This window comes from Thermotoga sp., from assembly GCF_021162145.1.
GTDB lineage: Bacteria > Thermotogota > Thermotogae > Thermotogales > Thermotogaceae > Thermotoga.
In genome coordinates, this window is record NZ_JAGGZH010000010.1 from 1 (window position 1) to 52,553 (window position 52,553).

The following is a 52,553-nucleotide window of genomic DNA, read 5'->3' on the forward strand; positions in this document are numbered from 1 at the left end:
CAACGACGATCACATCATCGCTACCATACTCGCGACTGCGTCTTCTGAAGATCTTCTGGTTGCTATCTCACACACTGGAGAAACAATATCGATGGTGAACTTCGCCAAGAAGGCCAGAGAAAAGAGAGTACCAGTTGTTACAATAACGGGAAACAGGAAATCCACTCTTGCGAAGTACTCGGACGTTGTTCTTGTAACGAATACGAAAGAAACAAAGATAAGGACAGACGCCATGACTTCGAGAATCGTACAACTCGTCATCCTCGATACGATCTACACGCTCCTTGCGGCAAGAGACCCAAGAGCCGTAGAAAACCTCAACAAAAGCAGGTTGGCTGTCTCAGAGCTTAAATACTGAACGTGGAGGGAGAATCATGTATAAAAGAGTGTTGATCGCCACGAGAACCTTCGGTAAGTATTCAGATGATCCGATAGAGTTTCTCAAAAAAGAAGGATTTGAAATTGTGAGAATCGATAGATTCAACCTTTCTGATCTTGAAGGAGTAGATGCACTGATCGTTGGAACACACCATGTGACCGCAGAGATGATCGAAAGGTCAAAACTCAAGATCATCGCAAAGCACGGGGTTGGAGTGGATAACATAGACCTAGAGGCTGCTACAAGAAAAGGAATACCTGTCACCATCACAGCTGGAGCAAATTCGCTTTCTGTCGCAGAACTCACCATCGCTTTCGTTTTCGCTCTGAGCAGGGGCTTGATATGGTCCCACAACAGGCTGTTTCATGAAAAGAGATGGGAAGGAACAGTGGGCCAGGAAGTTACTGGGAAGACGTTTGGTGTGATCGGATTTGGAGCTATAGGTAGGGAAGTTGTCAGAAGGTCCATCTGCCTTGGTATGAATGTTTTGGTTTATGATCCTTACGTGAGTAAAGACACTATAAGAGTGTTTGGGGCAACCCCTGTGGATGAGCTGGACGATCTTTTAAAAGAAAGCGACTTTGTCTCTTTGCACGTTCCGCTGAATGAGAGTACAAGAAACATAATAGGAGAAAGAGAGATTTCTCTCATGAAAAAAACAGCCTTTTTGATCAACACTTCTCGAGGTGGCTTAATAGATGAAGAAGCACTTATAAAGGCTTTGAGAGAAGGAATGATAGCCGGAGCTGCGCTCGACGTTTTCTCTGAAGAGCCCCCAAGTCCCGATTCGCCTTTGTTTGAGTGCCCAAATCTCATCACCACGGCACACATAGGAGCTCACACAAAGGAAGCTATTTACAGGATGAACATGATGGCCGCCCAGGCGGTGGTGGATTTCTTCAACGGGAAAATACCGAAATATGTGGTAAATGAGGAAGTGGTGAACCTTTTGAAACATAAAGGATACCAGGAAACATCTTGAATCACAAGCGACAATATGTTAAAATAACCCTAGCAACGAGCAGGCGTAGCTTCAAGCGGTGGAGCGCCGCCTTGGTAAGGCGGAGGGTGTGGGTTCGAGTCCCACCGCCTGCTCCATTTTTTGTTTTTAGTTTCCACCTTTCAGGAGATGGTAATGTGAACGAAAGGAAAGGGACGCGAACAAGTTCCTTCGGTGTGAAAGGAAGAGAGAGTCATGACTCTTCTCCTTTTTACAACAGGGCATTGTATTCCGAATTTTCCCCTCCAAAACCTTCCAAAGAAGATCTTGTTGAAAACCCTCTTTCTGAAGATTTTCTGGACAGAATAGTTGTTGGAGATGCAAGAGAAGTTTTGAAAAAAATACCTGACCGCTCCATCCACTTGATGATCACCTCGCCTCCTTATAACGTTGGAAAAGAATACGATGAAGATCTCACACTCAAAGAGTACCTCAATTTCATTGAAGATGTGATGAGAGAAGTCTATAGAGTTCTTGTATGGGGTGGAAGGGTTTGCTTTAACGTGGCAAACCTTGGAAGAAAGCCGTACATTCCGCTTCATGCGTACCTCATGGAACTGTTCGAACGAATAGGTTTTCTTATTCGCGGTGAGATCATCTGGGATAAAGGGGAAGCGGTGAGTGGTTCTTCGACTGCCTGGGGGAGCTGGATGTCTCCAGTAAACCCTGTTCTCAGAGATCAGCATGAGTACATCATCGTGCTTAGCAAGGGAAGTTTCAAAAGGGAAAAACCAAAAGAGCACGAGGCAGCTTCCACCATAACGAAGGAGGAATTTCTCGAATTCACAAGGAGCATATGGCGTTTTCCACCCGAATCAGCAAAAAAGGTGAGACACCCTGCTCCCTTTCCAGAAGAGCTCCCTTACAGGTGTATTCAACTCTACACCTTCAAAGGGGACGTTGTCCTCGATCCCTTTGCGGGTGTTGGGACAACGTGCGTGGCGGCTGCAAAAACAGGAAGACATTTCATCGGAGTAGAGATAAATCCAGAGTACGCGAAAAAGGGCGAAGAAAGGGTCAGGGAAGTGATCAACCGGCCGTCTCTTTTTACAATTGATCATCGGCGATAATGATATTTTTTAGCAATTGCTTTTATCAATTCATACCAGTTTTCAAAGTATTCTTTTTTTGCTCTAGCTTTTTCTTCTTCTGTGAACGGTTTGTAGTCAATCTCTAGATAATTTCCACTATTTTTAGATTCCTCAACAAGCTTTTTTACGGTTTTCTTTTTAAGACCGAATCCTCGAGGATTTGTGTTGGTTTTAGGTATCCACCAGTGCTCTTCTAATTTTGAAGGATACTTTTCTATTTCCTTTTGTATGGAACTAAGTGCTTTTGAATTAATAACGCATATTTTAACCTTGTGCTCATCTTTCACAATATAAAGGAGATCTGCTTTAAATTTAAACCTCTTCTTTTTCAGTACTGGGTGCCTGTTTAACCGATAGTATATTGTTCGGGAATTCCCTTTCAAGCATTTCAACAACGAAGTTTTCACGTCTTTTTCCAACATCTGGAGCATTTCCTTCAAAGTACAAAATATCCCAAACTTCTCCCAGAATTTTTGTTTTATCGATATTTCTTTTGAAAACTTTTATCAGAGGATCAGACATACACCTCCTCACCCTCCACGAACACAGCCACGGGATCGTCTTCGAAGAGAAGCGGATTTCTCTCGTACAGACAGAAGTCCGCCTTGAAACCCTTTTCTATCTTTCCTGCCTTTATTCCCACCTGCTTTGCCCCCGCCTCTGTCAGTAGGTAGAAAGTCTCTTCTCTGGAGAAGCCCATCTTCAGGGCGTGTTCGGCTATGTACTTTGGATCACACGGAGAGACGGGAGAGTCAGACGAAAAAGAAATAGAAATTCCCATTTCGAACATCTTCCTGAAGGGATACAAAAGTGCGTTCACTGTCACACTCTTCAGGAGGGGTTGATCCTCGAAGTAGAAATGGGGTTGAACAGAAAAGAATATGTTTCTGGCTCTTTTTAGGTCTTCTTCTTTCACAAATTGGGCGTGTACGATCCTGTGACCAGGATGTCTTTCCAGGACATCCAGAGCTAAGCTTACTGCTTCATCTCCTATTGCGTGGACGTTGAGAACAAGAGCATACCTGTCGCAGAATTCAGCAAGCTCTTCGAGTTTTTCTTGAGTGAGAAGAGAGATTCCCTGAGTTCCGTCGTCGTATTCTCCTGAGATGAGAGCAGTTCTGGCACCCAGAGAACCATCCATGAAGACTTTAACACCCTTTACATGAACCTTCGAATTGAGGTCTCCAAAGAATTCTGGTTTCAGATCTTTCGGTTTCAATTTTTCCAAAAGTCTTATTCTGGAACCTTTAAGCACTTCAAGAAGTTCCTCTACACCCACACCGTACAGATCGTCGCTTTGAACGAAAGTCACACCGTGTTTGAGAAACTCCTCCTCACCTGCTTTGTAAAACTTCGATATGTTCTTTTTGAACACGTACTTGTAGATCTTTTCCAGATTCTCCACAAGGTACCTTTCTTTCACGTTCAAAACCTCCATCGCTTTTTTGTTGATCAAGGCTTTGTGCCCACAGCGTCTGATGAGAAAAACTGGTTTTTCCATCTCATCCAGTCTTCTGAGAACACTCTCATCAGGTTCTTCAGACCAGCCTCTTCCAACAATCAGATCACCTTCCAGGTCTTTTTCGAGGAATTCGTCCCAGCTGCTAAAGAGAACGCTGAACCTGGAAAAGCCTGTTCCTACAACGTGGGTGTGTGAGTCGACGAATCCTGGAACGAGAAAGTATCCTCTTGCATCTAAGACAGAGCCTTCCGCTTTTTCGGAAAAAACACCGCCCTCTACGAAGATATCCTTATGGGAAAATTTCCTCCCGTTCCACACCAGGGCGTTTTTTACAATCATTTCAATCCCCTGCTCCCTGGTTTTTCAGCGGGTATTCCCCGTTTACAAAGAGGACACTCTTCGGGTTCGTAAACCGGAAGTTCTAATCTGAGAAGGCTCTCAAACGGTACACCGAAATCCACCTTACCACCGGAGCGATCGATTATCGATCCCACACACACCACGTCTGCTCCAGAGCTTTTCAGGAGTTCTATCACCTCTTTCACAGATCCACCTGTTGTTACCACATCCTCCACCACAGCCACTCTTTCTCCACTCCTCACGGAAAATCCTCTTCTGAGTTTCATCACGCCGTTTTCTCTTTCTGCGAATAACGATCTTGCTTTCAGGTACCTTGCAACAACGTAAGAGAGAATCACTCCGCCCATCGCAGGACCAGCCACCGTTTCCACGTCGTACTTTTTCAGGAGCTCCGCGAGTTTTTCCCCGACGATGTCCCCGTACTCCGGGAACTCGAAAAGACGGGCGCATTGAACATATCTGGAGGAGTGTTTTCCAGAAGAAAGGATGAAGTGCCCCTCGAGAAGAGCACCTGTTTTTTCCAGTATCTCCTCTATCACATTACCATCCCCTTTATCTTTTCGATCTTTTCTTTTGGATCTTTGCAGAGATAGATCTCTCTCCCGAGAACGGCAAAGTCGGCTATTCCTTTCATCTCCTCCAGACTCACCACGTCCTTTTGATCGTCCGCCTTCACTTCCATTCTGATTCCGGGAACGAGGATCTTACCTTTGATTTTCTCCCTCAAAACCTTCGCCCAGAGACCTGGCAGGACAAAATCACATCCCATTTCGTTCAGTCTTTCTATTTTGTCAAGATAATCTTCCAGAGCTCCTTCCATGGATGTTAGCTTCACCACAACGAACACATGTTTGCTCGTTGTTTCGAGGGCCCTTTTCACACTCTCGTATCCCGCGCAGGAGTGAACGGTGAAACCGATGATAGCGGGATGATCCCAGCTTTTTATGGAACGCTCCACCGTCGAGGGTATGTCGCAGAACTTCAGGTCGAGGATGACTTTCAAGTTTCTTTTTGCGAGCTCGTCGAAGATCCTCTTCCCATAGACGGCAAGGTTGTGTCCCACCTTCACCACATCGAAACTGCCGTTTTCTTCGATGAACCTGATGGGGTCCTCCATGTCGAGACTTAAAACGGGAATCATCCTTTCACCTCCATCAGATATTTCCCGATTTCTTCAACGATACCGGGATCTTTGAAGAGGGCGCTTCCCACCCCTATCACGTCCGCGCCCACGTTCAGAAACTCTTTCGCATCTTTCATAGAATACACACCACCACTTGCGATCACAAGAAGCTTCGGAAACCTTCTCTTCACCTCGTACACTGCCCTGAGGGCGATGGGTTTCAACAGAGGACCAGAGAGTCCCCCTAGTATCATGCTTCCTTTTTCAAAGTGCAGTCCCCTCACCGTGTTCACAAGCGTAATCCCGTTCCATCCTGTGTCTACCACTATCTCGGCAGCCTCTTCCACGAAGATTCCCTCTATTCCTATCTTTGCTATGAGAAAGCTGTCTGGCAGTATTTTTCTGATTTCCACAATAAGAGTCTTCCAGCGTTTCCTGTCCTTGATAATGGAGAGCCCTCCCTCTTTCACGTTCGGGCAGGAAAAGTTGAATTCCACCGCGCAGAATTTATCCGACACCTTTTTGAACGTACGGGCCACTTCCAGGTACTCTTCGAACGAGTCTCCCCCAAGGCTTGCTATCATGGGAACGGGAAGTTCGGGTACGTTCTCAACAAACTCGTGTATCCCTGGATTTTCCAGTCCGATCCTGTTTATCACGTAGAAATCTCCGTCTGCCATTCTGGGTGTCGAATTTCCTTCTTTGGGGTTGAGTGTGACCGTTTTCAGAATGATCCCTCCAACGTACCGATGATCTATGAGCTTCAAGTACTCACCAAAGCCAGCAGGACCAGAGAGAAGAACAAGGGGTGGTTTTAGCTCCAGCACAGTTCATCACCTCTGAATATGGGACCATCCGCGCAGACGTGTTTCACACCGTTTTTTGTGAAAACGGCACACGACTTGCACGCACCTATTCCGCATCCCATGTATTCCTCGAGTGAGAAATAGACTTCCTCTCCTTTCAGGTGTTCCCAGCACACCTCCTCCATTCCCCTGGATCCGGAGACGAGGTACCAGTCGTATTCGGGAAGATCAGAAAGCTTTTTCAGGAAGTTCTCGTCTCCAACGACCGTTTCATACCCGAGAGGGAAAAGAACAGGACTTTTACTTCCAACGAGAATGTCCACGTTCATTTTCTTTTCGAACGCCCTGGCCATCGTGAGACAGGTGGGAGAAATGATGAGAAGCCCCTTTCCATCTCTCCTAAAGCCATTTCCAAGAGGACCATGGCCTTTTATCTTTTTTGCTTCCTCTACGATCCACTTTGTTCCTTTTCCCTTTACCTGAATGGAAACGGCAAGATTCTCTTCCCAGTAACCAAGGACGAAAGGCTTTCTGACGAGTTTGGGAGTCTCCAGCATTATGAACTGCCCCGGTGAAAAATCGAGTTGTTCTTCAAAGAAAACGATCCAGGTGTTTTCATTCACTCTGATCGTTTTCTTCTTGGTCAGGCAAAACCTCTCCATTTATCATCACCCATCTTCCCTTGAGTTTCAACGCAACGACTTTTCCCCTCAATTTAACACCGTCGAACATCGTGTTCTTTCCCTTGCTTTTGAATTTCTTTGCAACCACCACAAACTGCACATTGGGATCTATGAAGACAAGGTCTTCTTTAGTGAGCTCTCCTTTCATTCCCAAAATTTCAAGGGGCCTTTTCGTCATCTTTTCTACCACCATCTCAAGGTCTTCAAGAACGGTGTAGTATACAGAAAAAGCGATCTCTATGGAAGTCGATCCGTAGGGTGCGGAGAGAAAGTCATCTGGTTTTTCAGGATGGGGGGCGTGGTCTGTTGCGAGCACATCGATCACACCCTCTCTCACCGCTTTGATGAGGGCTTTTCTGTCCTCGGGTGATCCAAGTGGTGGGTTGATCTTGAAGTTGGTATTTCTGATGTCTTCGTAGCAGAAAAACAGATGATGAGGTGTCACTTCGCAGCTGACCTTTGCAAGTTTCTTCAGGAAAGTAAGTGTTTCCACCGAATACCTGGTTGTCACATGTTGAATGTGAAACTTCTCAAAACCGTACTCGATACCTGTAAAGACCGTTCTTGCGATCGCCACCGCTTCGTTTGAACGAGGACGTTTTGGCAGATCGAAGCCCGCTCCTTCGTAGAAAATACCGCCTATCTCGTACATCTGGCTGTGGTCGAACCAGAGAGCCTTTTTCTTTTTCTTCATCGTCTCAACGAGCATGGGGTAGTCGTACTTTATTCCATCAGTTGAAAAACCAACAACCCTTTCACCGCATGCTTCGATCGAGCCGAAGGGAGACACAGTGAAGAGAAACTCTATCCTTCTGCTTCTGGAAAGATTCAGGTGTTCCTTTAAGATTTCTTCGCTGTCTATAGGTGGCCTGGTGTTGGGCTGTATAACCACTTTATAAAAGCCTCCCATAAGGGAGGCTTCTTCTAGAGAATTATAATCTTCTCCACCGTTGAGACGAATGTGGGTATGGAGATCAATGAAAGGCGATGTGGCTATCAGCCCTTTTGAAGGAAAAGGTGTTTTTATCTCCTCCTCCATCCATTTTCTCTCGAACGGGTCGTAGACCCTCACTTTATTCCCTCCGATTTCTTTTTCATCTCTTTTTCATCTATTTTACCATCCATTCGATGATCGCATCTATTACTCGTTTGTCAACGTGCCCTTTCTTCATGTATTCTACTGGTGTTGATCTTCCCTCTCCTACCATCATGAGGTGGTTGAGATCTTCGAAGACGAGGATCTTCACGTTTTCTTTGCCTGAAAGTTCTCTCGACCAGATTTTTTGATCTTTTTCGCTCACCTGATAATCTCTTCCACCGAAGATCAGTAGCATGGGAACAGTGAGTTTTTTTGCTGTCAAAACGGGTTGTCTTTCTTTCAGGTCGTAGAAGTATCGGGCGGATGTCCCAAGAACGATCTTATTCGGTGGGATTTCCTTTCTTTTGAGTTTTTCCAGAATCTTCAGAGTTTCTCCCACATTCTTGGCAAGCCCCAGAGACTGAAGGTATTTCAGCTGATCCTCCATGAGTTCTTCAAGTGGTCGAGCGGGGGGTGATATCATGATCACTCCATCTGCCTTTGATCTCTCTGCGATTTCTGGTGCAAGCATGGCACCGAGACTGTGGCCCAGAACATAGACTTCAGAAACGTCTTTCCTTTGTTTCAGTATATTCACCGCCTTTACAGCGTCTTTTATAACCTCTTCTTCGACGGTCAGGGAAGCAGGATTCATCTTCTCTACAAGCGTTCTTTTGTGGTATCTAAGGACGATGATGCCGTTTGAGGACAGTCCGTACGCGATGTCTTTGAAGATCTTGTTGGGACCTATTGTTTCATCCATGTCGTTGGGGCCAGATCCGTGAACGAGGGCAACGGCGGGGAAAGGCCCTTTGCTCTTCGGGATAGTGATCTTTCCAGGAAGACCGTTCACAGAGATGTCTTTTTCTTCAAAGCCCTCCAGGTCTACATAATCGGGAGGTTCGTACTTCGATCCTGTGGCCTGTGTGAAGAACAGGCCCGCAACTTTTCCTTCTCTGTTCATGGTAACCAGTGCTGAGATTTCTCCTCTTTCGAATCTCAAAGTGAAGTTGTAGATTTCGTATTCGCCATGAATGGCTTTTTCATAACCGGTGATCTCTTTAAAACTGCCAAACTGAGTTTTCAGAGAATTCCAGATGTTTGAAAGACTCTGGACGTTAAGCTGCGCCCTCACCTGGTCTGTACACATAGCCAGAGCGGTTCCAAAATCTTCGCTGATGAGTTTCTGAACGAAGAGAAACGCTTCCTGATCGAGTGCACCGAATATCATCACACCGGGAAGAATCAGAAAGAAAACGATGAGTCTCATTTTTCTTCCCTCCTTTTCTTGAATAAGACATTCTCCTTCATTTTGTTTCTCACTTTCAGGGATCTTTCAACGTATACCCTCTCACCCGTGAACGGATCTATTCCGGAGTAGTACATGGCGGTGCTCACCGTTCCAGGGGTGGGTGTGAAGATCTGAATTTGCTGTGGGAAGTATCCGAGGTGTTTCAGGATGAACTTCCTCAGGTAGTTGTTCTCTTTCCAGCCCTCACCGGGATGGCCCACTATGAAGTAGCCGATCACGTACTTTTTCTTTCCCATCTTCCTTGCGATCGATTCGAACCTTCTTTTGAACTCCAAAAACAACTCCACCGGGGGCTTTCTCATCAGTGAAAGTACTTTTGGATGGGCATGTTCCGGGGCAAGTTTCAGCTGGCCAGGGGTGTATTTCACAAGTTCTCTGATGAAGATATCCGGATCATTCTCGGCGAAAACGAAATCGTGCCTGATGCCAGAAGAGACGAAGACGTTCTTCACGCGGGGCAATTTCTTGATTGACTCGAGAAGGGAGATGAACTCGCTGTGGTTCGGCCGAACGACTTTGCAGACACTGGGATACAGGCAAAATTTCTGGCACTGTCCTCTGGTTTCTCTGACGGTGCATCTGGAACCGTAGAAGTTCGCTGTCGGCCCGCCGACATCTGTAATGGTACCTTTGAAGTCTTTTCTTCTGGTGAGAATTTTCACTTCTTCCAGTATAGACTCCTTGCTTCGATAGGAAACGTGTGTGGTCTGGTGTTGTGTGAGGGCACAGAAAGAACAACTTCCAAAACACCCCCTTACGGCTGTGATCGAGAACTTTACAGTCTCTATCGCCTTCACCTTTCCCATTTTCGCGTAAAACGGATGAATCTCTCTCTCAAAGGGAAGAAGGTAGATCTGGTCCAGCTCTTTTTGGGAAAGAGGTCGTTGGGGTGGGTTTTGACTAACGTACCTTGTGTCCTGCCTCTGATAAATCGAGACGTTTCTGTGAAAATCTGTGTACCAGGTCTGGAGTTTGACCGCTTCTGCGTACTTTTTCGGATCTTCGGTGATTTCGTCGAAGGAGGGAAGTTCTATCCCCGTAGAGGGCGGTTTTGACGACCACCAGACAGCACCGCGAATGTGCTTGCACCTTTCCAGATCCTCCGTTTCAGCAAGAGTCTTTGCAATTTCCAGGACGGCTTTTTCTCCCATTCCGTAAACAAGCAGATCTGCCTTTGAATCAACGAGAATGGACTTTCTCACCCTATCGCTCCACCAGTTGTAGTGTGCAAATCTTCTAAGACTCGCCTCTATTCCACCGAGAACAACAGGTACTCCCGGGAAAAACCTTTTTATCAGGTTGGTGTAGACTATTGTTGCCCTGTCTGGTCTTTTTCCGAAGATTCCACCCGGTGTGTACTCGTCTGTCTTTCTCTTTTTCTTGGAGGCTGTGTAATTCGCCACCATCGAATCGACATTCCCAGCGGTGACACCAAAAAAAAGGCGAGGTTTTCCAAGGCGCGTGATGTCCTTTCCCGATCTCCAGTCGGGCTGGGCGATTATTCCTACTCTGAAACCGTGGGAAACGAGGTAATGACCGATGAGGGAAACACCAAAAGAAGGGTGGTCCACGTAAGCATCGCCCGTGACAAGGATTATGTCGAGTTCCTTCCAGCCCAGTTTTTCTATCTCTTCGCGAGTTGTAGGAAGAAACATCATGATCACCCTATGTATTTTAAAACGAAAGGGTCTCCTGTTGGGACTTGATTAAAAAAACAGGGTGCATGGGAGCAACGCTTACTTCTTCTTTGTCTGCCCTATTTTTTCGTTGTGAATAGTTATCAGCACATCCACCAGTATCAACGTGATCATCTTCCTTACCTCTTTTTTGAGAATAATTCTCATCTCCCATGTATAAGTATACCACTGAGGGTTTAAGGATTTAATGAGGTAATACTAATTGTTTGTAAAAGGTCCTGGTTTGGCCGAAGAACAAAAGGATCGTGGCGTGAAAATATTTTTTTGGATGCTTGACAAAATATTTGGGTATATATTAAAATATTTTGCGGGAGGTGACAAAATATGCTACCTAAGTGTCCTGTGTGTGGAAGAGAGATGATGGTGACAGAACTACATTGTGATAGAGATAACGTCACGGTGAAAGGTCGCTTCAAAACGAGTCCATTTGACTTTCTCGATAGAGAAGAGCTCGAGTTCGTCATTTTGTTCTTCAGGGCTAGGGGAAATCTTAAGGAGATAGAGCGTTACACAGGGCAGGGTTACTTCGCTTTGAGAGGAAGACTGGAGAGAATTCTGGAAAAGATGAAGCTGCAACCACTTGGTGAGGTGAAAGAAGAGGTCTCGGAAGAAGATCTCTTCAAACAGGTGAAGGAGGGAAAGATCAGTGTTGAGGAAGCGCTGGAACTTCTTAGGAAGAAGAAAAAAGGAGGGGAAAACGATGTCTGAAGAAATCAGGAAAATCCTGGAGGCTGTGGCAAGAGGTGAGATCAGCCCGGAAGAAGGAGAGTTGCTGTTAAAGGCCTTGCAAGAGAAGGAAAAGGAAGGAAAAGAGTGGGAGAAGGACCTTTCGGAAAAGAATTTCGTCCTGGAGGAAGATGAAGCGGTGGAGGGGGACCTTGTTCTCTCCAAGAAGAAAGTGATCGTAAAGGGAAAAGTGAAGGGAGATCTTGTTCTCATCAACTGTGAGACGTTCTTTTCCGGGGAAGTGGAAGGAGATCTTGCTGTAATCAGTGGAAAGATCGAGTTCGACGGAGGAAAAGTGAAAGGAGATCTTGCACTCATCGGTGCAAAAGAGTCCGGTAGGAAACCCTCAGTGGGAGGAGATGTTGCTAGAATATCGAACTTCTTTGTCAGCGGTATGTTGAAAATGTTCTCTACTTTCATCAGCAACATCTCCGTTTCCTCCAAGAAGAAAAATAGCGAAAGAGAGGGGTGATCACTCCATGAAGGTATACCTGATGGTTTCAGCAATTCTGGTGGCAGGATTGTTTTCGCTGATATGGCTGTACGTGCTGCTTTTTTCCGCTACAGAAATAGTACCATCTACCCCTGTTGTACAGGAGCTAAGCATCACCGAGACATCCAGCGCAATGATACCCGAAAGCTTCCGGAGTCGATAAGGAGGGAACCTAATGAACGATCTTGCTTTCTGGAAGAGGAACTTCGTTCTTCTTGCCCTCGGGAGGTTTGTATCCATTCTTGGAAGTTCCATTCAGGCGGTTGCGATTCCCCTTTTTGTTCTGGATTTAACGCATTCCGGAACGGCGGTTGCCACCATGAGCATTGCTTACATGATTCCAAGGATATTCCTTATGCCCATCGCGGGAGTTATCGGTGATCGTGGAAACAGGAAGTTTCTCATGGTTTCGATGGATTTTCTGAGGGGATTTTTGATCTGTTTTCTCGCACTCCTTGCTGCTAGGGATTCCGTCACACTTTCCGTTCTCTACCTCTCTCAAGTTGCTATGGCGATCATGGACAATCTCTTTGAGATACCAACCGGTGCGATGTTTCCGGACATCGTCCCGGCTGATTTTTTGATGAAGGCGAACTCCATCATGGGTATGGTGAGGATCTTTCCACAAATTCTGGGCCCTGCTCTTGGAGGGGTGATCTACGGTTTCTATGGCATAGCAATTGTATTTCTGGTAAACGGAATCTCTTTTGTTCTTTCTGCCATCAGCGAGATCTTCATAGTTTACAAGCGAAGAGTTGAGAAGAAATCTGCCCATTTTTCACAGATATTCGAAGATCTGAAGGAAGGCTTCCTTTTCGTCTGGCAACACACCCTCATTCGAACCATTTTAATTTTTGCTCTGTTTTTGAACTTTCTCATCTCACCACTTTTCATGGTCGTCTACCCTTACACGATCAGAGAAGTAATGAAGTTCTCTGCTCAGGAGTTTGGCTTCCTCGAGACTTCTTTCACCACGGGAGCGCTCATCGGGAATTTTCTGATAGTGTCTTACCTTTCCAAGAGAAATATGTGGAAGGCTATGAAAATCTCCATTTTTCTCTTCGAGATCCCCATCGTGTTCCTGGGAATTCTGGTGATGCCAGGTGTTTCCTCAAACCTGGAAAGAAAGATCCTCTTTGCAGCGTTCTTTGTCACGTTCTTGATAATGGGGTTCTTGAATCCCTTGATCAATGTGCCACTGGACACAGCGTTTCAGAAAATGACTCCTTCACATGTGAGAGCGAGGGCCTTTTCGTTTTTGATCCTCGTCAGCAACGGCATGATACCACTTGGTTCTGTTTTATACGGTTATCTGGTAGACAAAACGCCTGTGCACTTTTTGTACTACGGGGTTGGAGTGCTTTCTCTTTTGATCGCTGTGTTGCTTCTGGTGGTCCTGGAAGGGAAAGAACTTCCCACTTGATTTTTTCAAGATACTTTGCTAGAATAGTAACCAAATAGAGGTGAAAAGTTATGCAAAGCAAGAGAATGATATGCATCGAATTTGTTGAGTGCGATTATTATTACTTTTGGTTTAACAGGGGCACCTGTCCGTGAGTGCAACCGCTCCGGGCAGGTGCCTTTTTCGGTATCTGCCCGGAGCGATAAAGAACACCAAAGGGCTCCGGGCAGCGGAGCCCTTTTTTTATTATTAAAACTTCGGGAGGTGATAGGTCTATGATAGTGGTTCTGAGACCCGGTTCTACGGAGGAAGACATAAAGAAGGTGGTGAAGTTGGCGGAGAGTTACAACTTGAGGTGTCACATTTCCAAAGGCCAGGAGCGTACGGTGATCGGCATCATCGGTGACGACAGGTATGTGGTGGCAGACAAGTTCGAATCTCTGGACTGTGTAGAAAGTGTTGTGAGGGTGCTCAAGCCCTACAAACTCGTCTCGCGTGAATTCCATCCAGAAGACACGGTGATAGACCTCGGGAACGTGAAGATAGGAAACGGATACTTCACCATCATAGCAGGACCCTGTGCGGTGGAAGACAGAGAGATGCTCATGGAAACCGCCCATTTTCTCAGCGGGTTTGGGGTGAAGGTTTTAAGAGGAGGAGCTTACAAACCGCGTACCTCACCTTACTCCTTCCAGGGACTGGGCGAGAAAGGGCTGGAATATTTGAGAGAGGCTGCAGACAGATACGGTATGTACGTTGTGACGGAAGCTCTTGGCGAAGAAGAACTTCCGAAAGTGGCGGAATACGCCGATATCATCCAGATCGGTGCAAGGAACGCTCAGAACTTCAGACTCCTGTCGAAGGCAGGAAGCTACGACAAACCAGTTCTTTTGAAAAGAGGTTTCATGAACACTATCGAAGAATTTTTGCTTTCTGCAGAGTACATCGCAAACTCCGGAAACACGAAGATCATACTGTGTGAGAGAGGAATCAGAACCTTTGAGAAGGCAACGAGGAATACGCTGGACATCTCCGCTGTTCCGATTATCAGGAAAGAATCACACCTTCCTGTTCTCGTTGATCCAAGTCACTCGGGTGGAAGAAGAGACCTCGTCATCCCGCTTTCCCGAGCGGCCATAGCCGTTGGAGCTCACGGAGTCATGGTGGAAGTTCATCCGGAACCTGAAAAAGCGCTTTCGGATGGAAAGCAAAGTCTTGATTTCAAGCTCTTTGAAGAACTTGTTCAAGAAATGAAAAAGCTCGCAGAAGCTCTGGGGGTGAAGGTAAATTGACTGTATCCATACTGGGTGCAGGATGTATAGGGGGATCCATGGCTTTGGCTTTGAAAGAAAAACATCACATCAAAACCTTCGATCACAACGAAGAGGTTTTGGCCTCTTTGAAAAAAGAAGGAATAGAAGTTGTCGACGATCGTGAGAATCTCTACGACGCGGATCTTCTGATTCTTGCTCTTCCTATGAATGTAGAGGAACGTTTTCTGAGGGAAACAAATTTCGAAGGAAAGATCTTGGACGTGGCGAGCGTAAAGACACCCTTTGTGGAGATAGCAAGAGAGAGAAAGTTGAACTTCATCGGTGGACATCCCATGGCAGGAAACGAAAGGAGGGGAAAAGCAGGTTGGGATCCTAGGATGTTCGAAAGAAGGATCTTCTTTCTCTGCTCTCTCGATGGAAAAAAAGACGATATCGTTGAAGACATTGTGAAGGATCTTGGGGCCAATCCCGTTTGGGTAGATTACAGAAGACACGACGAGATCGTCGCCGCTGTAAGCCACGTGCAATACCTGATCTCCCTGAGTGCTCGATTCGTGGGGAAACCCTTCGAAGGGTACGCAGGGCCCGGTTATCAGTCGAACACGAGGCTCTCAAAACAAAACATGGAAATGGCACTGGATATGATCAGATATAATAAAGAAAACATCCTCAGATACCTTGAGAACGCAAAAAGTTTCCTGAACACCCTCTATATCTTTATAGAGACGGAAGACTTTGAAGGCTTAGAGAAAGCCATAAGGGAAGTGATAGCGTGAAGATACTTCCTGCGAAGAAAGTCTCCGGAACACTGGATGTTCCTCCGGACAAGTCCATAACCCACAGGGCATTCATTCTTTCAGCTCTCGCGGAGACCGAAAGCACTCTCTACAACCTTCTAAGGTGCCTTGACACGGAGAGAACATACGATATTCTCAAAACTCTTGGTACGGTGTTCGAAGGAGATTGGGAAAAGATGAAAGTAGTTCCTCGGCCGTTTGTTGAGCCAATCGATCCCCTCTTCTGTGGAAACTCCGGAACTACCACAAGATTGATGAGTGGTGTGCTTGCCTCACATGAGATGTTCACGATTCTCTATGGAGATCCCTCTCTTTCCAGAAGACCGATGAGAAGGGTGATGGAACCTCTGGAGATGATGGGAGCGCGCTTCATGGCGAGGCAGAACAACTTCCTTCCTATGGCCATAAAAGGCAATCACCTTTCAGGTATCAGTTACAAAACCCCGGTGGCAAGCGCTCAGGTGAAGAGCGCCATTCTTTTGGCTGGACTCAGAGCGAGTGGAAGAACGATCGTCATCGAGCCGGCAAAAAGCAGGGATCACACAGAAAGAATGCTCAAGAACCTGGGAGTTCCTGTTGAAGAGGAAGGAACGCGAGTGGTTCTCGAGCCATCTTCCTTCAAGGGTTTCAAGATGAGAATACCAGGAGATATTTCTTCGGCAGCTTTTTTCATCGTTCTCGGTGCGATTCATCCCAACGCCCGTATAACAATAACGGAAGTGGGACTGAATCCCACTCGAACTGGTCTTCTCGAAGTCATGAAACTCATGGGTGCGAACGTGGAGTGGGAGATCACAGAAGAAAATCTCGAACCGATCGGAGTTGTGAGAGTGGAAACTTCTCCAAACATGAAAGGGATCATCGTACCGAAAGACATGATACCACTCATGATAGATGAACTTCCGCTTGTTGCACTTCTTGGTGTTTTTGCCAAAGGAGAAACTGTCGTCAGAGGTGCGGAAGAACTGAGGAAAAAGGAGTCGGACAGGATAAAGGTGCTGGTGGAGAACTTCAGAAGAATCGGTGTAGAGGTAGAGGAATTCAGAGATGGCTTCAAAGTCTCTGGAAAACAGAGAATAAAGGGTGGGGTAGTGGACCCGGAGGGTGACCACAGAATGGCGATGCTCTTTTCAATAGCGGGCCTTGTGAGTGAGGAAGGTATTGATGTGAAGAACCACGAGTGTGTGGCTGTTTCGCTTCCAAATTTCTATGAGCTTCTTGAAAGGGTGATGATGGTATGAGGTTTTGCATCATCGGATATCCGGTGAAACACAGCATATCCCCGCGGCTGTACAACGAGTACTTCAGGAGGGCAGGAATGAATCACCTGTACGTTATGGAGGAGATATTGCCAAGGGATTTCGATACCGAGATAAAAAGGGTGTTGAAGGAGTACGATGGTTTTAACGTCACCATTCCACACAAAGAGAGAGTTATGGATTATGTAGATCCCGACGAGAATGCAAGGAGAATAAAAGCAGTCAACTGTGTTTTCTGTGGGAAAGGATACAACACAGATTGGTTGGGAGTGGTGAAGTCTTTAGAAGGAACGGAGGTAAAGGAACCCGTCATCGTTGTGGGAGCGGGTGGAGCGGCACGGGCAGTAATCTACGCCCTCCTTCAGCTGGGGGTTGAGGACATCTGGGTGACAAACAGAACGCTCGAGAGGGCCGAAAATCTGGAGTTTCCTGTAAAAACTTTTTCACTTGATCGTCTCGATGAAATGGTGAGAAAAGCAAAGAGTTTCTTCAACTCCACTTCCGTTGGTATGAAGGGCGAGAGACTGCCTGTTTCCGACACTTCACTGAAAAACCTGTATCTCGTTTACGATGTGATCTATTTCGACACCCCGCTCGTTGTGAAAGCGAAGGAACTTGGTGTGAAACATGTCATAAAGGGAGATCTCATGTTCTACTATCAGGCGATGGAGAATCTGAAAGTATGGGGAATATACAACGAGAAGGTTTTCAAAGAAGTGTTCGAGGAGGTTCTGAGATGAAGATCACAATAGCAGGGGATTCCCACGGAAAGTGCATGGTTGCGATTCTGGAGGGTATCCCTGCTGGGGTAAGAATCGATGAAGATCTCATAAGGAACGATCTTTTCAGGAGAAGAAACTGTTACGGTAGAGGGGAGAGGATGAAAATAGAGGAAGATGCGTTCGAAATAGTTTCAGGATTGTGGAAAGGTGTCACAACGGGTGCTCCGGTGACGATCCTCGTTCCTAACAGGGCAGGGAACCCTGTGAAGGATGTTCGAAGTGTTCCAAGACCTGGGCATATCGATTACGCTGCATGGGTGAAATACAAACTTCCAGACCTGAACGTCTACGTGGAGCGATCCAGTGCGAGGTGGACGGTGGCACTCACAGCGGCGGGGGCTCTTTTGAAGAGTCTTCTCAGAGAGTTCGGTATCGAAGTACTCGGATTCGTCACTAGACTCGGAGGTGTGGAGGCAAAGGACATCCCGAACGATTTCGAGGAACTGAAGAGAAAGAGGAACGAGTCTGAGGTTTTCTGTCCAGATCCTGTGGCAACGAAGGAAATGATCGTCGAGATCGACAGGGCAAAAAGAGAGGGGAACACTCTCGGTGGCAAGGTGAGGGTCGTTGCAAAAGGGATTCCCGCAGGTATCGGGAGTTATTCGGACCTGTTCAAAAAACTCGATTCGAAGATAGGTTCACTCTTTTTCACCATTCCTGCTGTTAAGGGTGTAGTGGTGGGAAATGAAGAGATGTGGTATGGGTTTGACTACCTGGACGAGTTCGAGATCCTGGATGGGAAGATTCGAAGAAAGACGAACAACTTGGGTGGAATAGAAGGTGGGATTTCTAACGGTGAAGATATCTGGGTGAACGTCTACGTGAAGCCCATTCCCACTACGGGGAAACCTCTGGATTCCGTTGATCTGCGAGCGATGAAGCCCGAAAAAACACCGTACGTGAGATCGGATGTGACTGCTGTGCCTCCCGCTTCCGTTGTATGTGAAGCGGCTCTCGCTGTAGTGCTCTCAGACGTTTTGCTCGATCACCTGGGTGAGGGAAACATCAACGACCTGAAAAGGAGGTTCGAGAATGAGGATCTTCCTCGTTGGGATGATGGGTTCTGGAAAGAGCACGATAGGTAAAAAAGTAGCGGACGTACTCGATCTTGAGTTCGTGGACATGGACGCTGAGATAGAAAGAAGGGAAAAGAGAAGCATCAACCGAATCTTCGAAGAAGATGGAGAAGAATACTTCAGACTGAGAGAAAAGGCCCTTTTGAAAGAGCTCGTTCAAAAAGACAATATCGTGGTGTCAACGGGTGGAGGAGTGGTTCTTGATCCGGAAAGCAGAGAACTTTTGAAGAAAGAAAAGACACTTTTCCTCTATGCTCCTCCCGAAGTGTTGATCGAGAGAGTTACGGAAGAGAACAGACCCCTCCTCAAGGAGGGTAAAGAGAAAATATACGAGATTTGGGAAGGAAGAAAGCATTTTTACGCGGAGTTCAGAAGAATCGATACTTCCAGGCTGAATGAGTGGGAAACGACAGCACTCGTCGTTCTGGAAGCACTCGATGGAAAGGAAGTGTTGGTGATAGAAAAACCCCATCGTGTGGAGATCGTCCTTGGAGGCTTCAAAAGAGTTAGGGATGAAGAACTGGTCTTCACTACAGAGAGAGTTGAAAAGATTTACGGAAGGTACCTTCCAGAAAGGAGGTTGCTCTTTCCAGATGGAGAAGCCGTGAAGAGTCTAGAACACGTTACAAGAGCTTACTACGAACTTGTGAAGATGGACTTTCCAAGGGACAAAGTCATTGTCGGTGTCGGGGGAGGAGCCCTCACAGATTTTACCGGCTTTGTGGCCAGCACTTTCAAGAGGGGTGTGGGACTCTCCTTCTACCCAACTACCCTTCTCGCTCAGGTTGATGCCTCCGTTGGGGGAAAGAACGCCATCGATTTTGCAGGAGTGAAGAACATCATCGGAACTTTCAGAATGCCTGATTATGTGATCATAGATCCTGTCGTAGCACTCTCCATGGACGAAGGTAGGTTTGAAGAGGGTGTGGTAGAAGCCTTCAAGATGACCCTCCTCTCCGGAAAGGGATTGGACCTCTTCGATGATCCGGAGAAGATAGAAAAGAGAAGTCTCAGAGTTCTCAGTGAGATGGTGAAGATATCCGTGGAAGAGAAGGCAAAGATAGTGGTGGAAGATCCCTACGATAAAGTGTTGAGACATGCTCTGAACCTGGGTCACACACTGGGGCATGTCTACGAGATGCTGGAAGAGGTCCCCCACGGTATAGCAGTGGCCTGGGGGCTCGAGAAAGAGACGATGTACCTGTACAGAAAGGGGATAGTTCCAAAGGAGACCTTGAAGTGGATCGTTGAGAGAATAAAGCAGATCGTACCGATCCCGGTTCCGGCCATCGACAGAGAGAAGGCTAGAAATCTGATTCTGAACGACAAAAAAATCCTGAAAGGGTCCAGGGTGCGACTTCCTTACGTGAGAGAGATCGGAAAGGTGGAGTTTCTGGAAGTGGATCCCCTCGAACTTCTGGAGGTGGTAGATTGAAGCTGCTCGTTGTGAACGGACCGAATCTGAACATGTTAGGAAAGAGAGACAAGAGTGTATATGGAAGTTTCGCGTACGATGAGCTGGTGAAGATGATAGAGGATTGGTCGAGAGAAAACAACGTGGAGGTGGAGGTCTTCCAGTCCAATCACGAGGGAGAGATCGTGGACAGGTTGCACAGACTCGACTTCGACGGCTTAGTCATAAACCCCGGCGCGTTCACGCACTACAGCTACGCCATAAGGGATGCCCTCGAGATCGTGAGAGTGCCGAAGGTTGAGGTTCACATATCGAACATACACAGAAGGGAAGAGTTCAGAAGAAAGAGTGTTACGGCAGAGGTCTGTGACGGTCAGATCAGCGGCCTTGGGGTTTATGGGTACATACTCGCACTAGAGTACGTGAAAAAAGTCTCCTCTGAAAGCACCGATTAAAAAGTAAACACCAAATCCTATCAGGATCATAGATGTTGATACGAGAACGATCCTGTACACACCTTTCCATGAAGGTTTCGTGAAAAGCTGTCCAACAACACCTAGAAGGGTGTACCAGGTTATGTCCGAAAGTATATGACCCAAATAGAACAGAAGAACACCGAGGAAAAGTTGTTCTCTTGCCCGGAAAAGAAAAGCACTCCCAACCGAAAACCACCAGAGAAGAAAATAGGGATTTGAAAGAGAAACGAGTGCCCCTTGAACAGGGAGTGAAAGTTTGGAGTTTCCGGTATTAGCGCTCAAGGATAGGTCTTTTACCTCATAAAGCTGGGAGATTCCCATGTACACAAGAAAGGCTCCTCCTATCAGTGAAATCACCTTCATGAGGAAAGGAGGAATCGTCTGAACACCAACCAGCAGTAACAGAACCAGGAGTGCTTCCAGAAGAACATGGCCTGTTATCAATTTCAGGGGCGCTTTCCAATCTTTTGTGCTTCTGGAGATAGCGATGGCCATTAAAGGACCCGGTGCCATCGCACCGGAAAGTCCAACGAGAAAACTTCCAAAGAATATGGAAAGCATACTTTTTTTCCTCTCGAGAATTTTGAAGAATTTTACCACGAATCACTCGTATCTCAAAGCTTCTATTGGACTCAATCTGGAGGCTCTGTACGCAGGATAGAACCCAAAGAACAACCCGACACTTGCGGAGACGCCGAAAGCAATGATTACGGAGAGGGGATCCACGACGGCCTTCAACCCATAAGAACTTCCGAAGGCACTAACGATCGTATTCGAACCCAGTATTCCCAGGGCGACTCCTATAACACCGGCAACGAACGTAATCGCGACACTTTCCACGAGAAATTCAAGGAGGATTCTGAGTCTCGAAGCACCTATCGCCATCTTTATACCTATTTCTCTGGTTCTTTCAACAACAGACACCAGCATGATGTTCATGATGCCTATGCCCCCGACGACCAGTGATACGGCGGCGATGGCAACAAGAACGAGGTTGATAATGGAGATACTCTCGGACATCACGTTCAGAATAGCCTGCTGACTGATGATGTTGTAGTAACTCTCCTCTTCGTGGAACTTGGTGTAAAGCAAGTGGTCTATTTCCATGACGGCCCTTTGAGCAACATCCGGTGATTTACTCGTCGCAAGGATCATCGAGATCTTTCCGTGAGTCTGGAAAACTCTGAACTTTCCCGTTTCGTAGGGGATGAGGATCATGTTGTCCGGATTGAACATGAGAATGCTACCCGTTCTTTCGAAGACACCAATGATTTCGAAGACGAGTTTTCTGTTTCCCTGGGCGAGGTATATCTTCCTCCCCACAGGGTTCTCATTTTCGAAGAGGTTGTACGCTACCTCTTGACCAATGATGGCTACGTTTGCTGTGCCGTCTTCCTGTGTGAAAGTTCTACCGAAGGAGACCTTCAGATTCAGTATCTGGAATATCTCGTAAGGTGCGGCGTAGACGTTTGCCCTTGAGTTCGTTTTTCCGTACTGGACAAGGAAGTTTCCGTTCACAAGACCGATGGCTTTCTCAACACTGGGACACATGTTCAGAATATCTGACACGTCTTCTTCGTTGAGGGATTCTACGGACTGGGCTATCGTGCCTCCTCTTCCTCCAACAAACCCGGGTGTGACCATGATGATGTTCGATCCAAGGGAGGTGAGTCTTTCGGTCACACTCTCCCTCATACCAGCACCGAGTGACATCACCATGATGACAGCGGCCACTCCGATCACAATGCCAAGCATGGAGAGGAACGTCCTCATCTTGTTGGCAAACAGAGATCTCAGGACCTCTTTAAGTATCTCCATACACAACACCTCGGTGTTCTACATCCTCTATCTTTCCGTCCCTTATTCTCACGATGCACGTGCCTTCATTCACCATCTCGAGGTTGTGGGTAACAACGACCAGGGTCTTTCCCATCTCGTGAAGTTTTTTGAAGAGTTCCAGAATCTCTTCTCCTGTCTTCGTATCAAGGTTTCCTGTTGGCTCGTCCGCGAGGATGAAAACGGGATCGTTCGCCAGAGCCCTTGCTATCGCTACCCTCTGTTGCTGACCACCTGAGAGCTGGTTGGGACGGTGGTAGAGTCGATCGCCAAGCCCGACAAGTTCCAGCAGTTCTTTTGCCCTTTTCCTTCTTTCTTTCGCTGGCACGCCTGCGTATATCATAGGAAGTTCCACGTTCTCCAGAGCGTTGAGGCGCGGAAGAAGGTTGTAACTTTGAAAGACGAATCCGATCTTTCTGTTTCTGACCTGGGCAAGTTTTCTGTCACTCATCTTCGACACATCTTCTCCTTCGATGAGCACCCTTCCCCTCGTAGGTCGATCAAGACATCCCAGTATATGAAGGAGTGTGGACTTTCCACTTCCAGAAGGTCCTATTATGATCACGTACTCCCCCTGAAAGACCTCAAAAGAGACTCCACGAAGAGCTTCCACCTTCACCTCTCCAAGATCGTAGATCTTCCATACATCGACGAGTTCCATCACCTTCTTCATCTTGTTCGTCCTCCTCTGGGACTGAATATCGGAAGTCCCTGTCTTGTTCTCAGTCTTTGAATTTCCTGCTGGGATGGAATGAGAAGGAGGACATCTCCTTCGGAGATTCCTTTTTTGATCTCTATTCTGTCGTTCACTTCTTCTCCGATCTCCACGTACACCTTCTGGGGTCCCTCAGGTGTTTGCTTCATTACGTAGTACCCGCTCTGGTCCTGCCTGACTGCTTCTCTGGGAACGAGGAAAGAACTGGTTGCTTCCTTCACGATGATCTCCACGTTACAAGTGAGCCCTGGGATTACAATTTCGGGCGGTGTCTGATCGAAAGAAAACTCAACAGGTATCACTGTAACTCCACCTGACGTTTCCGCAACAGGACTGATCCTCTTCACTTGTCCAGTCAGAGTGAGTCCAAGTTGTTCAAAGGTGAAAACGGCTTTCATTCCTTCTTTGACGTTTTTTAGATCGTATTCGTCGATAGCCCCTTCCACTCTCAGAGTAGCCGTTTCTACGATTTCAACGATGGCTGTTCCCACGGAAACCCTGTCTCCCTCAGACACGTTAACCGACTGAACCACACCACTCACTGGAGAAATCACAGTGGTGTTTTCAAGATTCTTTTTTGCCTTCTCCAGATTCAAACGGTTGATCTCAGTAGGTGAGGTTTTGTAGTTGTTCAAGGCGGAAAGATACTCGATCTGATAGTCCGTGTCGTCTATTTTGGCAATTTTCTGGCCAGCCTGCACGTAATCTCCCTCTTTAACATAGAGTTCCAGAACATCTCCAGAAACCTTGGAAACGACTCTTCTGGTATCGGCTGTTACACGGCCCACGATTTCAACGATTTCGTTTTCTCTCGTCACAGTGTAGGTGAGATGGACAGGAAGTTGAGTGGAAGTAGCTGTTTTTTCAGAGACACTCTGAGCGCTGGCTTTGTTCAGAAAGATCACAACGATCAGCAGAACCACCAGTACCGCTATGATCAGCAGTACTATCCATTTCTTCAATTTCGATCACCTTCCTTGAGAAATTTCTCAAGATCGTATCCCAGGGTGCTTATGTACTTCAATTTTTCCAGAATTAGAGAATTTTCGAAATTTTCCATAGCGAGTTTTCCTTCCATGTAATCGAGTTCTGAAAGGATGAGATCTTCTTCGCTCAAAAAACCCTTTTTGAACAACTGTTTGTTTGTTTCATAAGTCTCCCTGAGATCGTTCACCTCAATATCTTTTTGCTTCATCTGGGATTCAAGATTTTCGATGTTGACAAGTAATTCGCTTATCGAATCGTTTATCTCTTCCATCCTTTCTCGATATTCCAGCGAGGCAATCTGAGATTTTCTCTTCTCTGACTCCAGTTTCCTTTCTCCAAAGTCCCAGAGGGTAACCTGAAACCCGATACCTACCGACCAGTTGCTCTCTTCAAAATCGTAGTTGAAGGAAAAGGTCAGATCTGGCAAATATGGCAGAAACCACGTCCTTTTTTCAATTTCCTCTGCTCTCTTTTGAATTTCCAGCGCTTTCAGGTCTTCTCTGTATTCCAGTATGGTGGCTGGAAGGGTGATGTTCACAAGAAGATTCTTTGTCTCCCTGTAGATTTCTTCATTTATGCTCTCTGTTTGAATCGTTTTGAGTTTCAGTTCTGTGTTCCTCAGGGTTTGTTCAACAGAGAATATTTGTTTTTCCAAAGATTCTTTTTCGTCTTCGTTCACTGTCTTGGTGAGTTTTTCTTTCAGTACCTGGAGTTTTTGTGAAAGAATCTCGATCTCCTTCGTGTAGTAGTACCAGTTGAATACATCCTGAACTGTCTGGATGAAGATACTGTTCTTCACGGACCTCATAGAGTACCGTGCGGAGAGGTAATTTGCCTCCATCTTCAGTCTGCTCACCATGTAATCTGCTTTGAGATTCTTTGAGATACTCAACTGTGTGTCATTGAAGTTGAATGACCAGTCTTTTGTATTCACCGAGATCGGAAAGGAAAGTCCAAGTTTGAATCCATAGATGTTCACAAAATTGATGGTGGGGAGCACGGAGAAATTCTGAACTCCTTCTTCTGTTATAGTGATACCGTTTGCGCCAAGTGAAACAGATACCTCTGGATTCCAGAAACTCGTGTACCGTTTGTAAGAAATTTCTGCCTCTTTGAACGATTCCACACTGGACCAGTAACTCGATGAGTTATTCAGATTCTCTTCGAACAAATCGAACACGTTCCCTGCGAGGAAAACGGGTATGAAAAGAAACACCAGAAAGAATTTCTCCATTTTCTATCACCTTCTTCAGAAGGAGATGTCTTTTCCAGCATCGATAAGGAGGTTCACGATTGTGATGTAGTAGTTCTGAAGCGTGCTCAGGTAATTCTTTCTGGTGTTGAGAAGATAGATTTTCTGGGTGTTCAGTTCTTTTTTCGAGATCAAACCCTTTTCATATCTGTCCTGGTAATCTTTCAGTATGTTCTCGTTGAGACCCACTCTTTCTTTCAGCACTTTAAGATTCGAAAGAGTAACCTCCAGGGAATTCATGGTGCTTCTATAGTTATCCTTTGCCTCTTTCAGCGCTTTTTCGTAGTTCATCTTTGCTTTCTGATAGGTTAGTTCTGCTGTTCTTTTTTCGTACTTCGAAGCGGCAGCGGAGAGGTTGTTGAGATCGTACTCTGCGATCTTCATGTTTATCTCCGCGATCTTTACGGAGAGGAGGTTGTTCAGGTATTCGTTTTCATTCACAAGGCTGTGGAAATCCACCAGGGGAAGCTCTATCTCGCTTGCATCCACACTGAAGAGTTCTTCGTAGTCTTTTCGTGCTTCTTCAAGGTCGTTCTGAGCGGAGAGAAGACTGTTACTGGCCTCCTCAAGGGTGAGTTCAGATTCTTTCAGATCGTTCTCTGATATGAGATTCTTTTTGAAAAGCTCCTGATTCGCTCTGTGATCCTCCCGAGCGTTTTCGAAGTTGTGCTGAGCGATCTCGTAAGAGATCTCGGCTGTCAGGAAATCGAAGATTCTTCCAAGAATGTCCTGGTATGTGGATTTCAACGAACTTCTGTAACTCTGAAGGTTGTTATAGTAGCTGAGTTCTGCAGAGAGTTCTGCTCTCTTATTCGTTGCTTCGAGTTTGGCCTTTTCGTAATCCATCGTTGTCTTCTCAAGATCGATTTGAGCGATCTGATAGTCTGTGCTGCTTGCGAGTGCTGTCTGAAGAGCATCGTTCAGAGAAATCGAAAAACCCACCACGGAAGTTAACAAAACCAGTGCTGCAAAAAGATTCTTCATGTAAATACCTCCTTTTCAAAATATTTGCTGATGAAATCTTACATCTTCCTTTGTGAAAAAAGTGTGAATTTTCGTTCGTTCATGTTATGTCTCAACCTGTTCCTTCACAATCTCTTTGTAGGCAGGAGTCCTTTTCAGGGGCTCCTCATGTGTTCCTTCAGCTTCCACTTTCCCATTGTTCAGTAGGATATTTAGAAAAGCATGAGAAAGGAATCAAACTTTACTCTCACTTGCGCAGCAGAATAAAGAACGTCTCACCGAAGCTCAGAAGCATATTTATTGGGAACCTGCTAAACTATTGTTCCGTGCATCTGCACAATGTTTTTGAATGTTTAGGGAGAATAAAACCAGAGGCTCACTATTTGGAGAAAGCCTCTTACGCTTATATACTAATCTATACTAGAAAGCAAAATACATGGCAAGAACAGGAAATATCGAGGAAGCGATGGAGTGTTATGGGAAAATACTGAAGATGCTGCGAGAGATTCCTCACCCTTCTGGGATAATTGCTTGCCTTAACGACATAGCGTGGTACACAAAAGAGAAAGATTCAAAAGGGCAGCAGAAGAGGTACTCTACTACAAAAACACAAAAACTCTCCGGGAGTTTCTGAAGAAAAACGCCATATTCATCAAACATCACTTTTGTTGCCTTCTAGTGCGAAGAAGATGGAAGAGTCAGAAGAAGGTTGATAAGAATACTGAAGGGTTTATAATCGCTTCCCGTTTGTTCCACTTGATACTTCCGTGTTGTACAATTCAATCAGTCAAGGGGGTGGCTTCATGATTACTATAGAAGACATAAGAAAAGCCCAGGCAATTTTGAAAAATGTTGTTCACAGAACTGCCCTTACCTATTGTTCTGTTCTGAGCGAGATCACAGGTGGGGAGATATACCTGAAGATGGAGAATCTCCAAAAGACTGGGGCTTTTAAAATAAGGGGCGCGTACAACAAGATAGCCCATCTGAGTGAGGAAGACAAGAAAAAAGGGGTTGTCGCTGCTTCCGCTGGAAATCATGCTCAGGGTGTGGCGCTTGCTGCCAAAACTTTTGGCATTCCTGTAACTATCGTAATGCCGAGGTACGCTCCTCTTTCGAAGATCACAAGAACGAAAAATCTAGGAGCGCAGGTGATTCTGGAGGGAAACGTGTTTGATGAGGCGTACGAGGCGGCGTTGAGAATACAGGAGAAAACAGGTGCGGTTTTCGTTCATCCGTTCAATGACCCTTACGTTATAGCGGGACAGGGAACCATAGGTCTTGAAATAATGGAAGACCTATCCGACGTGGAAATGGTCGTTGTGCCGGTGGGTGGAGGTGGTCTAATCTCCGGGGTTTCCATTGCAATCAAGTCCATGAACCCGAATGCTCGAATAATAGGTGTTCAAGCGGAGAACATGCCCTCCATGGTTGCTTCTCTGAGAAAAGGAAGGACAGAAAGAATAGAAGGAAAACCCACACTCGCCGACGGAATAGCCGTGAAAAAACCAGGGGAGTTGACACTTGAGATCGTAAAAAAGTATGTCGATGAGATGGTCACGGTGAGTGAGGAAGAGATAGCAGACGCTATTCTGTTTCTTTTGGAACAGGCAAAGGTGGTGGCTGAAGGAGCGGGTGCAGTGGGGGTGGCAGCGCTTTTGAACAAACTGGATGTGAGAGGAAAGAAAGTGGTGGTCGTCATAAGCGGAGGAAATATAGATGTGAACATGATCGATCGGATTATAAACAAAGGGCTTGTAAAGAGTGGAAGGAAGGCGTTCATAGAAACGTTCGTGATGGACAGGCCTGGTGCATTGAAAGAGTTACTCGGAATCATTGCTGAACTTGGGGCAAATGTGCTTTCTGTTTTTCATAACCGCTCCGCGAAGGACGTTCCTATTGGCTTCGCCAAGATAGAGCTCGAACTCGAAACGGTCGATGAAAAACACGTCGGGGAAATCGAAAGGGTTCTCATTGCAAAAGGATATGAGGTAAAGAAAGTAGGATGACAGAATATCTCCCACGGAGGTGGAAAGTTGAGACTCGTCTCAGATCTTTTTTTCTTCACAGGGTTTGGAGCTCTTTTTGTTTCGATCGTCTTTTTTGATCTTGGGACGCGAGCCATCAAAAGGAAGCAGAGTCAAAGGAAAAAATTCTACGATAAAAAAGGATGGCAGTTCCTCTCTGTGAGTCTTACCTCCTTCGCGGTGTCCATAATACTGGCCCTTGTTGGAAGGAGTTAGAACGTGGTGTTTCTGATCTACAACCCGGCTGCAAACAGTGGGAAGGCTGGAAGACTTTGGGAGAGAGTGAAAGATCTTCTGGAGAAATATAGAATAGAGTACAAAATCGCCTTTACAAAAAGGCCAGGTCATGCGATAGAGCTTTCGAAGAAGGCTTTCGAAGAAGGCTATAGAGAGATCGTGGCGTTTGGTGGCGACGGTACGGTGAACGAGGTGGTGAACGGAGTCTTTCTGGGTGGATTCAATCTTGGAGAGGTTACGTTCGGCTGGATTCCGTTCGGCAGTGGAAAGGACTGGGCACGAACTACCGGTGTTCCTCTGGGGATTGAAGAAGCGATCAAGACTTTGAAAGAAGGAAAGGTGTTCGTTCAGGACCTGGGAATTACCGAGTACGAAACGTCCAGTAGGGAGATAAAGAAACGGGCGTTCGTCAACGTTGCTGGGCTCTTTTTCGATGGTTTTGTAACATACAGAACGAACTTGCTCCGAAGGAAAAATCGTGTTTCTTACTTTTCAAGAATATTCTCTTCCATTATCAAGTACAAACCACCTGCTGCGAGGATACAAATCGATGGAAGAGTGTGGAAAAAGAAGATCTTTTCCATGAACGTTGGAATCTGCAAGTACAACGGTGGAGGTATGAATCAGCTTCCCCACGCAGTTCCAGACGACGGGCTCCTCGCCGTTACCGTGATAAACGACATAGGAAAACTCAGAATCCTGGCGAACTTGTACAGGGTGTTCAACGGAACGCTTCTGGAACATCCAGGTGTAGAGGGATACCAGGCGAAAAGAGTGGTGGTGGAGTTTCAGAAGAGTGAACCGGTTGAACTGGATGGAGAGTCTTTCTGGACAAAGAAAGTGACTTTTTCCATCGTACCGAAAGCGTTGAAAGTCCTGGTGAAAAAGTGAGGGGGTGTCCCCTCACTTGGTGATGGATTTCGCAAGGTTCAGGAATTCTTGAGCAATCTTGTCCCCGCTGTACTTTTCCACAAAAGTTCTCACTTCTTTCTTTATGTCTTCTATCAGGTCTTCGTCTAGAATCAAAAGTTCCAGCTTGTGTACCAGATCGTGAACATTTTTGTATTTCACAATGGGGCCAAAACCGTAAGCGTCCGTTTGAATAGTTTCAACGAACCTGCTGTCCCTTATGACTATGGGAGTTTCACTCGCTATAACCTGATAAAGAGTGGATGAGACCACAACGTTTGGAGTGTTTCCTTTTGGGAGCAGGTGTACGTTCGATCCTTTCAAATAGCTGTATAGCTTCTCAACAGTGGGTCTTTTTTGCCACTGTGTGATCCATTCTGCTTCGTAATCTATCCTACCGTCGGATCTGACAATCCAATAATGCACGCTGGAGAATTTCTTTCTCAACTTTTTCAGAGCGTTCAGGAAATCACAGTACTCTTCAGTGGGCTGTCTTCCGAAGGAGAAAAACAGGAATTTGTCCTCACCGATGGGTCTTTCGGGTTCTACCTCATAGGGTTTCATCACAGGATAACTGATCACTTCCACTTTTTCTCTGGGGATACCGTAAAATTCGAGGATCTCATCGTAGAACCTTCTATCAAACACAACGATTTTGTCGCAGGGCAGTTTTACAATCTCTTTTGCCCTGAAGATGTTCGCTTCATGAAAAACAGAGATAACGGGAATTTTCAGCTTTTCTATGAGGCTGGAGAGAGGTTTCACGGGGATTCTCCAGAAGGTCTCTATTATGAGCAGGTCCAGGTCTTCTTTCAAAATCTCTTCTTCTTTCACCCAACCTTCTTCGGTCACATTGTCCACTTCTGTGTAGATTTCCCTCTTCACGAACTCCGGGTCCTGAGCCTCTGTTCTCTTGTAGTACTTAACTTCCTTTTTGGCACTTTCCTCGGTTGGAGCAAAAACCACCACTTCGTGTCCCATGTTGATGAATACTCGTGCAAGTATCTCTGCGTGCATTCCCACACCACAGGTTGCACCCCATCTACTGAGGAAACCGATCTTCATATGATCACCTCCTTTTTTTAGTTTGTCTTGTGATCGTGAGCATTAATAAGATCTATAATTATTATAGGACTTTTTCAATACAGGAGGTTGAAGATTTTGAAAGAAGTTTTGAGCATGGGTACGAGGGAACCAATACTTGGAACCAACAAGATTGTTAGCAATGCCAAAATGAACCTCTGTGGTATTGTAAATGCAAAATCTGGCATCTGTGATCAGGACTGTAGGTTCTATGCTCAGAGTTCTCTGTACGACACCAGTGTGATTGGATAAAGGAAGCGTTCTCATGAAGGCAAAAGAATCAGAGAAGGTGAGTGTCGTTAGATTCGGTATCGTCACGTCCGGAAGAAGGCTCACAAAAAAAGATGTGTCCAGAGTGGCTGATGTTTTTGAAAATTTGCGCGTCTTTGGGAACTCTTGAAAAAGACGAGCTTAGGTACTTCAGAAATCATGGACTCGACAGATATCACCACAATTTAGAATCTTCCCCAAGTTTTTTTGAAATATTTGCACTGCCCACTCTTTTCACAATAGGATGAGGACCGTGGAAATGCAAAGGATGCTGGACTAGAGGTTTGTAGCGGAGGAATATTCGGCCTGAGAGAAAGTTCCGAAGAATGACTGGAGCTGGCAAAAATTCTGAAAGACATGAAGGTAGATTCTGTTCCCATCAATTTTCTTATACCGATAAAAGGAAGTCCCTAAAACTTTCCAAAACTCAGTATCGTGGAGAGAATTCGAACAATAGCGATATTTAGAATTGTTCTCGGTGAAAGAACGGCGATAAAGATCGTAGTGGACAGAGAAGATTTTAGAGATTTTCAAGCGCTTGCCTTTTTTGCAGGTGCAAATGGGATGATAGTAGGTGGATACCTGACCATAAAAGAAAGAGTTATGAAGACGACAGAAAGCTCATTGAAGGTTTAAAGGAGTTGATGAAATGGTAGAAAAACTCATCGATATCATCGAGAGAAGTTTGAAAAAATGTCCCTGGCTCGAAAAGCAGAACATCGAGTCCCTTCTCGATGCACTCACATCCGAGGTCGAGGAAGTGAAAGAAGCGATAAAGAGAAAGGACCTGACTAACCTCGAGGAAGAGATAGGAGATTTGATTTACGATGCTTTTCTCGTGGGAGCCGTTGCAGAAAGAGATCACGGAGTGGATCTAAAGAGGGCTATTCAGAGGGTCGTGGAAAAGGTCTCTCACAGAAAACCATGGTTGTTTTGGGACAGAAAGATCTCTTTGGAAGAGGCAGAGAGAATCTGGAAAGAGCGAAAAAAAGAGATCTAGTCCATCTTATCCAAAGGTTTTTCTCCGAAAAGTTTTGTAGGCAAAAAGAATATCGAAGAAGAGAGTTTTCGATTGAACTTTTCAACTTCTGAGTTGTACTCTGCTTTTGCTTCCTTCAGCAGTTTTAGTATTTCGGTGTGTTTTTCTTCAACGAGGGTGTTGCCGGATTCCACTTCTTTTCTGAACAACTTTTCTCTTTCCTCGAGTTCCATGACATCTCTTTCTATGTAACCGATGATCTTTCTGTGGCGGATCAGAAAGGCCCAAGTGTAAAATGAATATATGGTGAAGCCAAGAACGATCAGAGCAACGATCCACATGTTTTCACCTCCGGAGGAATGATACCACGGGGGTGATTGAAAAGGGGGAAAGAGAATGATAAAAATAGGCGCCCACATGCCGATTTCGAAAGGGTTTGACAGAGTACCGGGAGATACAGTTAGTATTGGAGGAAACTCCTTCCAGATATTTCCTCACAACGCCAGATCCTGGAAGGCAAAGCTTCCCGCGGACGAGGTAGCCACAAAATTCAAAAGAGAGATGAAAAGACACAGAATCGATTTGGAAAACGCTTTCTGTCACTGCGGATACCTCATAAACCTTGCCAGTCCCAAAGGAGACATCTGGCAAAAATCTGTAGAACTGTTGAAAATAGAAGTGGAGATCTGCAGGAAGTTGGGTATAAAGTACTTGAACATCCATCCTGGGAGTCACCTTGGAACAGGTGAAGAAGAGGGAATAGACAGGATCGCACGCGGGTTAAACGAGGTGCTGAACAACACGGAGGGTGTGATCATTCTCCTGGAGAACGTTTCCCAGAAGGGTGGAAACATCGGTTACAAACTTGAGCAGCTGAGAAAAATAAGGGATCTTGTTGACCAAAAAGATAGAGTGGCGATCACGTACGACACGTGCCATGGGTTTGATTCTGGATACGACATAACAGAGAAAGAGAGAGTGGAAGCTCTTTTGAGTGAAATCGAAAACCTCTTTGGTCTTGAAAGACTCAGGATGATCCACTTGAACGATTCGAAATATCCCCTCGGTGCGGCAAAAGACAAGCACGAGAGAATAGGAAGCGGGTTCATAGGCGAGAAAGGTTTCGCAGTGTTTTTCTCGTTCAAAGAGATCCAGAGAGTTCCCTGGATTCTGGAAACGCCTGGTGGGAATGACGAGCACGCGGAAGACATAAGGAAAGTCTTTGAGATCATAGAGAAATACGGAATAGAGGTCGATTGATGTGCCAGTGGATGGAGTTCTTCTCTACAAGGTTGTGCGCGAGCTGAAAGGTCTGATAGGAGAGCATCTCAAACAGATCTATCAGCCCACAACGGTCGATTACTATTTTCTGTTTCGTAGTGGTACCATCCGGGTGTGTTTGAAACCGGACGTATCACACGTTACACTTGCCAAAAAGGAACAAGCATCGGAAAAGATGCCCTCTTCTTTTACAATGCTTTTGAGGAAGGAGTTGAAGGGTGCGAAACTTTTGAAGATGGAGCAGATTGGTATGGACAGGACGGTCCGGTTTGTGTTCGAAAAATTCGACGAAATAGAAGGAAACGTTCAAAAAGAGCTCTTCGTTGAGATAATGGGTATGCATTCGAACATGATCCTCGTGAAAGATGGAAAGATCGTCGACGCGCACAGAAGGATAGTGACAAGAAAAAGGGAGATCCTTCCAGGGAAAGAATTTGTGATCTTTCCGTCGGGAAAAACTTCCGTGTTTGAACTGAAAGAACTCCCAGTCGGCAGTTCCAAAACAGCCCGAAACGTGCTTCTTTCAATACTGGAGGGTTTTTCACCACTATCTGTGGAGGAGCTGCTGCACCGAAGTGGAAACGACCCAGACACTCCCTGGGAGGCAGTTGACAGGGAAAAGGTGCTCAAGGTTTTGGAGGATGTGAGGGCAGAACTGGAAAGTCCCGGCGTGTTTGTTTACTACGAGAAGGCATATCCTGTAGAAATTTCGGCGTTCAGGTTCACCATGCTGGGTTTAAAGGAGAGGTACTTCGAGAGTGCATCTGAAGGACTCAACGAATTTGTGAGCTGGAAGGAGAAAAAGTCCACGTTCGAGAACATGAAACATCGTCTCTCGAAAATCGTGATGAGAAAGATCGAGGACCTTGAAGATCTGGAAGAAAGGCTCTTGGCGGAGCTTTCTGATGTGGAGGAGGCAAAGAAATACAAAAGGATCGGGGATCTCATCGTTCAAAACCTCTGGAACATCAAAGAGAGGTCGGGGAAAGTGGAGCTTGTAGACTGGGAAACTGGCAAAAAAGTATTGGTCGACGTTGGGGAAGATCCCTCCCAGACGGCTCAAAAGTACTACAACATCTACAAGAAGCTTCAGAGGAAGAAAGAGCAGGTTGGGAAAAGACTTCAGGAGATCCAAGGGGAAAAAGACTACCTCTACCAGCTGTGGCAGACCATAGAAGACGCAGAAGACATGGAATCGCTCGAAGAAATAGAAGAAGAGATGAGGGAGTTTGGGCTTCTGAAAGAAAAGAAGGAGAGAAAGAAGGAGAGGAGATCCCGATTCAGAGAGACTGAATACATGGGCTTTAAGATACTCGTAGGAAGAAACAACAAACAGAACGATGAACTCGTGAGGAACTCTTCGAAAGAAGACCTCTGGTTTCACGCCCACGAAATGCCGGGTGCTCACGTGGTTGTGAAGACAGAGGGAAAGAACGTCCCCCAGGAGGTGATAGAGTACGCTGCGAGTCTAGCGGCCGGTTACTCAAGGGGAAAAGATTCTGGGAAAGTGCTGGTGGATTACACCTTCATAAAGTACGTGAGGAAACCGAAAGGTTTCAAACCCGGTATGGTCATATACACGAATTACAAGACGATCCTTGTGCAACCTAGGAGGTTGGAAAAATGATAGGCTATCAGATCTATGTGAGATCTTTTAGAGATGGAAACTTCGACGGGCTGGGAGATTTCAAAGGATTGAAAAATGCGATTACTTATTTGAAAGAACTGGGGGTTGACTTTGTATGGCTCATGCCCATTTTTTCTTCTATATCTTTTCACGGGTACGATGTGGTGGATTTTTATTCCTTCAAAGCCGAGTATGGAAACGAAAAGGACTTCAGAGAGATGATCGAAGCGTTCCACGGCAGCGATATAAAAGTCGTTCTAGATCTTCCCATTCATCACACCAGTCTCCTGCATGTGTGGTTTCAGAAGGCTCTGAAAGGTGACCCGCACTACAGAGATTACTACGTGTGGGCCACCGGAAAGACCGATCTCAACGAAAAAAGGGAATGGAACGGAGAGAAAATCTGGCATCCTCTGGATGATGGGAGATTCTACAGAGGTCTCTTCGGGCCTTTTTCTCCTGATCTGAACTACGACAATCCTCAAGTACTGGGAGAGATGAAAGAGCTGGTTCGGTACCTTTTGAGTCTGGGGGTTGATGGTTTCAGATTCGATGCGGCAAAACATATGAGAGATTCACTGGAGCAAAATGTTCGTTTCTGGCAATATTTTCTCTCCGATATAGAAGGAATCTTTCTTGCAGAGATCTGGGCAGAAACCAGGATAGTGGATGAACACGGCAAAATCTTTGGTTATATGCTCAATTTCGACACATCGCACTGTATAAAGGAAGCCGTCTGGAAAGAAAATACCAGAATGCTGATCGAGTCGATCGAAAGAGCTTTGATTGGGAAGAGCTACATTCCCGTCAACTTTACCTCGAATCACGATATGTCGCGGCTCGCCAGCTTCGAAAATGGCCTGAGCAGGGAAAAGGTGAAACTTTCTTTTTCTATTCTTTTCACGCTACCAGGAGTCCCGCTGATCTTCTACGGTGATGAACTCGGAATGAAAGGAGTCTATCGAAAGCCGAACACAGAGGTAGTTTTAGACCCGTTCCCCTGGAGTGAAAATATGTGCACCATGGGGCAAACTTTCTGGAAGTGGCCCGCGTACAACGGACCTTTCTCGGGAGTGTCGGTTGAGTATCAAAAAAAAGACCCAGATTCTGTATTATCCCACGTCGCAAGATGGGCGAGTTTCAGGAGAGAAAATCCCTGGCTGGATAGAGCAAGTATCAAGTTCTTACATGTGGAAGAAAAGTTCCTGATGTATCGGCTGTTCGATGATGAGCGTTCGCTCAAGGTGTTTCACAATCTCTCAAGTGAAGGATGGATCTTCGAAGGAGTTCGTGTTCAACCCTATGGTACGGAGGTGGTTTGAATGAAGATGGAAAGAAAAAGCGTATGGCAGCACAGAAGCCGAGAGGAGATAGAGTCCTTTGCCAGAAAGTACATGGAATTCATCGGAAAAGCGAAGACCGAACGGCTCGCTGTGAAAGAGATCAGGGAAATCCTGGAAAGAGAGGGGTTTGTCTCTCTGGAGGATTTTGCTGGAGACCCTGTGGACATGGCAGTCTACGCGGTAAACAGAGGGAAAGCGATAGCCGCCTTCAGAGTGGTGGATGATCTGAGAAAGGGATTGAACCTGGTGGTAGCCCACATTGACGCTCCCAGGTTGGATCTCAAACCGAGTCCCTTAGTAGAGGATGAGCAGATAGCCCTCTTTAAAACTCACTATTACGGCGGAATAAAGAAGTATCAATGGTTCAGTATACCTCTCGAAATACACGGGGTGCTCTTCAGAGGAGATGGAACGGAGGTAGAGATACACATGGGGAACAAACCGGAGGATCCCGTCTTCACGATACCAGACCTTTTGCCTCATCTAGACAAAGAGGACGCGAAGGTCTCTGAGAAATTCAAAGGAGAAAACCTTGTGCTCATAGCTGGTACTATTCCTCTCAGTGAAGAAGAGAAAGAGGCAGTGAAAACGAACGTCTTGAAAATTCTGAACGAGATGTACGGTATCTCAGAGGAGGACTTTGTGAGCGGTGAGATAGAGGTAGTTCCTGCTTTCCCACCAAGGGAAGTGGGGGTGGACAGGAGTCTCATAGGAGCCTACGGACAGGACGATAGAATATGTGCCTATACGGCACTTCGAGCGCTTTTGTCGGCAAGTCCAAAAAAATCTATCGGTGTGATCTTTTTCGATAAGGAGGAGATAGGAAGCGATGGGAACACCGGTGCAAAGGCAAGATTTTATCTGAGAGTTCTCAGACAGATCCTGAAGATGCAGGGGGCAAAAGACTCGGAGTTCGCGCTCGATGAAGTGCTGGAAAAATCCTCTGTAATCTCCGCTGATGTGTGTGCTGCGGTGGATCCTCCTTACAAGGACGTTCACGATCTTCACAATGCACCCAGGCTTGGATACGGTGTGGCTCTTGTCAAGTACACGGGTGCCCGAGGAAAGTATTCCACGAACGACGCCCACGCCGAGTTCGTGGCACGCGTAAGAAGGGTTCTCAACGAACGTGATGTCATCTGGCAAGTGGCAACACTCGGAAAGGTTGATCAGGGTGGTGGGGGAACGATCGCGAAGTTCTTCGCGGAAAGAGGAACAGACGTGATCGATATGGGACCTGCGCTTCTTGGTATGCATTCTCCATTTGAAATTTCCTCGAAAGCAGATCTGTTAGAAACTTACAACGCCTACAGATCCCTTCTGGAAGATCTGTGAGGTGGTAGTTTGATAGAAAAGATTGCAAAAGAGATCATAAAACATTTCCCAAGGGATCACAAAGAGAAAGACCCATTCAGAGTCTTGATCGCAACAGTCCTGAGTCAGAGAACTCGTGATGAGAACACTGAAAAAGCAGCAAACAAGCTCTTCAGAATATACAGATCGCCGAGAGAACTGGCAAAGGCAAGACCCGAGAACCTTTACGATTTGATAAAAGAGTCGGGTATGTACAGACAGAAGGCAGAAAGAATAGTGGAGATATCGAAGATCATCATAGAAAAGTACGAAGGAAAGGTGCCGAACACACTGGAAGAGTTGTTGAAACTACCTGGTGTTGGAAGAAAAACAGCGAACATAGTGCTCTGGGTTGGCTTTAAAAAACCTGCCCTCGCCGTGGATACGCACGTCCACAGGATCAGCAACAGACTGGGTTGGGTGAAAACGAAGACACCAGAAGAAACAGAAAAAGAACTGAAAAAACTTCTTCCAGAGGAGCTTTGGGGACCGATAAACGGTTCTATGGTAGAGTTTGGAAGAAGAATATGCAGGCCTGTAAACCCAAAGTGTGAAGAGTGCTTTTTGAGGGAACACTGCAAGTTCTACAACGAGCGGTACTGATTGAAGAGGGTTGCGCTTGATATTTGATGTCTTCCAACTCATGATAAAATAGTTCTAACAACGAACTATTGTTCTATTGTGCAGGAGGAAGAGAAATGCTCTTTCTCTCCAACATCCTCAGATCTATGGGTACCATGAGCTTCAATCTTCTCATACAGCTTCGTATGAAGGAGTTGGGCGCAGCTCTCTTTTTAATAGGGTTTCTCTCCAGTCTCAGGGGCGCTGTGAACACCTTCTCTAATCTTTTCTGGGGAAAAGTATCTGATGGACTGGGAAAGAGGAAGCCGTTTCTCATCGCGAGCCTTGCGCTGGCGTCCGTTTTCTATCCTCTCTACGCCGTTGAGGAAAGTCCTCTTGCCATTTTGATGTTATCCGCGGTGATAGCGTTTTTCAACGGGATGTATCCTCCCGCGGCCATGGCGCTCAGCAGTAACAGAAAGAGGATGTCACTTGGTTTTTCGTTGTACAACTCTTCGAATTCACTCGGAATGCTTTTGAGTAGGTTGTCCATCGGATTTCTGCTCATGTTCGTTGATTTGAGATTCGCCTTCGTGTTTTTCTCGATCGTCATAGCAACAGCCGTTATACCGGCACTCATGATAAAGGAGGAAAGAGTGGAACGAAAAGTTAAAAATCTGCATTTCAGAAAACAGCTTCTTGAAGGTGGCACCTGGGCGATTTACCTTGGAAGTTTTTTAAGGCAAATGGGAACTTCCGGCTCTATGTCTCTGATAGCAGTCTACCTTAGTGATACATTCAAATACAGTGCGTCTACAATAGGCTTTGTGACTGCTGTCAATCCCCTTGTACAGATTCCTTCCCATTTCCTTTTCGGCAGGTTGGTGGAGAAAACAAGCCCAAGAGCAATTGCTGTTTTAGGGATCTTCATGTCCTCGTTGACGCCGCTTCTCATGATGATACCAAAAAACTGGGCACCTGTAGTATCTTACATCGCACTTGGCATGAGCTTTGGAGCCTTCATAAATGGAACGAGCAACTTCCTCGGAAGAAAGTTTCACTACTTGCAAAGAGGACAGGCTCTTGGCCTTTTGAGTTCAGCGAGGTTCCTTGGTGCCACTTTGGGTCCGTTTTTGGCAGGGATGCTCGCAGAGAAATCATATTTACTCATGTTTTCAACTCTTGGGATAGTGATCGCCACGGGAGGGTTTGTGGTGCTTCTCTTCACAAAAGGCGGGGAGTGAATCCCCGCCTCAGAGTTTTTGAATGACACTCTCCAGCTTTCGTTTCACTTCCTCGAGTTCTTTCTTGATCTCCTTAAGTTTTTCATCGCTCGTGGTAGTGGTTGTCGTAACATCTTCACCTATCAACCCCTCTACACTCAGTTTTCCTTCTTTTAAAAGTTCATAGGTCTCGTTCACCAGTTTTCCAGCCTTGGTTTCGCCTTTTACATGTTCTCTGATGGTTGTCTCCGTTCTTCCAAGCTCTTCAGCGATCTCAGAAGCGGTCATACCGGCTTTTGCTCTCGCAAGAGCCCCCGCTGCAACTGCCAGACTGTCCACCCAAGTGAGCCTCTCAGAAGAATTTCTGACTTCCTCCAGTACTTCCTTCCTGAAGAGGGTACCAACGAGCAGAGCTGTTTCGAGCCGGTGGATTTCCTCTTTCGTCACCGGATTGAAGTTGAGTTTCATTTCTCTTCGCCCCCCTCCGAAGGATGTATGACGATACCTCTGTCAGTTATTTCGAACGGATGCCTTTTCATCGAGTGAGATGTTCCCCTCATCTTCCAAATGATCAGGCTTCTTCTGAGTTCGCCGTCTATTTCGTCGAGATCTAGCCTGATGATACCATCCACCCCGTGTTCGACACCAGGTCCACCAAAACCCTTTTCCGTTACCGACACCTGACTCACAAAGAGTGAAGTACAACCGAGTCCTGAGAGGATCCTTTTGAGCTGGAATACGATGCTTCTTGCCATCACTGGTTTCGTTATGTAGAGAGTTGTAACGGAATCAATCACCACCCTTTTGGCCTGTGTATCTCTTATTGCCCTCTTCAATACCTCGGCGAGCTCTCTGACGTCGTCTATGTCTTTCACCACGTACTTTTCTTTCTCCGCATATTCACCGATTCCACCTGTGAATGCATCCACTATGGCAAATTTACCTTCCTTTTCAAAGGAATCAATGTTCCAACCGAAGACTTCCATGTTCTTTTTCACCTGTACTGGATGTTCTTCGAGGGCAACATAGATGGCAGGCTCTCCTAGCTGGAGCCCGTTCCATATGAACTGTTGTGAAAAGATCGTCTTTCCGGTACCAGGTCCTCCAGAGATGAGGACAATGTTTCTTTCCGGAATTCCCCCATGGAGAATCTCGTCCATCCCCGGGATACCAGTTTTGACCCTTCTAATCATCTTCTCACCCCTTGGAAAATATATTAGCAATCATTAGTATCGATTGATAAACAATCATATCACTTCTTGGTTACAAACACAATAACAAATGAATTTTTCTTCCGCTTCTGTTATATTTATGCTGTATAATTGTATGTGTTTTCAATTCAAAGAATGGAGGTGTTTTCCTTGAAGGTATCGAAAAAAAGGAGACAGGAACTCATAAAGAAGATCATACACGAAAAAAGAATAAGCAACCAGTTTCAAATCGTCGAGGAGTTGAAAAAATATGGTATAAAGGCTGTTCAGCCCACCATCGCTCGAGATCTGAAAGAAATAGGAGCGGTGAAAATAATGGACGAGAGCGGCAACTATGTCTATCGTTTGCTGGATGAAACACCGGTGATCGATCCCTGGAAGGAATTGAAGAGAAACTTCAAGTCTTTCGTTGAAAGCATAGACAGAGCTGGGAACCTCATAGTCATAAAGACGATACCAGGAACCGCTAGTGGAATCGCTCGTGTCATCGACAGACTCGACATAAACGAGATCGTGGGAACGTTAGCGGGAGACGACACCATATTCGTTGCAGTGCGAGACCCGGAAAGCTGCGAGAAGATTGTGGAAAAACTATCGTCTATACTCTGATCTTCTCTCTCACGAGGGTGTAGATCACCGGTATTACGAACAGTGTGAACAACATGGAGATCAACATGCCAAAGATCACAACCCATGAAATGGGTGATTCTATTTCTGCACCCTCCCCCTGACTCAACGCAGTGGGAAGCAATGCCACGATGGTGGTGAAGGTGGTCATCAGAATAGGTCTCAACCTGCTCTGAGCCCCTTCCAGGGTGGATTCCAGAAGGCTCTTTTCTTTTCTTATCTGTTCTATCCTCGTTAGCATCACGATGGCGTTGTTTACAACCGTTCCTGAAAGAGTCAAAAAACCCACAAGAACGGGGACATTAAGAGAATACCCGTTCACAAGTACAGCGAAAGCAATCCCAACGACCGCGAAAGGAATTGTGAAGAATATGACGAACGGAAGTATGAAGGATTCAAACTGGGCAGCAAGGATCATGTAAACGAGAGCAATTGCTATACAGATTACAGACCGAAGTTCCGAGAAAGCTTCATCCATGAATTCTTTCTGTCCTGAGATGTTCACTTTAACACCCGAAAGATTCATTCCATCCAAAGTTTTCTCCACTTTCTTTGCGACATCACCTATCGTACCTTCTATACTTACCAAATCCACGTAAACGACTCGCTCGCCGTCGGAGTGATCTATCACTGAGGGAACGGTTTTTTGAGAGACGGTTGCGATGGCTCCGAGGGGAACTTCGCCTTTCAATCCCTCCAGTGGTGTTTTGGGTAGATCCTCTAGAGATACAGTTTCCGCTTTCTTAAGAACGATCGGCAATGTTCCCTGGTTTGTTCTCAAAGTTCCTATGTTCTTTCCAAGCATGTAGGTTTGCAGGTCCAGAAAAACCTGACCCGCCACTACGCCACTCATGAGGGACTTGTTTCTGTCTATTTTCACGTGCATCACACTTTTCTCGTAAGAGTTTCGGATCTGGATTTTCTTGACCTCTGGAAGACTCTTCAAGCGTTCAAATATCTCTTTGGCTTTCTTCTGAATGAGAGAGAGATTCTCTCCTCTTATCTCAACTGTTATCGGATAACCCAGAACTTCGTATATTTGCTGGGACTGTTCCAGAACCTCTAACTTTGCATTTGGTATATTCAGAGACATGATTTCTCTCCTCAGTTTCTCTCTGTTTCTCGCGAATTCTCTTCTGCTCCCTCTCAGATTCACCATTATCCTTGCTTCGTTCTGCCCCCGACCCATTATCTGGGAGTACTCACTGGTTACTCCCACTTCCGAGTAGAAAGAAGAGATGTTGTAGGTGGATCTGTGCCCGTTCAGGTATTTCTCTATTTTCTGAACTGCTTCAGACGTTTTCTCATAGGAAGTCTGAGGTGGCAGTTTCACATCTATCACCACGAGGTTTGTCTGGAAAGAAGGAAGAAATCCCATGGGTTTTGACAGGAGAAACACCACGGAGATGATAACCAGAGTAAATGCCACAGTGAGAACCAATCCCTTCTTATTCATGCACCATTCCAGGACCCTTCGATAAGACCTCTGAAGTTTTTCGGTGATTCTTCCCTTTCTTGGTTTTATCCATCGCGTACCGGCTGGAACGATGACGGTTGAAACGAAAAGAGAAGAAGAAAGGGCAAGGGCGAAGGCAAGGGCAAAGTACTTGAACAACCTCACTACAAACCCTGTAAAGAACACGATGGGTAAGAACACAGAAACGGTGGTGAGAGTGGAGGCCAGAATGGCAACCCATACTTCTCCTGCTCCCTCTCGAGCGGCATCGGGAATATCCTTCCCTAAAGATCGGTGGCGGTATATGTTTTCGAAGACAACGACAGAATTGTCCACCAGCATTCCCAGTGCCATGATGAGTCCACCAAGGGTCAGTGTGTCAAGATTTATTCCGAACGCGTACAGAAAGACGAAAGTGACGGTGAGAGAGAGCGGTATGGAAAAGGAAGTAACGAGCGTGGAAGTGATGTCTTTCAGGAAGATCAGAACTACCACAAATGCTGCTATGAATCCATAAAACAAATTCTTAAGCAGGTTGTCAATGGCTCTTTCAGTATAGTAAGCCTGGTTCATGGCTTCCACGTACTCTATTTTGGAATCACTCAGTATTTTCTTTATTTCACGAACTGTTTTGACAGTGTTTGCACCGCTTCTTTTGTAAATAGCGATGAGTGATGCCTTCTTTCCGTTGACCCTGACCTCTCCTTGCACATTTTCTTCTACTATCTTCACCTCTGCAATGTTCTTCAAACGAACAGGAATCAGGAGTTTCGGTACTTCACCTCGAAGCAGAGACTGATATTTTACTCCTCTGAAGCCCACGATAGTGTTCTTCAGATCATCGAGATTCTCAAAACGTCCATCGATGGAAACAGGGTAGATGTTTCCCTCTGAATCCCTCACATAACCGAACGGGTAGACGAGGTTTCCCGAGAGAATGGTTTCTATCAATGAGGGATCAACATCGAGCTTCTTTATCTTATCGTGGTCCAGAATGATTTCAACGATCTTCTTTGGTTCTCCCATTACTTCAACGCTAGCGACATCTGGAAGTCTTCTGATCTTCGAGACGACCTCTTCGTAATCTTCTTCCGTTGAAAAAGCATACACCGGGAGCAGAGAGGGATCGAATTCCACAACCACCGGTTTTGCTTCCTCCGGGAGTTCCCGAGAAGCGAGATTTACATACCTAGACAATCTTCCCACAGCGTCAGCCGTCTTCACATTCCAGTCGAATTCCGCGAGGATAAAGGAAACAGAATCCATAGATATGGAGGTGAACCTTCTAACTCCTGGTGTGGATGAGATATGCTTTTCAAGAGGAGAGGTTACGAGTTCTTCCACCTCTTCCGCTCCCGCGCCCATGTAAGTGGTTAGGACAACTGCGTAAGGATACTCAATTTGTGGAAGAAGATCCAGTTTGAGATGCTGAAAAGAGATGAATCCAAGAAAGACTATGGCAGTTAATAGCATCAAGATTGTTACGGGTCTTTTCGATGATATTTCCGCCAACTTCATTTGGATCCCTCCCCGACAGGTTTAATTATAGCTTATCTCCTGAAGGAAAACGTATTATCATTCATAGATTTCGTTTGCTATACAATATAATTTCATATACATTATGGTCAGAATTTATCCGATGATAAATGGAATTTGTGGGTTAGCGAATTATTCACCGATCTCTTGACATACCATCCTGGGCTTTCTATAATTTCTCACGGAGAAAGAAATTGAGGAGGTGGAACGATGGCTGAAAAGAAAGAATTTGTTGTTGGTATAGACCTTGGAACAACAAATTCTGTTATTGCCTGGATGAAACCGGATGGCTCAGTTGAAGTAATTCCCAACGCGGAGGGAAGCAGAATAACTCCTTCTGTGGTTGCCTTCACGAAGAGTGGAGAGATCCTCGTGGGAGAGCCCGCGAAGAGGCAAATGATTCTCAATCCTGAAAGGACGATAAAGTCCATAAAGAGAAAAATGGGTACTGATTACAAGGTCAGAATAGATGACAAGGAATACACACCCCAGGAAATCAGTGCTTTCATTTTGAAGAAGCTCAAAAAAGACGCTGAAGCTTACCTGGGCGGCGAGATAAGAAGGGCAGTCATTACCTGTCCCGCTTATTTTAACGACGCTCAGAGGCAGGCAACCAAGGAAGCGGGGATCATAGCCGAGCTCGATGTGTTGAGAATCATCAACGAACCGACGGCAGCAGCACTCGCTTACGGACTGGACAAGAGTGGGAAAGAGCAAAAAGTTCTGGTCTACGACCTCGGTGGTGGTACTTTCGACGTGTCCATCCTCGAAATTGGAGATGGTGTGATCGAGGTCATCGCAACATCCGGTAACAACCACCTCGGTGGAGATGATTTCGATCAGAGGCTCATCGAGTGGATGGCAGAAGAGTTCAAGAAACAGCATGGGATAGATCTCAGGGAAGACAGGCAAGCGCTCCAGAGACTGAGGGACGCCGCCGAGAAGGCTAAGATAGAACTCTCAACGAAGATGGAAACGGATGTGAGTCTTCCGTTCATAGCAGTTTCACCGAGTGGACAGCCACTCCATCTTGAGATGAGAATCACCAGAAGTCTCTTTGAATCACTGACCAAAGATCTCGTTGAGATGACGAGAGGACCAATAGAACAGGCATTGAACGATGCAAAACTTTCACCACAGGATATAGACGAAATCATACTCGTGGGTGGTATGACCAGAGTTCCGATGGTGCAAAGATTCATAAAGGAGTTCTTCGGGAAGGAGCCGAACAAGAGTGTAAACCCGGACGAGGCTGTCGCCATCGGAGCAGCGATTCAGGCGGCCATCCTTGCAGGAACCGAGGGTGCGAAAGGAAGGGATATTGTCCTCGTGGATGTGACGCCGCTCACACTCGGAATAGAGGTAAAAGGAGGGCTCTTTGAGCCAATCATATCCAGAAACACGAAAATTCCTGTGAGGAAGAGCAAGATCTTCACTACCGTTGAAGACGGACAGACCGAGGTGGAAATCAGAGTTTACCAGGGTGAAAGACCAATAGCAAGGGAGAATATCTTCCTTGGAAGCTTCAAACTCGTCGGAATCCCACCAGCGCCAAGAGGAGTTCCTCAGATAGAAGTCGCGTTCGATATAGACAGTGATGGAATCGTTCATGTCTCCGCAAAAGATCTTGGTTCTGGAAGGGAACAGTCCATGGTGGTAACTGGAAGACACAAGCTTTCTGAAGATGAGATAAAGAGAATGATAGAAGACGCGAAAAGATACGAGGAACAAGACAAACGCCTCAAAGAAGAGATCGAGCTCAAAAACAGAGCAGACGACCTCGCCTACAGTGTGGAAAAAACTCTTAAAGAGCACGGAGACAAAATACCAGCAGATCTCAAGTCCAGGCTCGAAGACATGATCAAAGAGCTCAGAGATGCTATCAACAGGAACGATATACCAAAAGTGAAAATGCTCTTCGATGATCTCCAGAGGGAGAGCATGAAGATAGGAGAATACCTCTACAAGTCTGCAACGGGAGGAGAAGCCACAAATCAGTGAAGAGGGGGGGTGATACGATGCTTTTAGGAAGAAGAGAAGACATTTTTAGACCGTTTAGGGAACTCCAGAGAGAGATTGACAGACTCTTCGATGACTTCTTCAGAACTGAGATCAGATCTTCCGGGGAAATGCTTGCGCCGGACATGGACGTGTATGAGACAGACAACGAAGTGGTGGTGGAAGCAGAAATACCGGGTCTGGACAGAAAAGACATCAAGATAACGGTTGAAGAGAATATTCTGAAGATCACTGGAGAAAAAAAGATCGAAAGAGAGCAGAAAGGCAGAAACTACTACTTTGTTGAAAGAAGTGCGGGTAAGTTCGAAAGGGCTATTAGATTGCCAGACTACGTGGATGTGGAACAGATCAAAGCAGAGTACAAAAACGGGGTGCTTACTGTCAGAATACCAAAGAAAGAGGAGAGAAAGAAAAAAGTGATTGAGGTGGAAGTTCAGGAATGAAGGGGAGCGCTCGCTCCCCTTTTTTCAAAGCTCTACTATATAAACAATGTCTCCAGTATTCAACATTGCAGCATTTGCCTCATCGGTATCGACATGGAACTCCAGAGCGAAATCTTCCCTCACCCTTATGAGAACGTCGTCGAATATCAACCTTCTATCTCCCTTTTCAACGAGCACTTTTACTATGTCCTTATCTTTCACTCCGTAGTGCTCTCCATCCTTTGGGTGCATGTGTATGTGTCTTTTCGCGATTATAACACCCTTTTCCTTCACCAGGATACCGTTTGGACCGATGATAACGATTCCCGGTGTTCCCTCAAGATCTCCAGAGTCCCTCACTGGGGGTCTGAGACCAAGTTTGAAAGCATCGGTCCTTGAGATCTCCACCTGGGTCTCTCTTCTGACAGGGCCGAGTACTCTCACGTTCTCGATGGCACCCTTTGGACCCACTATGGTCACAGTTTCTTTTGCAGCGTACTGACCAGGTTGTCTGAGATCTTTTATCGGCGTGAGTTCGTAACCTTCTCCGAAAAGCGTTTCCAAGTCCTCTTTGGAGAGGTGAACGTGTCTGTTGCTCACACCTACAATTATACCTGGTTCCTTCTTGACCAATTCGGTACACCTCCCTTACTTTATGCATTATTCCACCCATTATCATCTCATACTTCCATTTCTTTCTGATTGAAAGTTAATTAAAAAATGTATCTTATTCCGACGACAATTATCGCGGCAAAGACGACCCACCTTACCCATTTTGCCCCTTTCTTAACAGAGAGATTGGCAGCGATCCACGCCCCAGTCATGTTTCCAAGGGCAAGGACGAGTCCATAAAGAAAATTCACCTTTCCACCTATAATGAATATCAGAAGGGAAATCAAATTGTAAGATGCTACGATGAACACCTTAACGGCGTTCGTCTTGACCAGTTCGTATCCAAGAAGAAAGGCAATAGCTGGCATGAGGAGAAATCCCACTCCTGCCTGTATGAACCCACCATATATTCCTATCAAGAAGAAGATCGTGTATATCAGGATCCAGTTTCTTTTCACATTTCTGTCCTCTATCCAGATCTTAGGTTTCCACACTAGGGAGATCGCCATTATGAGAAATATGATACCAACCACTCTCTGAAGTAGCTCCTTTTCTATCTGAACTGCTATAGAACTTCCCACCAGTGCTCCAGCAATAGTTGGTATAGAAACCAAGAACGCCTCTTTTGCTTTCAAAACATTTTTCGATTTGAATCTCTCGGTGGCGACAAGGTTCTGAAGGATGATAGCTATTCTGTTTGTGCCGTTTGCCACGTCTATTCCCAGGCCCAGTGCAGTAAGTATGGGGAGCGTGATCATGGAACCGCCACCTGCCATCACGTTCAAAAAGCCAGCGAGAATTCCTCCAAGGAACGCTAGAAATGGCACACTGGAGCACCTCCCATATTGATGTATCGCACAAAAATTATGATAACATTATGTCTAAAGAAAGGGGGATTAATTTGGAAATACTGAAAGTTGTGAATCTTAAAAAGTACTATAGTAATGTGAAAGCGGTGGATGGGATAAGTTTCACTGTGGAGCGGGGAACTGTCTTTTCCCTGCTGGGACCCAACGGTGCCGGAAAAACTACAACTGTGGAGATTCTCGAAGGCCTCAGGAAGAAAGATGAGGGAGAGATATACTACTTCGGGGAAAGGAAAGAATCTCTGGATAGTGAAACGAAGAGGAAAATTGGAGTATGCCTGCAGAAAAGCGCTTTTTTTGAGAATCTCACGGTTTGGGAAACATTGAAACTTTTCCGAGGTCTCTACAGAAAAGGATTGAAATTACCAGAGGTGGTAGAGCTCTTTCGACTTGAAAGAATCGAAAGAAAAAGGGTTAAGACCCTCTCTGGGGGGCAACTTCAAAGACTCGCAGTTGCTGTGGCTTTCGTTAACGATCCCGAGATCGTGTTTCTCGACGAACCCACTACAGGACTCGATCCGCAGGCAAGAAGACAGATCTGGGACGTTGTAGAGCATTTCAAAAGTCGAGGGAAAACGATCTTTCTGACCACCCATTACATGGAGGAGGCGGAAAAGCTCTCCGATCACGTCTGCATAATAGACCACGGAAAGATCATATCAGAAGGCTCGCCCTCTTCCCTCATAAATTCTTCTGGGCTGAAGACCGTCGTTGAATTCGACAGCGATCAGGTTGTGAATGTGAATTACTTGGAGAAAAAGGATAGCCATTACATTGTGGAAACAGACAACCCAGAAGAATTGATAAAAGATCTGCTGAGAAAATGGGACGTTTCCAACATAGTGATAAGAAAACCAAATCTTGAGGATGTTTTCTTGAAACTCACAGGTAGGGATTTGAGAGAATGAAGAGCTTGATCATTTCCATTCTTAGAAACAACTACTTCAGAAACAAGGGAGTTCTCTTTTGGAATTTTGCGTTCCCGATGCTTCTGTACTTGATCCTCGTGTCGATCTTCGGGGATATATCTTCCCACATGAATCTGAGAATAGGTGTTGTCGGTGAAAGCAAAACGTTGAAGGGTGTCTTTGAAAAACTCCCGTCCGGTATAGAGATCGTGGATACGAAAGATCCGGAGAAAGATCTGAAGTACGGAAAGATAGACGTGTGCATCGTTATGCCTGAAAATTTCGGTTCCCTTTTCACAAGAGCACTCCTGCTCTCCAGAACAAAACTCTCCATGCCTGTCAAGGTAATTGTCGTCTACGCCCCAGAAAGGCAGGAATCATCCATTCTTGCAAATGTCGTAGCAAACATCCTTGAGTCCCTCGATCTACAGATCAGGAAGAAGAAGGAGATAGAGGTGGAATACAGGAGTAAAGAGAGAAAGGATATAAACTACCCACACTACGTTTTTCCCGCCATCTTGCTTGTAGGTGTGATGTCGGTAGGGCTTTTCACCGTTCCGTACCAGCTGGCCCTTTACAGAGAACAAGGCATCCTGAAAAGGCTCTTCGCATCTCCTTTGAAAGGTCATCATTATCTTATTTCGACTGCGGTTTGTGGCCTACTGGCCATGTCTATCACCTCACTCGCTGTGACGCTCTTTGCAAAAATTCTCTTCGGGGTGCCTGGACTTTCTCTTTCTTTTTTGACGGGTACTGCCTTTTCTTTCTTCACTTTCTTGAGCATCTCGTTTCTCATGGTTTCTCTGTTCAAAAGTTTCTCTGCATTGAACGCTGTGTCTCAGATATTCAATCAAGTATTTATGTTCATGGGAGGATTCTACTTCGATGTCTCGAACGTTCCCTGGCCTTTGAAAGCACTCGTTGTCGGAAATCCGGCGACCTATCTTGTGGATTACCTGAGAGGAAGTCTTGGTTACGAGACGATTTACACACACCATTTTGCAGTGCCCTTTATCTGGATAGTTGTTTCTCTCACTCTCTTTTCGTTGAGCTGGAGGCAGGTGATAATGGTTGAGTAGGTTCTTTGCCTTGTTTTCTGCCATGTGGAAAGAATCTTGGAGGGATAAGGTCGCCACGTTCTTCACCATAGCGTTTCCTGTGATGTTTCTTTTGATATTCGGCTTTATCTTCGGTGGGTCCAGTGGGTCGGTAAGAACAACTGTGGTGACGACCGACTACGACCTCTCTGATTTTGGTGATGTGTACTCTTCCACTGAGGAGGTAAAAGGATATTATCACGAAATCGCGGTGGTGAAAAAAGACAAGATTATCTTTATAAGAAACACAACGGACGAGTACTATCAATCCTTGCTTGATTCCTGGGAAATATCTTTGAAAAACAAAGTCGAAAGACTTGTCAATGGTCTGAACCCTGTAATAGTTGTTGAGAAGAAAGTAATAGAAAGCTCTCGGGATCTCACATCTTTTGATTACACACTCACCGGCGTGATAGCGATATCTCTTCTTTCTATTGGTCTTTTTGGAACGGTGGACGTGTTTTCACACTACCGGGAAAGAGGGTTTCTGAAAAGGCTTAAAGCCGCACCAGTTGGAAACTTCTCTTTTGTTTTCGGATTGATATCGGCGAGGATGTTTTACGGGATCATCAGTACTACGATCATCATGGTACTGGGTATCCTTCTTTTCAACGCGAAGTACCAGTTAAACGTTTCCCTCTTTCTTTTGTCCGTGGTGAGCTCTGTTCTTTCTTTTATCGCTTTGGGCGCTTTGATATCGCTTTTGTTCAAAAAATCTGATGTAGCAATTGAAGTATCCGTTATTCTGTTCACTATCATGATGTTTCTATCCGGTGTCTACTTTCCGGTTTCCTTTCTGCCGAACTATCTACAAATCGTCTCTTACTTTCTACCTGTAAGGTACGGCGTGGAGATCATCAGGTACTCTCTGGGCTTTGAAATCTTTCCACTGAGCAGATACTTCTTCACAACCTTACTCATGTTCGGGGGTGGCCTTCTTTTTGTGTTCTGCACGGCTTCCATCGTTTTGAAAAAGGAAGACTAGGGATTCTTTTCGTACTTTCTAGGTTTCCATTGGGGCCACAAAAAAGCCCCGCTTGTGCGGGGCGAGTTCATTTCCTCACGATTTCTGAACTGTAGAACTGTCTCTTCGGATATTCTTTTTCTCTTCTTTCCTTGTTGAAGGCAGAGACAGGCACGAGATATCCGACGATCCTCACGTACTCATCTACTTTTGGCTTTCCACAAACAGGACATCTTTCCCCGTAGAATGCGTGGTTGTGCTCACAAACGCTGATCTTCGTGTTGAAAGCAAAGTACATAACCCCCATGTCAGCGATCATTTTCACCATGTTGAAGGATTCCTCTTCTGTTTTGAAGGGTTCACCGAGGTTGATATGCAGGATAGCTCCACCACTCACTTTCCTGTCCCACTTTCCAGAGTAGCGGATTCTGTTCAGGACATCTGTGTTCGCGGCAAGTGGCACCCATTGATTGGAGTAAATTTCAAAGGGTTGTTTTTCGCCAAAAATGAACTTATCCTTGAGTGCAAGTGTCACAGCCGCTTTTTCTGCAGGCACCTGCTCAATATTGAACGTGAAGTTGTATTCTTCATATCCTTTTTCTGCTTCTTCCCTTATCAGATCCAGAAGATCGTCTACAAACTTTTCTCCTTCTTTCGTGTATTTCAATCCATCTACATCTTCTGTTGTCATGCCCATGATTGAGGCACTTTCCCAGACACCTGTGATACCGATTGTACCGTACTGTCTTTCCAAAAGCATGAGACCATTTTCATAGAGGGGAAGAAGTCCCTCGGAGATTCTCTCCTTTATGATTTCTCTGATTGCGGATAGAGCTTTTTTAACGAGCTGTACCCTGTGTTTCAAGATCTGTAGATACTTCTCCCTGTCTCCGTTGCTTTCAAGGGCAATTCTGGGAAGATTTATCGTGATGACTTTGAAGGATCCTATGTTCAGGTCTGAACCCCCAATGGAGTTCATTCTTCCTTTGAGCTTTTTATCTTCTTCGTTGCTGAGAGAGAATTTTTTCAATGTCTGGGTGGAAGATGTCAATCTGCAGCACGAAGCCACAGCATCGATGGAATCGGAGATGTACCAGTTGGTATCCTGCCATTTCATGTTCACCCTGTTTATGAAACGGGCGCTGTCTTCGTCGAGGAACTTTCCATCTTTGTACAGAAGGCTTGCCGTCAGCACTGGGAAGGTGAACATCTGCCTTTTCCTTTCTTTTGCGACCCATTCCCAGTAGTGCTTCTGAAGAGTTATTATATCTTCCACATGATCTGTGATGAGAGAACCATCAGGATAGCGATCTCCCTCGAAAATTGCCCTGATGTAGTTTCTGTCCAGATAAGTGAAGTTCGTGTATGGAGACTGTGTTGTTCTGATGGGCTGATTGAGAGAGTAAGTGAGTATCTGGAAATGCTGTTCTATATACCAATTGAGTTTCTCACGCGGAATGATGCCCTCTTCCAAGTCTTTTTTCACGAAATACCACATC

The 52,553-nt window shown here is 45.8% G+C and carries 56 protein-coding genes and 1 tRNA gene; 33 read left to right on the plus strand and 24 right to left on the minus strand.

Annotated elements, in window-relative coordinates; all coding sequences use genetic code 11:
• From J7K79_RS00520 to J7K79_RS00535, 4 genes are all read left to right on the plus strand, one after another.
• The coding region (locus tag J7K79_RS00520) for a MurR/RpiR family transcriptional regulator (protein WP_296903976.1) at nt 1-358 on the plus strand (358 nt) is incomplete at its 5' end.
• Between the two features lie 16 nt (nt 359-374).
• Complete coding sequence (locus J7K79_RS00525; protein ID WP_296903978.1) at nt 375-1,361, plus strand: phosphoglycerate dehydrogenase; 987 nt, start codon at nt 375-377, stop codon at nt 1,359-1,361.
• 39 nt (nt 1,362-1,400) lie between these two features.
• Nucleotides 1,401-1,477: transfer RNA gene (locus J7K79_RS00530), tRNA-Thr, on the plus strand.
• 39 nt (nt 1,478-1,516) lie between these two features.
• Nucleotides 1,517-2,449, plus strand: a complete 933-nt coding sequence (locus J7K79_RS00535) for a site-specific DNA-methyltransferase (RefSeq protein WP_296903980.1) — start codon at nt 1,517-1,519, stop codon at nt 2,447-2,449.
• On the opposite strand, the gene J7K79_RS00540 is transcribed toward J7K79_RS00535, so the two are convergent.
• Genes J7K79_RS00540 through J7K79_RS00585 form a run of 10 tightly spaced genes read right to left on the minus strand, consistent with a single transcriptional unit; the run spans nt 2,437 to nt 10,949 of the window.
• Entirely contained in the window at nt 2,437-2,757 is a 321-nt protein-coding gene (locus J7K79_RS00540; protein ID WP_296903982.1) for a hypothetical protein, read from the minus strand. The genes J7K79_RS00535 and J7K79_RS00540 overlap by 13 nt on opposite strands.
• Nucleotides 2,758-2,782: 25 nt before the next feature.
• Complete coding sequence (locus J7K79_RS00545) at nt 2,783-2,992, minus strand: hypothetical protein (RefSeq protein WP_296903984.1); 210 nt, start codon at nt 2,990-2,992, stop codon at nt 2,783-2,785.
• A complete protein-coding gene (locus tag J7K79_RS00550; RefSeq protein ID WP_296903986.1) occupies nt 2,985-4,271 on the minus strand; it encodes an amidohydrolase family protein in 1,287 nt (428 codons plus the stop codon). The genes J7K79_RS00545 and J7K79_RS00550 overlap by 8 nt, the downstream gene beginning before the upstream one ends.
• Nucleotides 4,268-4,831, minus strand: coding sequence for an orotate phosphoribosyltransferase (pyrE, locus tag J7K79_RS00555; RefSeq protein WP_296903989.1), 564 nt, complete (start codon nt 4,829-4,831; stop codon nt 4,268-4,270). The genes J7K79_RS00550 and pyrE overlap by 4 nt, the downstream gene beginning before the upstream one ends.
• Nucleotides 4,828-5,433: an orotidine-5'-phosphate decarboxylase gene (pyrF, locus tag J7K79_RS00560; RefSeq protein WP_296903991.1), complete on the minus strand. Its 606-nt coding sequence runs from the start codon at nt 5,431-5,433 to the stop codon at nt 4,828-4,830. The genes pyrE and pyrF overlap by 4 nt, the downstream gene beginning before the upstream one ends.
• Entirely contained in the window at nt 5,430-6,242 is an 813-nt protein-coding gene (locus J7K79_RS00565; RefSeq protein ID WP_296903993.1) for a dihydroorotate dehydrogenase, read from the minus strand. Before J7K79_RS00565 ends, pyrF begins: the two co-directional genes overlap by 4 nt.
• Nucleotides 6,230-6,883 carry a dihydroorotate dehydrogenase gene (locus J7K79_RS00570; protein WP_296903996.1) on the minus strand — a complete coding sequence of 218 codons (654 nt, stop codon included), beginning with the start codon at nt 6,881-6,883 and terminating at the stop codon, nt 6,230-6,232. Before J7K79_RS00570 ends, J7K79_RS00565 begins: the two co-directional genes overlap by 13 nt.
• The gene (locus tag J7K79_RS00575) at nt 6,837-7,976 is read right to left on the minus strand and encodes a dihydroorotase (protein ID WP_296903999.1); all 1,140 of its coding nucleotides are present in this window, start codon (nt 7,974-7,976) and stop codon (nt 6,837-6,839) included. Before J7K79_RS00575 ends, J7K79_RS00570 begins: the two co-directional genes overlap by 47 nt.
• A gap of 37 nt (nt 7,977-8,013) precedes the next feature.
• Nucleotides 8,014-9,252, minus strand: coding sequence for a DUF3887 domain-containing protein (locus J7K79_RS00580; protein ID WP_296904002.1), 1,239 nt, complete (start codon nt 9,250-9,252; stop codon nt 8,014-8,016).
• Nucleotides 9,249-10,949 carry a YgiQ family radical SAM protein gene (locus J7K79_RS00585; protein WP_296904100.1) on the minus strand — a complete coding sequence of 567 codons (1,701 nt, stop codon included), beginning with the start codon at nt 10,947-10,949 and terminating at the stop codon, nt 9,249-9,251. Before J7K79_RS00585 ends, J7K79_RS00580 begins: the two co-directional genes overlap by 4 nt.
• Before the next feature lie 366 nt (nt 10,950-11,315).
• Here J7K79_RS00585 and J7K79_RS00590 point away from each other — a divergent pair, with 366 nt between their 5' ends.
• The 10 genes from J7K79_RS00590 (at nt 11,316) to aroQ (ending at nt 20,669) form a co-directional block, all read left to right on the plus strand.
• Nucleotides 11,316-11,699, plus strand: coding sequence for a DUF2089 family protein (locus J7K79_RS00590; RefSeq protein WP_296904004.1), 384 nt, complete (start codon nt 11,316-11,318; stop codon nt 11,697-11,699).
• On the plus strand, nt 11,692-12,189 hold the full coding sequence (locus J7K79_RS00595) for a hypothetical protein (RefSeq protein ID WP_296904007.1): 498 nt from the start codon (nt 11,692-11,694) through the stop codon (nt 12,187-12,189). Before J7K79_RS00590 ends, J7K79_RS00595 begins: the two co-directional genes overlap by 8 nt.
• 196 nt (nt 12,190-12,385) lie before the next feature.
• Nucleotides 12,386-13,633, plus strand: a complete 1,248-nt coding sequence (locus J7K79_RS00600; protein WP_296904009.1) for an MFS transporter — start codon at nt 12,386-12,388, stop codon at nt 13,631-13,633.
• A 254-nt stretch (nt 13,634-13,887) separates the two neighbouring features.
• Nucleotides 13,888-14,904 (plus strand): 3-deoxy-7-phosphoheptulonate synthase, encoded by a 1,017-nt coding sequence (aroF, locus tag J7K79_RS00605; RefSeq protein ID WP_296904012.1) that lies wholly within the window; start codon nt 13,888-13,890, stop codon nt 14,902-14,904.
• The gene (locus J7K79_RS00610) at nt 14,901-15,662 is read left to right on the plus strand and encodes a prephenate dehydrogenase (RefSeq protein ID WP_296904015.1); all 762 of its coding nucleotides are present in this window, start codon (nt 14,901-14,903) and stop codon (nt 15,660-15,662) included. Before aroF ends, J7K79_RS00610 begins: the two co-directional genes overlap by 4 nt.
• Complete coding sequence (gene aroA, locus J7K79_RS00615; RefSeq protein WP_296904017.1) at nt 15,659-16,924, plus strand: 3-phosphoshikimate 1-carboxyvinyltransferase; 1,266 nt, start codon at nt 15,659-15,661, stop codon at nt 16,922-16,924. The genes J7K79_RS00610 and aroA overlap by 4 nt, the downstream gene beginning before the upstream one ends.
• Nucleotides 16,921-17,682 (plus strand): shikimate 5-dehydrogenase, encoded by a 762-nt coding sequence (gene aroE, locus J7K79_RS00620; protein ID WP_296904020.1) that lies wholly within the window; start codon nt 16,921-16,923, stop codon nt 17,680-17,682. Before aroA ends, aroE begins: the two co-directional genes overlap by 4 nt.
• Nucleotides 17,679-18,809, plus strand: a complete 1,131-nt coding sequence (gene aroC, locus J7K79_RS00625; RefSeq protein ID WP_296904023.1) for a chorismate synthase — start codon at nt 17,679-17,681, stop codon at nt 18,807-18,809. Before aroE ends, aroC begins: the two co-directional genes overlap by 4 nt.
• Nucleotides 18,757-20,235, plus strand: coding sequence for a bifunctional shikimate kinase AroK/3-dehydroquinate synthase AroB (gene aroB / locus J7K79_RS00630; protein ID WP_296904026.1), 1,479 nt, complete (start codon nt 18,757-18,759; stop codon nt 20,233-20,235). Before aroC ends, aroB begins: the two co-directional genes overlap by 53 nt.
• On the plus strand, nt 20,232-20,669 hold the full coding sequence (gene aroQ / locus J7K79_RS00635; RefSeq protein WP_296904029.1) for a type II 3-dehydroquinate dehydratase: 438 nt from the start codon (nt 20,232-20,234) through the stop codon (nt 20,667-20,669). The genes aroB and aroQ overlap by 4 nt, the downstream gene beginning before the upstream one ends.
• On the opposite strand, the gene J7K79_RS00640 is transcribed toward aroQ, so the two are convergent.
• From J7K79_RS00640 to J7K79_RS00665, 6 genes are read right to left on the minus strand one after another with little or no spacing between them, the layout of a single operon-like run.
• Nucleotides 20,628-21,251, minus strand: a complete 624-nt coding sequence (locus tag J7K79_RS00640; RefSeq protein ID WP_296904032.1) for a LysE family transporter — start codon at nt 21,249-21,251, stop codon at nt 20,628-20,630. The two genes, aroQ and J7K79_RS00640, sit on opposite strands and share 42 nt — an antisense overlap.
• A gap of 42 nt (nt 21,252-21,293) precedes the next feature.
• The gene (locus J7K79_RS00645) at nt 21,294-22,508 is read right to left on the minus strand and encodes an ABC transporter permease (RefSeq protein ID WP_296904035.1); all 1,215 of its coding nucleotides are present in this window, start codon (nt 22,506-22,508) and stop codon (nt 21,294-21,296) included.
• On the minus strand, nt 22,495-23,199 hold the full coding sequence (locus J7K79_RS00650; RefSeq protein WP_296904037.1) for an ABC transporter ATP-binding protein: 705 nt from the start codon (nt 23,197-23,199) through the stop codon (nt 22,495-22,497). The genes J7K79_RS00645 and J7K79_RS00650 overlap by 14 nt, the downstream gene beginning before the upstream one ends.
• A complete protein-coding gene (locus tag J7K79_RS00655) occupies nt 23,196-24,203 on the minus strand; it encodes an efflux RND transporter periplasmic adaptor subunit (protein ID WP_296904039.1) in 1,008 nt (335 codons plus the stop codon). The genes J7K79_RS00650 and J7K79_RS00655 overlap by 4 nt, the downstream gene beginning before the upstream one ends.
• Nucleotides 24,200-25,462, minus strand: coding sequence for a TolC family protein (locus J7K79_RS00660; RefSeq protein WP_296904041.1), 1,263 nt, complete (start codon nt 25,460-25,462; stop codon nt 24,200-24,202). Before J7K79_RS00660 ends, J7K79_RS00655 begins: the two co-directional genes overlap by 4 nt.
• Before the next feature lie 15 nt (nt 25,463-25,477).
• Nucleotides 25,478-26,464: a TolC family protein gene (locus tag J7K79_RS00665; RefSeq protein ID WP_296904043.1), complete on the minus strand. Its 987-nt coding sequence runs from the start codon at nt 26,462-26,464 to the stop codon at nt 25,478-25,480.
• Between the two features lie 782 nt (nt 26,465-27,246).
• Between J7K79_RS00665 and ilvA the strand changes: the two genes are divergently transcribed.
• From ilvA to J7K79_RS00680, 3 genes are read left to right on the plus strand one after another with little or no spacing between them, the layout of a single operon-like run.
• The gene (gene ilvA, locus J7K79_RS00670) at nt 27,247-28,452 is read left to right on the plus strand and encodes a threonine ammonia-lyase (protein WP_296904045.1); all 1,206 of its coding nucleotides are present in this window, start codon (nt 27,247-27,249) and stop codon (nt 28,450-28,452) included.
• Nucleotides 28,453-28,479: 27 nt separating this feature from the next.
• Complete coding sequence (locus J7K79_RS00675; protein WP_296904047.1) at nt 28,480-28,686, plus strand: hypothetical protein; 207 nt, start codon at nt 28,480-28,482, stop codon at nt 28,684-28,686.
• Nucleotides 28,687-28,689: 3 nt separating this feature from the next.
• A complete protein-coding gene (locus tag J7K79_RS00680) occupies nt 28,690-29,598 on the plus strand; it encodes a diacylglycerol kinase family protein (protein WP_296904049.1) in 909 nt (302 codons plus the stop codon).
• A 12-nt stretch (nt 29,599-29,610) separates the two neighbouring features.
• Here J7K79_RS00680 and mds read toward each other — a convergent pair whose 3' ends face one another.
• Entirely contained in the window at nt 29,611-30,681 is a 1,071-nt protein-coding gene (gene mds, locus J7K79_RS00685; protein ID WP_296904051.1) for a GDP-mannose:di-myo-inositol-1,3'-phosphate beta-1,2-mannosyltransferase, read from the minus strand.
• A gap of 96 nt (nt 30,682-30,777) precedes the next feature.
• On the opposite strand from mds, the gene J7K79_RS00690 reads away from it, so the two are divergent.
• The 4 genes from J7K79_RS00690 to J7K79_RS00705 all read left to right on the plus strand — a co-directional run bounded on the left by J7K79_RS00690 (nt 30,778) and on the right by J7K79_RS00705 (nt 31,969).
• Nucleotides 30,778-30,951, plus strand: coding sequence for a hypothetical protein (locus tag J7K79_RS00690; RefSeq protein WP_296904053.1), 174 nt, complete (start codon nt 30,778-30,780; stop codon nt 30,949-30,951).
• A gap of 13 nt (nt 30,952-30,964) precedes the next feature.
• Nucleotides 30,965-31,099 carry a hypothetical protein gene (locus J7K79_RS00695; protein WP_296904055.1) on the plus strand — a complete coding sequence of 45 codons (135 nt, stop codon included), beginning with the start codon at nt 30,965-30,967 and terminating at the stop codon, nt 31,097-31,099.
• Between the two features lie 305 nt (nt 31,100-31,404).
• Nucleotides 31,405-31,605, plus strand: a complete 201-nt coding sequence (locus J7K79_RS00700) for a hypothetical protein (protein WP_296904057.1) — start codon at nt 31,405-31,407, stop codon at nt 31,603-31,605.
• A gap of 13 nt (nt 31,606-31,618) precedes the next feature.
• The gene (locus J7K79_RS00705; protein WP_296904059.1) at nt 31,619-31,969 is read left to right on the plus strand and encodes a MazG nucleotide pyrophosphohydrolase domain-containing protein; all 351 of its coding nucleotides are present in this window, start codon (nt 31,619-31,621) and stop codon (nt 31,967-31,969) included.
• Here J7K79_RS00705 and J7K79_RS00710 read toward each other — a convergent pair.
• A complete protein-coding gene (locus tag J7K79_RS00710) occupies nt 31,966-32,289 on the minus strand; it encodes a hypothetical protein (protein WP_296904061.1) in 324 nt (107 codons plus the stop codon). The genes J7K79_RS00705 and J7K79_RS00710 overlap by 4 nt on opposite strands.
• A gap of 55 nt (nt 32,290-32,344) precedes the next feature.
• On the opposite strand from J7K79_RS00710, the gene J7K79_RS00715 reads away from it, so the two are divergent.
• From J7K79_RS00715 to J7K79_RS00740, 6 genes are all read left to right on the plus strand, one after another.
• The gene (locus tag J7K79_RS00715) at nt 32,345-33,208 is read left to right on the plus strand and encodes a deoxyribonuclease IV (RefSeq protein WP_296904062.1); all 864 of its coding nucleotides are present in this window, start codon (nt 32,345-32,347) and stop codon (nt 33,206-33,208) included.
• A gap of 1 nt (nt 33,209) precedes the next feature.
• Complete coding sequence (locus J7K79_RS00720; protein ID WP_296904064.1) at nt 33,210-34,856, plus strand: NFACT family protein; 1,647 nt, start codon at nt 33,210-33,212, stop codon at nt 34,854-34,856.
• A complete protein-coding gene (gene mgt / locus J7K79_RS00725; RefSeq protein WP_296904066.1) occupies nt 34,853-36,178 on the plus strand; it encodes a 4-alpha-glucanotransferase in 1,326 nt (441 codons plus the stop codon). The genes J7K79_RS00720 and mgt overlap by 4 nt, the downstream gene beginning before the upstream one ends.
• Nucleotides 36,179-37,534, plus strand: coding sequence for an aminopeptidase (locus tag J7K79_RS00730; protein ID WP_296904068.1), 1,356 nt, complete (start codon nt 36,179-36,181; stop codon nt 37,532-37,534). It begins immediately after the preceding gene.
• Between the two features lie 9 nt (nt 37,535-37,543).
• On the plus strand, nt 37,544-38,155 hold the full coding sequence (nth, locus tag J7K79_RS00735; RefSeq protein ID WP_296904070.1) for an endonuclease III: 612 nt from the start codon (nt 37,544-37,546) through the stop codon (nt 38,153-38,155).
• 95 nt (nt 38,156-38,250) lie between these two features.
• Nucleotides 38,251-39,357 (plus strand): MFS transporter, encoded by a 1,107-nt coding sequence (locus J7K79_RS00740; RefSeq protein WP_296904072.1) that lies wholly within the window; start codon nt 38,251-38,253, stop codon nt 39,355-39,357.
• A 9-nt stretch (nt 39,358-39,366) separates the two neighbouring features.
• On the opposite strand, the gene J7K79_RS00745 is transcribed toward J7K79_RS00740, so the two are convergent.
• Together J7K79_RS00745 and J7K79_RS00750 are read right to left on the minus strand one after the other, a co-directional pair.
• Nucleotides 39,367-39,804 carry a transcriptional regulator gene (locus J7K79_RS00745; RefSeq protein ID WP_296904074.1) on the minus strand — a complete coding sequence of 146 codons (438 nt, stop codon included), beginning with the start codon at nt 39,802-39,804 and terminating at the stop codon, nt 39,367-39,369.
• The gene (locus tag J7K79_RS00750; protein WP_296904076.1) at nt 39,801-40,529 is read right to left on the minus strand and encodes a KaiC domain-containing protein; all 729 of its coding nucleotides are present in this window, start codon (nt 40,527-40,529) and stop codon (nt 39,801-39,803) included. The genes J7K79_RS00745 and J7K79_RS00750 overlap by 4 nt, the downstream gene beginning before the upstream one ends.
• Before the next feature lie 168 nt (nt 40,530-40,697).
• On the opposite strand from J7K79_RS00750, the gene argR reads away from it, so the two are divergent.
• Nucleotides 40,698-41,156: an arginine repressor gene (gene argR / locus J7K79_RS00755; RefSeq protein WP_296904078.1), complete on the plus strand. Its 459-nt coding sequence runs from the start codon at nt 40,698-40,700 to the stop codon at nt 41,154-41,156.
• Here the strand turns inward: argR and J7K79_RS00760 are convergent.
• Nucleotides 41,146-44,148 (minus strand): efflux RND transporter permease subunit, encoded by a 3,003-nt coding sequence (locus J7K79_RS00760; RefSeq protein WP_296904081.1) that lies wholly within the window; start codon nt 44,146-44,148, stop codon nt 41,146-41,148. The two genes, argR and J7K79_RS00760, sit on opposite strands and share 11 nt — an antisense overlap.
• A gap of 228 nt (nt 44,149-44,376) precedes the next feature.
• Here J7K79_RS00760 and dnaK point away from each other — a divergent pair, with 228 nt between their 5' ends.
• Nucleotides 44,377-46,167 (plus strand): molecular chaperone DnaK, encoded by a 1,791-nt coding sequence (gene dnaK / locus J7K79_RS00765; protein WP_296904084.1) that lies wholly within the window; start codon nt 44,377-44,379, stop codon nt 46,165-46,167.
• Nucleotides 46,168-46,184: 17 nt separating this feature from the next.
• Nucleotides 46,185-46,628: an Hsp20/alpha crystallin family protein gene (locus J7K79_RS00770; RefSeq protein ID WP_296904086.1), complete on the plus strand. Its 444-nt coding sequence runs from the start codon at nt 46,185-46,187 to the stop codon at nt 46,626-46,628.
• A 24-nt stretch (nt 46,629-46,652) separates the two neighbouring features.
• Here the strand turns inward: J7K79_RS00770 and J7K79_RS00775 are convergent, their stop codons facing one another.
• Nucleotides 46,653-47,240 carry a phosphate propanoyltransferase gene (locus J7K79_RS00775; RefSeq protein WP_296904088.1) on the minus strand — a complete coding sequence of 196 codons (588 nt, stop codon included), beginning with the start codon at nt 47,238-47,240 and terminating at the stop codon, nt 46,653-46,655.
• An 80-nt stretch (nt 47,241-47,320) separates the two neighbouring features.
• Complete coding sequence (locus J7K79_RS00780) at nt 47,321-48,046, minus strand: sulfite exporter TauE/SafE family protein (RefSeq protein WP_296904090.1); 726 nt, start codon at nt 48,044-48,046, stop codon at nt 47,321-47,323.
• A gap of 50 nt (nt 48,047-48,096) precedes the next feature.
• Between J7K79_RS00780 and J7K79_RS00785 the strand changes: the two genes are divergently transcribed.
• The 3 genes from J7K79_RS00785 to J7K79_RS00795 are packed head-to-tail and all read left to right on the plus strand — an operon-like array spanning nt 48,097 to nt 51,075.
• A complete protein-coding gene (locus J7K79_RS00785) occupies nt 48,097-48,993 on the plus strand; it encodes an ABC transporter ATP-binding protein (protein WP_296904092.1) in 897 nt (298 codons plus the stop codon).
• Entirely contained in the window at nt 48,990-50,072 is a 1,083-nt protein-coding gene (locus J7K79_RS00790) for an ABC transporter permease (RefSeq protein WP_296904094.1), read from the plus strand. The genes J7K79_RS00785 and J7K79_RS00790 overlap by 4 nt, the downstream gene beginning before the upstream one ends.
• A complete protein-coding gene (locus tag J7K79_RS00795) occupies nt 50,065-51,075 on the plus strand; it encodes an ABC transporter permease (RefSeq protein WP_296904096.1) in 1,011 nt (336 codons plus the stop codon). Before J7K79_RS00790 ends, J7K79_RS00795 begins: the two co-directional genes overlap by 8 nt.
• A gap of 67 nt (nt 51,076-51,142) precedes the next feature.
• On the opposite strand, the gene nrdD is transcribed toward J7K79_RS00795, so the two are convergent.
• Nucleotides 51,143-52,553 (minus strand): anaerobic ribonucleoside-triphosphate reductase (gene nrdD / locus J7K79_RS00800; protein ID WP_296904098.1); only part of this gene is annotated, 1,411 nt, incomplete at its 5' end.

Excerpts from the sequence above, each read along its gene's own strand:
- J7K79_RS00525 (WP_296903978.1), top strand. The coding sequence starts at position 375 with ATGTATAAAAGAGTGTTGATCGCCACGAGAACCTTCGGTAAGTATTCA.
- J7K79_RS00545 (WP_296903984.1), bottom strand. The coding sequence starts at position 2,992 with ATGTCTGATCCTCTGATAAAAGTTTTCAAAAGAAATATCGATAAAACA.
- J7K79_RS00550 (WP_296903986.1), bottom strand. The coding sequence starts at position 4,271 with ATGATTGTAAAAAACGCCCTGGTGTGGAACGGGAGGAAATTTTCCCAT.
- pyrF (WP_296903991.1), bottom strand. The coding sequence starts at position 5,433 with ATGATTCCCGTTTTAAGTCTCGACATGGAGGACCCCATCAGGTTCATC.
- J7K79_RS00570 (WP_296903996.1), bottom strand. The coding sequence starts at position 6,883 with ATGGAGAGGTTTTGCCTGACCAAGAAGAAAACGATCAGAGTGAATGAA.
- J7K79_RS00580 (WP_296904002.1), bottom strand. The coding sequence starts at position 9,252 with ATGAGACTCATCGTTTTCTTTCTGATTCTTCCCGGTGTGATGATATTC.
- J7K79_RS00585 (WP_296904100.1), bottom strand. The coding sequence starts at position 10,949 with ATGTTTCTTCCTACAACTCGCGAAGAGATAGAAAAACTGGGCTGGAAG.
- J7K79_RS00590 (WP_296904004.1), top strand. The coding sequence starts at position 11,316 with ATGCTACCTAAGTGTCCTGTGTGTGGAAGAGAGATGATGGTGACAGAA.
- J7K79_RS00595 (WP_296904007.1), top strand. The coding sequence starts at position 11,692 with ATGTCTGAAGAAATCAGGAAAATCCTGGAGGCTGTGGCAAGAGGTGAG.
- J7K79_RS00600 (WP_296904009.1), top strand. The coding sequence starts at position 12,386 with ATGAACGATCTTGCTTTCTGGAAGAGGAACTTCGTTCTTCTTGCCCTC.
- aroF (WP_296904012.1), top strand. The coding sequence starts at position 13,888 with ATGATAGTGGTTCTGAGACCCGGTTCTACGGAGGAAGACATAAAGAAG.
- aroE (WP_296904020.1), top strand. The coding sequence starts at position 16,921 with ATGAGGTTTTGCATCATCGGATATCCGGTGAAACACAGCATATCCCCG.
- aroC (WP_296904023.1), top strand. The coding sequence starts at position 17,679 with ATGAAGATCACAATAGCAGGGGATTCCCACGGAAAGTGCATGGTTGCG.
- aroB (WP_296904026.1), top strand. The coding sequence starts at position 18,757 with ATGAGGATCTTCCTCGTTGGGATGATGGGTTCTGGAAAGAGCACGATA.
- J7K79_RS00640 (WP_296904032.1), bottom strand. The coding sequence starts at position 21,251 with ATGCTTTCCATATTCTTTGGAAGTTTTCTCGTTGGACTTTCCGGTGCG.
- J7K79_RS00645 (WP_296904035.1), bottom strand. The coding sequence starts at position 22,508 with ATGGAGATACTTAAAGAGGTCCTGAGATCTCTGTTTGCCAACAAGATG.
- J7K79_RS00650 (WP_296904037.1), bottom strand. The coding sequence starts at position 23,199 with ATGAAGAAGGTGATGGAACTCGTCGATGTATGGAAGATCTACGATCTT.
- J7K79_RS00660 (WP_296904041.1), bottom strand. The coding sequence starts at position 25,462 with ATGGAGAAATTCTTTCTGGTGTTTCTTTTCATACCCGTTTTCCTCGCA.
- J7K79_RS00665 (WP_296904043.1), bottom strand. The coding sequence starts at position 26,464 with ATGAAGAATCTTTTTGCAGCACTGGTTTTGTTAACTTCCGTGGTGGGT.
- ilvA (WP_296904045.1), top strand. The coding sequence starts at position 27,247 with ATGATTACTATAGAAGACATAAGAAAAGCCCAGGCAATTTTGAAAAAT.
- mds (WP_296904051.1), bottom strand. The coding sequence starts at position 30,681 with ATGAAGATCGGTTTCCTCAGTAGATGGGGTGCAACCTGTGGTGTGGGA.
- J7K79_RS00695 (WP_296904055.1), top strand. The coding sequence starts at position 30,965 with ATGAAGGCAAAAGAATCAGAGAAGGTGAGTGTCGTTAGATTCGGTATC.
- J7K79_RS00705 (WP_296904059.1), top strand. The coding sequence starts at position 31,619 with ATGGTAGAAAAACTCATCGATATCATCGAGAGAAGTTTGAAAAAATGT.
- J7K79_RS00710 (WP_296904061.1), bottom strand. The coding sequence starts at position 32,289 with ATGTGGATCGTTGCTCTGATCGTTCTTGGCTTCACCATATATTCATTT.
- J7K79_RS00715 (WP_296904062.1), top strand. The coding sequence starts at position 32,345 with ATGATAAAAATAGGCGCCCACATGCCGATTTCGAAAGGGTTTGACAGA.
- mgt (WP_296904066.1), top strand. The coding sequence starts at position 34,853 with ATGATAGGCTATCAGATCTATGTGAGATCTTTTAGAGATGGAAACTTC.
- J7K79_RS00730 (WP_296904068.1), top strand. The coding sequence starts at position 36,179 with ATGAAGATGGAAAGAAAAAGCGTATGGCAGCACAGAAGCCGAGAGGAG.
- J7K79_RS00740 (WP_296904072.1), top strand. The coding sequence starts at position 38,251 with ATGCTCTTTCTCTCCAACATCCTCAGATCTATGGGTACCATGAGCTTC.
- J7K79_RS00745 (WP_296904074.1), bottom strand. The coding sequence starts at position 39,804 with ATGAAACTCAACTTCAATCCGGTGACGAAAGAGGAAATCCACCGGCTC.
- J7K79_RS00750 (WP_296904076.1), bottom strand. The coding sequence starts at position 40,529 with ATGATTAGAAGGGTCAAAACTGGTATCCCGGGGATGGACGAGATTCTC.
- J7K79_RS00760 (WP_296904081.1), bottom strand. The coding sequence starts at position 44,148 with ATGAAGTTGGCGGAAATATCATCGAAAAGACCCGTAACAATCTTGATG.
- dnaK (WP_296904084.1), top strand. The coding sequence starts at position 44,377 with ATGGCTGAAAAGAAAGAATTTGTTGTTGGTATAGACCTTGGAACAACA.
- J7K79_RS00770 (WP_296904086.1), top strand. The coding sequence starts at position 46,185 with ATGCTTTTAGGAAGAAGAGAAGACATTTTTAGACCGTTTAGGGAACTC.
- J7K79_RS00785 (WP_296904092.1), top strand. The coding sequence starts at position 48,097 with ATGTCTAAAGAAAGGGGGATTAATTTGGAAATACTGAAAGTTGTGAAT.
- J7K79_RS00790 (WP_296904094.1), top strand. The coding sequence starts at position 48,990 with ATGAAGAGCTTGATCATTTCCATTCTTAGAAACAACTACTTCAGAAAC.